Annotated in this window: 42 protein-coding genes and 1 pseudogene (1 of these 43 cut by a window edge); 15 read left to right on the top strand and 28 right to left on the bottom strand. The window is 66.7% G+C overall.

Features of this window, described 5'->3' with window-relative positions; translation table 11 throughout:
• Nucleotides 1–681 precede the first annotated feature (681 nt).
• From R5W23_RS10050 to R5W23_RS10030, 5 genes are all read right to left on the bottom strand, one after another.
• Nucleotides 682–2532 carry a B12-binding domain-containing radical SAM protein gene (locus tag R5W23_RS10050; protein ID WP_320686209.1) on the bottom strand — a complete coding sequence of 617 codons (1851 nt, stop codon included), beginning with the start codon at nt 2530–2532 and terminating at the stop codon, nt 682–684.
• 28 nt (nt 2533–2560) lie between these two features.
• A complete protein-coding gene (locus R5W23_RS10045; protein WP_320686208.1) occupies nt 2561–2977 on the bottom strand; it encodes a hypothetical protein in 417 nt (138 codons plus the stop codon).
• Complete coding sequence (locus R5W23_RS10040; RefSeq protein WP_320686207.1) at nt 2956–3387, bottom strand: HEPN domain-containing protein; 432 nt, start codon at nt 3385–3387, stop codon at nt 2956–2958. The genes R5W23_RS10045 and R5W23_RS10040 overlap by 22 nt, the downstream gene beginning before the upstream one ends.
• A 62-nt stretch (nt 3388–3449) precedes the next feature.
• Complete coding sequence (locus tag R5W23_RS10035; RefSeq protein WP_320686206.1) at nt 3450–4538, bottom strand: Gfo/Idh/MocA family protein; 1089 nt, start codon at nt 4536–4538, stop codon at nt 3450–3452.
• Between the two features lie 112 nt (nt 4539–4650).
• Nucleotides 4651–5382: a DUF2314 domain-containing protein gene (locus R5W23_RS10030; RefSeq protein ID WP_320686205.1), complete on the bottom strand. Its 732-nt coding sequence runs from the start codon at nt 5380–5382 to the stop codon at nt 4651–4653.
• 197 nt (nt 5383–5579) lie between these two features.
• Between R5W23_RS10030 and R5W23_RS10025 the strand changes: the two genes are divergently transcribed.
• From R5W23_RS10025 to R5W23_RS10015, 3 genes are all read left to right on the top strand, one after another.
• Nucleotides 5580–6635, top strand: a complete 1056-nt coding sequence (locus R5W23_RS10025; protein ID WP_320686204.1) for a TlpA disulfide reductase family protein — start codon at nt 5580–5582, stop codon at nt 6633–6635.
• A 127-nt stretch (nt 6636–6762) separates the two neighbouring features.
• Nucleotides 6763–7254 (top strand): helix-turn-helix domain-containing protein, encoded by a 492-nt coding sequence (locus tag R5W23_RS10020; protein ID WP_320686203.1) that lies wholly within the window; start codon nt 6763–6765, stop codon nt 7252–7254.
• 25 nt (nt 7255–7279) lie between these two features.
• Nucleotides 7280–7843: a transposase gene (locus tag R5W23_RS10015; RefSeq protein WP_320686202.1), complete on the top strand. Its 564-nt coding sequence runs from the start codon at nt 7280–7282 to the stop codon at nt 7841–7843.
• 246 nt (nt 7844–8089) lie between these two features.
• Here the strand turns inward: R5W23_RS10015 and serS are convergent, their stop codons facing one another.
• From serS to R5W23_RS10000, 3 genes are all read right to left on the bottom strand, one after another.
• A complete protein-coding gene (gene serS, locus R5W23_RS10010) occupies nt 8090–9382 on the bottom strand; it encodes a serine--tRNA ligase (protein ID WP_261185687.1) in 1293 nt (430 codons plus the stop codon).
• Between the two features lie 68 nt (nt 9383–9450).
• Nucleotides 9451–9945, bottom strand: a complete 495-nt coding sequence (locus R5W23_RS10005) for a DinB family protein (RefSeq protein WP_261185688.1) — start codon at nt 9943–9945, stop codon at nt 9451–9453.
• A gap of 543 nt (nt 9946–10488) precedes the next feature.
• A complete protein-coding gene (locus tag R5W23_RS10000; RefSeq protein WP_320686201.1) occupies nt 10489–11646 on the bottom strand; it encodes an AAA family ATPase in 1158 nt (385 codons plus the stop codon).
• Nucleotides 11647–11726: 80 nt separating this feature from the next.
• On the opposite strand from R5W23_RS10000, the gene R5W23_RS09995 reads away from it, so the two are divergent.
• On the top strand, nt 11727–12371 hold the full coding sequence (locus R5W23_RS09995; RefSeq protein ID WP_320686200.1) for an ABC transporter ATP-binding protein: 645 nt from the start codon (nt 11727–11729) through the stop codon (nt 12369–12371).
• 117 nt (nt 12372–12488) lie between these two features.
• Here the strand turns inward: R5W23_RS09995 and R5W23_RS09990 are convergent, their stop codons facing one another.
• Nucleotides 12489–12890, bottom strand: coding sequence for a ribosome-binding factor A (locus R5W23_RS09990; protein ID WP_261189688.1), 402 nt, complete (start codon nt 12888–12890; stop codon nt 12489–12491).
• A gap of 223 nt (nt 12891–13113) precedes the next feature.
• On the opposite strand from R5W23_RS09990, the gene R5W23_RS09985 reads away from it, so the two are divergent.
• Nucleotides 13114–14250: a pyridoxal-phosphate-dependent aminotransferase family protein gene (locus R5W23_RS09985; RefSeq protein WP_320686199.1), complete on the top strand. Its 1137-nt coding sequence runs from the start codon at nt 13114–13116 to the stop codon at nt 14248–14250.
• Between the two features lie 65 nt (nt 14251–14315).
• On the opposite strand, the gene R5W23_RS09980 is transcribed toward R5W23_RS09985, so the two are convergent.
• Entirely contained in the window at nt 14316–14936 is a 621-nt protein-coding gene (locus R5W23_RS09980; RefSeq protein WP_320686198.1) for a DUF6896 domain-containing protein, read from the bottom strand.
• Between the two features lie 194 nt (nt 14937–15130).
• On the opposite strand from R5W23_RS09980, the gene R5W23_RS09975 reads away from it, so the two are divergent.
• A complete protein-coding gene (locus R5W23_RS09975) occupies nt 15131–15790 on the top strand; it encodes a DUF4291 domain-containing protein (protein WP_320686197.1) in 660 nt (219 codons plus the stop codon).
• Here the strand turns inward: R5W23_RS09975 and R5W23_RS09970 are convergent.
• Together R5W23_RS09970 and R5W23_RS09965 are read right to left on the bottom strand one after the other, a co-directional pair.
• A complete protein-coding gene (locus R5W23_RS09970; RefSeq protein ID WP_261189692.1) occupies nt 15772–16455 on the bottom strand; it encodes a PepSY-associated TM helix domain-containing protein in 684 nt (227 codons plus the stop codon). The genes R5W23_RS09975 and R5W23_RS09970 overlap by 19 nt on opposite strands.
• 157 nt (nt 16456–16612) lie before the next feature.
• A complete protein-coding gene (locus tag R5W23_RS09965; protein ID WP_320686196.1) occupies nt 16613–18172 on the bottom strand; it encodes a DUF2271 domain-containing protein in 1560 nt (519 codons plus the stop codon).
• Nucleotides 18173–18567: 395 nt separating this feature from the next.
• Between R5W23_RS09965 and R5W23_RS09960 the strand changes: the two genes are divergently transcribed.
• Nucleotides 18568–19605, top strand: a complete 1038-nt coding sequence (locus R5W23_RS09960; RefSeq protein ID WP_320686195.1) for a gluzincin family metallopeptidase — start codon at nt 18568–18570, stop codon at nt 19603–19605.
• A 78-nt stretch (nt 19606–19683) separates the two neighbouring features.
• Here the strand turns inward: R5W23_RS09960 and R5W23_RS09955 are convergent, their stop codons facing one another.
• Together R5W23_RS09955 and R5W23_RS09950 are read right to left on the bottom strand one after the other, a co-directional pair.
• Nucleotides 19684–20130: a hypothetical protein gene (locus R5W23_RS09955; protein WP_320686194.1), complete on the bottom strand. Its 447-nt coding sequence runs from the start codon at nt 20128–20130 to the stop codon at nt 19684–19686.
• Entirely contained in the window at nt 20118–20360 is a 243-nt protein-coding gene (locus tag R5W23_RS09950) for a hypothetical protein (RefSeq protein ID WP_010052158.1), read from the bottom strand. Before R5W23_RS09950 ends, R5W23_RS09955 begins: the two co-directional genes overlap by 13 nt.
• A gap of 337 nt (nt 20361–20697) precedes the next feature.
• Here R5W23_RS09950 and R5W23_RS09945 point away from each other — a divergent pair, with 337 nt between their 5' ends.
• On the top strand, nt 20698–22851 hold the full coding sequence (locus tag R5W23_RS09945; RefSeq protein WP_320686193.1) for a hypothetical protein: 2154 nt from the start codon (nt 20698–20700) through the stop codon (nt 22849–22851).
• Nucleotides 22852–23038: 187 nt separating this feature from the next.
• On the opposite strand, the pseudogene R5W23_RS09940 reads toward R5W23_RS09945, so the two are convergent.
• Nucleotides 23039–25392, bottom strand: a pseudogene (locus R5W23_RS09940) (methyl-accepting chemotaxis protein).
• A 405-nt stretch (nt 25393–25797) separates the two neighbouring features.
• Entirely contained in the window at nt 25798–35661 is a 9864-nt protein-coding gene (locus tag R5W23_RS09935) for an Ig-like domain repeat protein (RefSeq protein ID WP_320686192.1), read from the bottom strand.
• Nucleotides 35662–36250: 589 nt separating this feature from the next.
• On the opposite strand from R5W23_RS09935, the gene R5W23_RS09930 reads away from it, so the two are divergent.
• Both R5W23_RS09930 and R5W23_RS09925 read left to right on the top strand, forming a co-directional pair.
• Nucleotides 36251–37540, top strand: coding sequence for a DUF1501 domain-containing protein (locus tag R5W23_RS09930; protein ID WP_320686191.1), 1290 nt, complete (start codon nt 36251–36253; stop codon nt 37538–37540).
• A 90-nt stretch (nt 37541–37630) separates the two neighbouring features.
• Nucleotides 37631–38062 (top strand): DUF488 domain-containing protein, encoded by a 432-nt coding sequence (locus R5W23_RS09925; RefSeq protein ID WP_320686190.1) that lies wholly within the window; start codon nt 37631–37633, stop codon nt 38060–38062.
• Nucleotides 38063–38264: 202 nt separating this feature from the next.
• Here R5W23_RS09925 and R5W23_RS09920 read toward each other — a convergent pair whose 3' ends face one another.
• The 3 genes from R5W23_RS09920 to R5W23_RS09910 form a co-directional block, all read right to left on the bottom strand.
• The gene (locus R5W23_RS09920; protein ID WP_320686189.1) at nt 38265–39041 is read right to left on the bottom strand and encodes a MerR family transcriptional regulator; all 777 of its coding nucleotides are present in this window, start codon (nt 39039–39041) and stop codon (nt 38265–38267) included.
• 88 nt (nt 39042–39129) lie between these two features.
• Nucleotides 39130–40710, bottom strand: a complete 1581-nt coding sequence (locus tag R5W23_RS09915) for a MutS-related protein (protein WP_320686188.1) — start codon at nt 40708–40710, stop codon at nt 39130–39132.
• A gap of 472 nt (nt 40711–41182) precedes the next feature.
• Nucleotides 41183–42193: an NAD-dependent epimerase/dehydratase family protein gene (locus R5W23_RS09910; protein ID WP_320686187.1), complete on the bottom strand. Its 1011-nt coding sequence runs from the start codon at nt 42191–42193 to the stop codon at nt 41183–41185.
• Between the two features lie 55 nt (nt 42194–42248).
• Between R5W23_RS09910 and R5W23_RS09905 the strand changes: the two genes are divergently transcribed.
• A complete protein-coding gene (locus R5W23_RS09905) occupies nt 42249–43556 on the top strand; it encodes a DUF3299 domain-containing protein (RefSeq protein WP_320686186.1) in 1308 nt (435 codons plus the stop codon).
• A 162-nt stretch (nt 43557–43718) separates the two neighbouring features.
• Here R5W23_RS09905 and R5W23_RS09900 read toward each other — a convergent pair whose 3' ends face one another.
• The 6 genes from R5W23_RS09900 to R5W23_RS09875 form a co-directional block, all read right to left on the bottom strand.
• Nucleotides 43719–44066: a DUF6915 family protein gene (locus tag R5W23_RS09900; RefSeq protein WP_320686185.1), complete on the bottom strand. Its 348-nt coding sequence runs from the start codon at nt 44064–44066 to the stop codon at nt 43719–43721.
• Between the two features lie 2 nt (nt 44067–44068).
• On the bottom strand, nt 44069–44497 hold the full coding sequence (locus R5W23_RS09895) for a hypothetical protein (protein ID WP_320686184.1): 429 nt from the start codon (nt 44495–44497) through the stop codon (nt 44069–44071).
• A complete protein-coding gene (locus R5W23_RS09890) occupies nt 44494–45261 on the bottom strand; it encodes a hypothetical protein (RefSeq protein WP_320686183.1) in 768 nt (255 codons plus the stop codon). The genes R5W23_RS09895 and R5W23_RS09890 overlap by 4 nt, the downstream gene beginning before the upstream one ends.
• A gap of 312 nt (nt 45262–45573) precedes the next feature.
• Nucleotides 45574–46977 (bottom strand): 30S ribosomal protein S12 methylthiotransferase RimO, encoded by a 1404-nt coding sequence (gene rimO, locus R5W23_RS09885; protein ID WP_010050024.1) that lies wholly within the window; start codon nt 46975–46977, stop codon nt 45574–45576.
• Nucleotides 46978–47054: 77 nt separating this feature from the next.
• Nucleotides 47055–47315: a hypothetical protein gene (locus R5W23_RS09880; RefSeq protein WP_320686182.1), complete on the bottom strand. Its 261-nt coding sequence runs from the start codon at nt 47313–47315 to the stop codon at nt 47055–47057.
• The gene (locus R5W23_RS09875; protein ID WP_320686181.1) at nt 47312–47560 is read right to left on the bottom strand and encodes a hypothetical protein; all 249 of its coding nucleotides are present in this window, start codon (nt 47558–47560) and stop codon (nt 47312–47314) included. The genes R5W23_RS09880 and R5W23_RS09875 overlap by 4 nt, the downstream gene beginning before the upstream one ends.
• A 350-nt stretch (nt 47561–47910) precedes the next feature.
• On the opposite strand from R5W23_RS09875, the gene R5W23_RS09870 reads away from it, so the two are divergent.
• Entirely contained in the window at nt 47911–48996 is a 1086-nt protein-coding gene (locus R5W23_RS09870) for a sugar kinase (RefSeq protein WP_320686180.1), read from the top strand.
• A 62-nt stretch (nt 48997–49058) separates the two neighbouring features.
• Here R5W23_RS09870 and R5W23_RS09865 read toward each other — a convergent pair whose 3' ends face one another.
• Nucleotides 49059–49946, bottom strand: a complete 888-nt coding sequence (locus R5W23_RS09865; RefSeq protein WP_261189586.1) for an FKBP-type peptidyl-prolyl cis-trans isomerase — start codon at nt 49944–49946, stop codon at nt 49059–49061.
• Between the two features lie 97 nt (nt 49947–50043).
• Here R5W23_RS09865 and R5W23_RS09860 point away from each other — a divergent pair, with 97 nt between their 5' ends.
• Complete coding sequence (locus tag R5W23_RS09860; RefSeq protein WP_320686179.1) at nt 50044–50901, top strand: tetratricopeptide repeat protein; 858 nt, start codon at nt 50044–50046, stop codon at nt 50899–50901.
• Between the two features lie 147 nt (nt 50902–51048).
• Here the strand turns inward: R5W23_RS09860 and R5W23_RS09855 are convergent, their stop codons facing one another.
• Complete coding sequence (locus tag R5W23_RS09855; protein ID WP_320686178.1) at nt 51049–52686, bottom strand: MATE family efflux transporter; 1638 nt, start codon at nt 52684–52686, stop codon at nt 51049–51051.
• 37 nt (nt 52687–52723) lie between these two features.
• The gene (locus tag R5W23_RS09850; protein WP_320686177.1) at nt 52724–53452 is read right to left on the bottom strand and encodes a 3-keto-disaccharide hydrolase; all 729 of its coding nucleotides are present in this window, start codon (nt 53450–53452) and stop codon (nt 52724–52726) included.
• Nucleotides 53453–53629: 177 nt separating this feature from the next.
• Here R5W23_RS09850 and R5W23_RS09845 point away from each other — a divergent pair, with 177 nt between their 5' ends.
• Together R5W23_RS09845 and R5W23_RS09840 are read left to right on the top strand one after the other, a co-directional pair.
• The gene (locus tag R5W23_RS09845; RefSeq protein WP_320686176.1) at nt 53630–56506 is read left to right on the top strand and encodes a PVC-type heme-binding CxxCH protein; all 2877 of its coding nucleotides are present in this window, start codon (nt 53630–53632) and stop codon (nt 56504–56506) included.
• A gap of 319 nt (nt 56507–56825) precedes the next feature.
• Nucleotides 56826–57671, top strand: partial view of a DUF1559 family PulG-like putative transporter gene (locus R5W23_RS09840; protein WP_320686175.1) — the 5' portion only. The gene runs 81 nt beyond the window's last position; the window shows 846 of its 927 coding nt (coding positions 1–846); its start codon is at nt 56826–56828; its stop codon lies off the right edge, out of view.

The raw sequence follows: 57671 nt of genomic DNA, 5'->3' as shown, positions 1-57671 counted from the left end.
CGGCCGGCGGGCCAACGGGTTTTGCGCCACTTATTTTCGGCGGCCACCAACGAGCCATGCGCAAGCGAGCCACAATCGACGCGTTCGAATTTCGCCACGAGCACCTCTTCCAATCTCTGGCAAAATTTGGACAGCCGCCGGTAACTTTTGCGTCTGCCGATTACAACGAGTTGTAGTTCCTACCCGCCTCAAAAGTCGGTTTTGTAAAGCACGCCGCGACCCAAAATCGCGCCCCGCCCCAGACTGCTACGTCAAGCGCCCGAGCCGGTCCGTGGCACGAAACAAACCGCGCTGCGCACACCGAAAAGCCCTCAAGTCTCGACCGGGAAAATCCGCACGCCGTTGTGGCACGGCCGCTGCTTAATCACACGCATCGCCTCCACCCGCCAAAGCCAAGAGGGCTGAAGCATGCAAACCATCGCACTGGACCGCGACGAACTGAACCGGATGGCCGACGACGGGTGCCCGCACGGAGACGACACCGACTTGTGGCTCGACGGAAGCAGCTCCGACTGAGCCGCCGCGTGGCAGGGGCCACGCGATGAAGGCCCTCTCGATCTTGCTTCTCTCCCAGAGCCCCACGGCGCCAATGTCGCGGGGCTCCTTCATTTTCAACCGCTCCCGTTCGCCCGGGTGCGAGTGCGGACGCCCGCCCGCACTCGCACCCGGGCGAACGCGGCGCTACCCGCCCACGGGCTGCGCGATCGGAGTGGCGGCCCACACGTACTCGTGCGGTTCGAGGTCGTCGGGTTCGGCCGCGTCCGCCGCACCGCGCCACACCACCGACGCAAACGAGCCCGCTTCGGCCACCGCGTCCGGATCGGTTCCTTCACGCGCCTCGAGCGGGAGCAGCAGCACGAGCCGCTTCGCGCCGTTGGGGCGCCCGGGGAGCAGCGCGTAGAACTTGTCGAGGTACGTCGGGTGCTCCAGGCACGCCGCCAAGAGCGCGTTCAGGAACACCGGCCCGAGCACACGCCGCACCCGTTCGGAATCGGGCGCGGACGGCTCGAGCACCACCTGTAGCGTCGTGTACGGGTTCACGTCGAGCGACTGGCGGATCAGGCGCGCGATTTCGGCGCTGTGCCGGGGCAGGTCGGCGGCGCGGAACCAGAGCGTGAGCGCCTGCGCCCGCTCGGCCGGGGCCGGGGCGTCGTCGCGGGGGCCGTCGAGGTCGACCCGCCACACGCGGGTCCGGTCGTGCGGGCCGAAGTCGAGCACCGGCGGCGGGGCGGCGTCGAACTCCACGTCGAACACGTCCTGCGCCTCGTGCATGAGCCCGAGCAGCGCGGCGCGGTCGAGCGTGGGCGTGCGGAGCACGTAGTACGGCGGGCGCGGCTGGAAGTGCAGCCCGAGTTCACGGGCCTCGTGGCGGAACGCCGTGCCGGGCAGCACCGCGAGGTTGAACACCTGCGCGCGCGAGTACAGCCCGCCGTCGCGCAGGTAGCGGAACCCGCGGCGCACCGACTCCTCCGTGTCGCCGGGCAGCCCGACGATCAGGTCCACCGTGACGTTGATTCCCGCGTCGATCAGCGCGCGGACGCCCTTCTCGAACGCCTTCAGGTTGTTCCGGCGGGCCATCAGGTCCATCGCGTCGCGCTCGACCGACTGGAGCCCGACTTCCACCTCCGTGAACCCGGCTTCGGCCAACAGGGACGCGATTTCGGGGGTGATCCCCTCGGCCCGCAGCTCGCCGAAGTACTTGAACTTGCGCCCGGGGTTGCCCCGCGCGAGCAGCCGGACGAACTCGGCGAAGTCCTTCCGCTGGTTCAGGGTAGGGTCGAGCAGGAACACCTCCTCGGCGCCGCGGGTGCGGGCGTGCGCGAGGCTGGCGCTCACGAGGTCGGTGGAGAGGTAGTACTGCTTGTCGTAGCTCTTGGGGTAGTAGCAGAACTTGCAGTTGAACACGCACCCGCGGGTCGTCTCCAGCAGCAGCATCCGCTCGTCGGCGGCGTCGAGGACGCCCGCGAGGTACGGCGACCCGAGCCGGTCGAGGTCGGGCAGCGGGGTGCGGAACTTCGGCGCCAGTTCGGGCCGGAACCGCTCGCCGGTGGCGGGCGGAACGTACAGCCCGTCGATGCGGACCGGGGGCACGTCCTCCCCGCCGAGCAGCCCGAGGAGCAGCGCGGCGAACGTCTGCTCGCCCTCGCCCACCGCCGCGAAGTCGTAGTCGGCCGAGCCGAGCACCCAGGCGTTGTCGGTGGTGATCTCCGGCCCGCCGACCAGCACCTTCACGCCGGGCCGGAGCCGCTTCAGCTCGCGCGCGACCCAGAGGGTGCGCTCGACGTTCCAGAGGTAGCAGGTGAAGCCGACGAGCCACGGCCCGCGGGCGGCGAGCGCCTCGGCCAGCGCGCGGTCGCCGAGCGTGTTGGCGAGCGGCGCCGGGAACACCTCAATGTCGTAATCGGCGCCGAGCCCGCGGGTTTCGACGTACAGCTTGAGGTACGCCCCGGCGAGCGGCACGTTCCCCCGGATGGGGGCCGGTCCGAGGGGCGGGATCGGCAGTTGGACCAGAAGGACGCGGCGCGTGCTCATGCCCTGATTGTAGCACCCCCGCTGGCCGCTACGCCCCGGGTACGGTCGGGGCGAGAGCCGGGTATACGAGAACGCCCTCGACATCGATCCCGCCGAGGCGCGAGCCATCGAACCGGGTCATGAACGGGGACGGCTTCGGCTGCCACGGCTTCGGCTCGATCAGCTTGGCCGCCGCAACCGCCATCGTGTCGGACGGGGACACGAGCCGCACCTCGAACGGATCGAGACCTACGTTGTCGAATCGGCGCTCGTGCAACGTGAGATCGCGGTACGCCTCGTGCCCACCCTTTTCGTCAACGACCGGTGACGCCAAGTAGAGGAACCACTGCTCGTCGCTCGGCCGCGCCCAAAACGCCACCGCGATCGGGAACCCGACCGCGGACAGTTGCGCGAGGAACCGTTTGCCGGCTTCAACGCGCTCGGTCACCAGTGCGTCTTGATCCACGGGAAGACTCCATCAGAAGGGTCAACAACCGCCGCGTAGAGCCGCCGCGCCTCAGGTTCTGTGACCCGGTGATACCGTTTGTGCTCGGACCAGTCCTTGGCCGTCTTCCAGTTGACATCGAAGTTGACGTTCGCCGCGGCGAAAGCGGTACGCGCCGCACTTAGTTGAGCGAGGTCGACTAACGGCTCAATGGCGTGAGTGTAGCAGTTGTGCGAGAAGTCCTTTTTGGGGAACGCGTCGGTCGCCATCAGCACTTTGATGATGCACGCCTTGAGCGCCAGCTCCACCGCGTACCCGGTCAGGTAGTACGCCCCGTCCCAGTGCCCGAGATCGAGGAGCGCTTTCGCCTCGACGAGGCGGATGTCGGCCAGTTGCTGGAAGTCCGCTCGGGTCTGGATGGGCGTACTCACGTTCCGACCTCGGTTCGGCGCTGTGATAATAGCCCACGGCGCCGCAATGCGGAAGGGGCCAATTACACCGACGGGCACGCGAGCGTCGCGCCGCCCTGCCGCGCCGACGCCAGGCACGTGTCCATCACCACCTGCGTCTTCAGCGCGATCTCGCCCCACGTCGGGTCGGGCGTACCGCCCAGTACCAGCCCGCTGAACGTGCGGACCATGTTGGTCTCTTGCGCGTCCGGCGCGCCGTCGCTGTACTCGGTCACCGCGAACCGCTTCGGGTGGCTCTCCCAGTGGTACCGGGTCCCCTGCACGTTGAACACCGGGCGGTCCGCGACGAACGCCGCCTCGCACCCGTAGTACGGGAGCACGAAGTCCTGCACCGCGATGCTGCCCTTCGTCCCGCTCACGTGCGCCCACTGCTGCAGCTCGGTGTTGAACGAACAGTAGAACGCCGCCGACACGCCGCCGTCCCAGAACAGCTCGCCCGAGAACTCCAGCGGCACCCCCTGGTGCTCCGTGAGCAACCGCCCGCTCACCTTCGCGGGCATCTGGTACTTCATCACGAACAGCGAGAAGCGGAGGTTGTACCAGCCCAGGTCGCCCAGCGCCCCGAGCGGCTCCAGCGCCGTGCTGACGCGGATGTTGTTCTTCAGGAAGTCGTCGCCGGCCGCGAAGGTGAACTGCGTCGCGATGCGCCGCAACTGGCCCACCGTCTCGCCGTCGTCGATCGTGCGGCGGAGCAGCGGGAGCCGCTTCCCGTGCATGAACATCACGCCGTCCATGAACTGCACGTTGTTCGCCTTGCAGGCGTCGAGCATCGCGCGCAGCTCGCCGGCGTCGGGGCCGCAGGGCTTCTCGCACAGCACGTGCTTCCCCGCGCGGGCCGCCTTCACCACCCACTCGCGGCGCACGCCGGTGGGGAGCGGGATGTACACCGCGTCCACGTCGGGGCTCTTCAGCAACTCGTCGTAGGTGACCGCGGCCGGGGCGGTCGGGAACGGGCACTCAATCTGGTTGGCGTCGATCCACTCCTTCGCGCGGGCCGGCTCGCGGCTGGCGACGGCGGTCAGGGTCGCGTTCTCCGCGAGCCGAATCGCCTTCCAGTTCTTGCGCGCAATGTTGGCGGCGCCCAGAATCCCCCACCGGCACTGAGAAGCCATGTCCTGCTCCGAGTTGCAACCACGAACCCAAGTGGAAGGGGTACGCGGCGCGGACGGCGTCGGCCACCCGGAGGCGCGCACCCGAGCGCGAGGGGCGCGCGGGTCGGTGCGGTCACGCGCGTTCGAGGAGCGCGGCTGCCTCGCCCCACCCGAGCGCCCGGGCGAGTTGGAGCGGCGTCAGCCCGAGGTCGGTGACCGCGCCCGCGTCGGCGCCGGCCTCCAACAGCACCGCGACCGTCGCCGCCCCGCCCGCCGCGGCCTCCTGGTGCAACAAGGTCCACCCGTTGCCGTCGGTTTCGGAGAGCGCGGCCGGCTCCTGCGCCAGGTGGTCCCGGAGCGACGCGGCGAGGTTCTCGGTGAAGGTCGCGTGTTCGCTCTCGGTCGCGGTTCGAATCTGGAGCGGGTCGCCGAAGTCGAGGCCCCAGGCCGCGTCGTGCTCGCAGCGCTCGCGGGCGTCCATCCGCGACCGCATGAGGTTGATCGTATAGCCGCCGAATGCGGCGCCGTCGATGGCGTACATCCAGTCGCTGGTCCGCTCTAGTGGAACGCTCACCGCGTCGCCGGCCGCGACTGTTCGCAGCCGGTTCGGGCTGTTCACGAGCGTGCCGCTCACGGTCCGGCCGTCGAAATCCATGTCCGACAGCCACATGTGTTCGACGTCCGAACCGCCCTCGTCGGAAAAGGGCGCTTTGACGCACGCGAGGTCGAGGGCGGGAACGATCCGCCGCCGATCGCGCGCCACCTCACGCCAGAAGTAGCGGAACGCGGCGCGTGCGGACGCGGATGCGCGCTGCATCGCGGGGTCACTGTTGTCGAACATGAGCACCGGGGACGACTCGCTCACGCCAAGCTCCTTTGTCCGAGGGCACCGGGTCAGGGGTGCAACTTAGTCGATCACACGGCACGGCACAATCACCGTTCCCGGCGCGGAAAAGCGCCCCGAAAACACGACTTCCCTGGTTAGGTTTCGGGCTGTCCCCCGTCCCCGTTGGGCGTAAACTCTAGTTCAGCCCCTCGCGTTTCACCCCGGAAGGATATTGCATGCGTTCGCTACTCGCGCTGGCCGTGATCGCCGGGCTCGTCGCCCCGGCCGCCGCCGAAGAGAAACTGAAGGTGGGCGATAAGGCTCCGGCGCTCAAGGCCACCAAGTGGCTCCAGGGCGCCGAGGTGAAGGAGTTCGCCACCGGTAAGGCGTACGTGGTCGAGTTCTGGGCCACTTGGTGCGGGCCGTGCATCGTCATGATGCCGCACATGGCCGAACTCCAGGCCCACTACAAGGACAAGGTTACGTTTATCGGCCACACCTCCAAGGACGACAACAACACGCAGGAGAAGGTGGCCGAGTTCGTCAAGAAGCGCGGCCCGAAACTTGGGTACACGTTCGCCTACGCGGACGAGCGAGCCGTCTACGACGCGTGGATGACGGCCGCCGGGCAGCAGGGCATCCCGTGCTGCTTTGTGGTCGACACCGCCGGCAAGATCGCGTACATCGGGCACCCGATGTTCCTCGGCGCGGTGCTGCCGAAGGTGGTCGCGGGCAAGTGGACCGCCGCCGACGTGGACGGGCTCAAGGCGGTCGAGAAGGAAGTGGACGCGGTGTTCGAGGCGACCGGGAAGATGGACCCGGAGGCGTTCCTGAAGGCCCTGGCCGATTTCGAGGCGAAGCACCCGGACCTGGGGCACATCCCGTACTTCGACGCCCCGAAGCTGGTTTCGCTCCTCAAGGCCAAGAAGACCGATGAGGCGAAGAAGATGGCCGAGGCGCTGCTCGCCAAGGGCATCAAGACCGAAGACCCGAGCGTGCTGCGGAACGTGTCGGGACCGCTCACCAGCCCGTTCGCGCGCGACAACAAGGAACTGGTGGCCCTCGGCGTGAAGGCCGCAGAGGAGGCGGTAAAAATCGCCGGCGATAAGGACGCGGTCGCCCTGTACTTCCTGGCCGAGGCGTACTTCGCCAGCGGCGATAAGGCGAAGGCGAAGGAGACCGGCGCGAAGGCCGTCGAGGCGGCGGACGGCGGCATCAAGAAGCAGCTCGAGAACCTGACCAAGAAGTACAGCGAAGAGAAGAAGAACGAAAAGAAAGACGAGAAGAAGTGACCGAACCCGTGGCCCGTGGCAATCGCTGCCACGGGCCGCCCCAGCCCTCGCGAACGCACCTCACGCGCTCAACTCATACCGAATCCGATTGATCCGTAACCCTATCTAATGGGTGGGAGGGCAGATCATGTCGCAATTAGCGGTGTCTTCGCACCTGACGGTGGAACAGATCGATGAGCGGTACCGGAGCTGTTCGGAAGGTGCGGAGAAGAGCCGCTGGCACGTGCTGTGGCTGATCACTCGGCCCGAGCGCCCGATGTCGGCCACGGCGGCGGCCAAGCTGGTCGGGTTCACCCCGGCCTGGGGGCGTGCCATCCTGAAGCGGTACAACGCCCACGGCCCGGACGGGCTGAGCGACCGGCGGCGGGACAATGGGGCCCGATTCCAGTTGAACCCCCAGCAACAGGCCGAGTTGTTCACCGCGCTCCAGAAGTCCGCTCCGGACGGTGGGTTGTGGAGCGGCCCCAAGGTGGCCGCCTGGGTCCGCGAGCGGTTCGGGGGCGGGGTGGTGAACCAGACCCGGTGGCAGTGGCTCGAGGAGCTCGGGTTCCGGCTCGTGGTGCCGCGCCCGCGGCACCCCAAGGCGGCCACACGGGAGCAACAGCAGGAGTGGCTTTGACGGGCTCACACGGCGGGTGGCGGAGTTGCGCCGGGAGCATCCCGACAAGGACGTGGAGTTGTGGTGCGAGGATGAGGCTCGGCTCGGGCTCAAGCCGATCGCCCGGCGGGTGTGGGCGTTGGAGGGTAACAGGCCGACGAGCAACGGGCGGCACAAGTTCGAGTCGGTGTTCGTGTACGGATTCGGGCACCCATCCAGCGGGCGCAGCCGGTTCCTGATCCTCCCCAGAGCGAACGCCGCGTGCATGGGCCAGGCACTGGCCGATTTCGCCGGGTGGGCGGACCCGGATCGGCGCAAGGTGCTGGTACTCATTGTGGATGGGTCGGGCGGGCACACGGCCAAGAAGCTGGTAGTGCCGCCGGGCGTGGTGCTGCACCGGTTGCCCCCGTGCATCCCGGAGTTGCAACCGGCCGAGCACCTGTGGCCACTGGTCCGCGAGGCACTCGCCAACCGGGTGTTCAACACACTCGATGAGCTCACCGCCACGCTCACTACCCGGTGCCACTGGCTCACCCAGCACACGACCGTCGTGGCCGGGGCCGTCGGGTTCCACTGGGCCACCGAACACGACGGTTACCGATCAATCTGATTCGGTATCACGCCCGCATGTTCTGGTCGCCCGCTGATACCGAACCCGGTTGATCCGTATTCACGCCGTATTCTGTGGCCGGCCTCTATGAGGCCGATGGTACGTGGGTGGTGTCGCGCCGGCCTCATAGAGGCCGGCCATAGAAGAAGGTGACTCTTCAACCGTATTCGACGTGACAGGTGGGCCGTTGAGGCCCCTGGTCCCGGCGGGGAGTGAAAGGGGTTCCCGCGAACACCCCAGTTGGTGTCACGCCTTCCGCGGCTCGATCTTGTCCTTGCCGACCCACGGGCGCAGCACCTCCGGGATCACCACCGACCCGTCGGCCTGCTGGTAGTTCTCCAGGATCGCCACCAGCGCCCGCGTACACGCGACCGCGGTCCCGTTCAGCGTGTGAGCGAACTTGGTCCCCTTGAACCCCTTCCCCTTGTACCGAATGCCGAGCCGGCGGGCCTGGAAGTCGGTGCAGTTCGAGGTACTGGTGATCTCGCCGTACGCGCCGCCGGTGCCGCGGCCGGGCATCCACGCCTCGAGGTCGTACTTGCGGTACGCCGGGCCGCCGAGGTCGCCGGTCGCGGTGTCGATCACGTGGAAGCACAGCCCCAGCCCCTGGAAGATCTTCTCTTCGAGGGCGCGGATCTCCTCGTGGATCGCGTCGCTGTTCTCGGGCGTGCAGAACGCGAACATCTCCACCTTGGTGAACTGGTGGACCCGGTACAGTCCCCGCGTGTCGCGCCCGGCGGCGCCGGCTTCGGTGCGGAAGCAGTGCGACAGCCCCACGTACCGCTTCGGCAGCTCGGACTCGTCGAAGATGCGGTCGCGGTGCATCCCGCCCAGGGTGATTTCGGCGGTCGCGATCAGGCACAGGTCGGTGTCCGCGACCGTGTACACTTGGCGCGTGTCGGGGTTCGGGTCGCGGGGCATGAACCCGATGCCTTCCAGCACCTCGACGCGGGCCAGGTCCGGGGTGATGATCGGCGTGTAGCCGGCCTTCACCGCGGTCTGCATCGCGTACTGCACGAGGGCGATTTCGAGCAGCGCGGCCTCGTTCTTGAGGAAGTAGAACTTCTGGCCCGCGACCTTGGTACCAGCCTCGAAGTCGGCGAGGTCAAGCGCCTCGCACAAATCGACGTGGTCCTTCGGTTTGAAGTCGAACGCGCGCGGCTCGCCGAACTGCGCCACCACCTTGTTCGCGTCCTCCCCACCGACGGGGGCCGCCGGGTGAGTCATGTTCGGGATCTGCATCAGCGCCGCGTCCCGCTCGCCCTCCACGCGCTTGCGCTCGGCCGCGATCGCGGCGACTTCAGCGTCGATCGTGCTCGACTCCTTGCGCAGCTCCTCGCGCCGCTCCGGCGTCGCTCCCTTGAACTGCGAGCTGATCGCGTTCTTCTTGGCCGCCGTTTCGCCTTCCTTTTGGGCCAGCTCTTTGCGCCGGCCGTCGAGCGCGATCACCCGCTCGACGGCCTCGTCGGACACGCCGCGGTTCTTGCAGTTCAACTTCACGGCTTCGGCGTTCTGGCGAATAAACTCGGCGTCGAGCATGACCTTGTTCCGTTTGGCTGCGGTGTGAGCGGGTTCATCAGACAGGATAGGAACCGCGCCGGGCGGGTTCACCAGATCGGGGCGTGGCCCAGCATCCGGCGGAGCAGTGAGATCTGTCCGCAGTGGATCATCTCGTGCAGCGGCGCGTAGCGCAGGGCGCCGAGGCGGGTGCCGAACAGCGGGTGCGCGGCCAGCGGCGCGAGGTCGAGGTCCGCGTCAGAGTACGCGGGCAGTTCTTCCATCACGCGGGCGTGAACGGCGTCGAAGACCGCGAGGATGTGCTCCGCGGTGTACCCGGTGACGGCCGCCGGCAGCGCCTCACGACCGAACATCGCGACGAACGCGTCGGGAATGAGCGATTCGTCTGCCGCCGTCCGCGGGCGCAAGCGCGCGAGGCACAGCCGATATTCCGACGACGCGAGGTGTCCGACCTGCCACGCGACGTGCGACACGCTTTTGGGCGTGACCGTGAACCAATCGCCCGGCGGCACGCTCACCGCCCGCTCGCGGGTGTAGCGGCGGGCGAAGTCGATCTGCTCCAGCGCGTCCGTGAGGCGCGACATCGGTACCCGCCCGCAGCCAGTCGGTTCAAGTTGGTGTGGCATACCCGTGCGGTGGCCCGGAGTGTAGTCCGCTCACTCCGAGCAGAGGTACTATACCCAACCCGGCGGCGATTGATCCATTTTCGCCGGTGGTCTTGATCGGTAGACCAAGTGAACCTGCCCGCCGGAGTTACCAGATGGCCAAGCCATTGACAAGGAACGGGCGCCGACCGCCGAGTGGGTGAACGCCGGCATGCGCAATCGCGGATTGTACCCGTTACGGGTCCGCGAGTTGGTCGCAGTGCGGGCCGTGGTGGCGCTCCACGCGCGCGTTCACAACTTGTTCCAGACCATCCGACTGTGCGCCCACAAGCGCCCGCAGCGACCATAGACGGACACCCTGGGCGAAGCTGCTCAAAATACAAACGAACATAATCTCGATCCGCGAAGCGGCGAGGGCGCAAGGGAAGGGACGCCGGGGGCAAAAAATCACACCCTCGGAGCGAGCGGGCCACACGCAAGGCCAGAACCGCGCCGAGCGAATGGCAAACTACTGTAATTCGGTCATTCCACGTCGCCGGGGACCAAATGCCCGACTTCGTGAGCCTCGGCGGGCGTGGGCACATCCAGTTTGTCGAACAGTCGCTCCCAGACGCGCTCGGGAACGCGCTTCACGCGCCCCGTGTTCCGCTGTCGGATCAGCGGAACTGGCGGTTCCAGGTACGCCACCTTCACCCGCGCTTTGTAAGCGATACTGAGATCAATGACTTTGCCGCGCAAGACGCGCGACACGTTGGTCGCGTTCCACACGAACGATTCACCGCGCCGCAGCAGGCCCTTCGCGCGATCGTAGGCCGCGGCGACCACTTCGCTCTGGTTGTCGCCCGGGTCCACTTCCAGTTCGCGCCGGATGTCGTCGAGCGAAATGACCTCCCGGTCGCCGGCGTGTTCGGCCACCCAGGTGTCTTTTCCGCTGCCCGGCAACCCGCTCAGCACCATCACTTCGCACTTCGTGTCGTCGAACAGATGAAGGGTCGGGTGCTCGCCCGGCGTGCGAAAGTAGTGGACGCGAGAGTGATCGTTGGCGAACGCACGGGGTCCGTCCCAGCACTCGCACTCGGCACAGAAATCGGGGAACAGCGCGACCCGCGTGCGAGTATCGTCTTCCGTCTTCACGACGCGCCCACGGTGGTCGGCTTCGGCGAGGATCGTGAGCAGATCCATCCGCGTGGTCAGACTGGTCAGGATCACCGCCCGCTGCGGGTCCGGCTTTTCGAGGTAGTTGGCCGGTAGCCCGTGCCACCGGACGAGCGCCAGCACCTGTTCGCGGATCTCGAACGGCGTTCCGAGCGGGGCAAACGTTTCGTCGTCGGTGAGGATGCGGCGCGCCTTGTACACGCCCTTCACCGCGTGGCCGGGCGAGCGCACGCGCCCGTCGTCCTCGACCTTCGTGCATTCGGGCTTCGAGATGTCGTGCAGGAGCGCGCCGGCGAAAACGATGTGCCGGTCCTGCTCCGCAAGCACACGGAACGCGGGCAGCGCCGCGAGTTCCGCGAGCACCATCCCGAGGTGCGTGAGGACGTCACCTTCTGCGTGGAAAACGGGGTCCTGCGGGCACTCGGCGAGCGGTTCCAGCCACGGGTATCGTTCGCAGAGGGCGGACAAATCCACGCGCCACTCAGGCGGCTCCGGGCAACCCGGGATGTGCCAGATACCGCTCATGACATCCACCTCGCGAGAAATAACGCGCTCTGAACGGAGGGCGCAACCCCACGAAGGTTCACCGCGCCTAAAATCCGGTTGTGATCCAGATTCAGAACTTATCGATCCGTCAGGGCACGTTCGCGCTGTTCGGTGTGTCGCTGGAAGTGCCGCCGGGCCGGTACGCGGTGTTAATGGGCCGTAGCGGGTGCGGGAAAACCACGATCCTCGAAACGATCGCCGGTCTGCGTGCCCCGCACGCGGGCACGATCGCGCTCGCCGGGCGCGACGTAACGCGGTTGCGCCCGGCGGCGCGGCACGTCGGGTACGTCCCGCAGGACGGCGTGCTCTTCTCGACCATGACCGTGCGCCAAAACATCGGCTTCGCGCTGGACGTGCGCGGCGCGCCCTTGGTTGACACCGTAAGGCGGGTGGCGGAACTGGCCGATTGGCTCGAAGTGACGCACCTGCTGGACCGCTACCCACGGTTCTTGAGCGGGGGCGAGAAGAACCGCGTCGCGCTCGGCCGGGCCCTCGCGAACCGGCCGCCGGTGCTGCTGCTCGACGAGCCGCTCGCGTCGCTCGACGACGACACCCGCGACCACCTCATCGCCGTACTCGCGCGGCTCCGTGAGCGGCGTGAAGTGACCGTATTGCACGTCACGCACAACCGCTCGGAAGCGGACCGGCTCGCAGACGTGGTGTTCCGTCTCGATAGCGGAAAAGTACTGGAAATGAGCTGCTAAACTGAACGATCGCGAAGACACATAGAAGGCACAAAAAGAGAACCGCGGTCAGCTCCGCGCCTGCCCCTTGTTTGCACTTCTGTGCGTCTTCGCTGCCGTTCTCTGTGCTCCGGCGCGTCAGCCCGGCACGACCTCGAACACCAGTTCGGGCGCGTACCGGCGGCTGATCGCCGCCGCCACTTCGCTCCGCAGGAACCCGGACGCTCGTGCCAGGGCTTCCACGGCGTGCTGAGCGATCACGTCCGGCGGAACTGCGACCAGCACTCGTAACCGCCCCGAGTGCGGAGCCGGTTCGACCCCCACCACGCTCGTCGCCTGGATCACGGGATCACGGGCCGCCGCGAACGCGCCGTCCAGCGCCTGGCGCACTTGCGCACAGAGCTGCTTCCCCTTGCGACTGGCCTGCTTCGGCGCGTTCCACGGCTTCGCATGGAAGTCCTTAGGATCGGTGCCGTCTTCGGGGCCGATGTCATCTGCGAGGTGGCGGAACTCGTCCGCCTTCTGTCGCCGCCTGCTCATAAGAGCCTTCTCGGAAGGAAATTGAGAGATCGAAACGCCATGCCGACGAGGAGACGAATGCACGCATGGGTTGACCCTCCTTCCGAGGAATTCCCGGCACTCTGCGCCCGGGGTGCTTTAAAAGACGTATGGGAAGCGAAGAGGTTCGCGGCGCGCCGGGGTGTCGCGCTGCGAATACAACAACCCGCGACCCTCCCCAGTGCGGACATGAAGGAAGTAAGCGATGAAACCGCGTCTGTTCACGCCCGGCCCGACCCCGGTTCCCGAGGAAACGCTGCTGGAACTCGCGAAGCCGGTAACGTACCACCGGTCCTCGGAGGCAAAGGCGATCCTCGGAGAGGTGACCGAAGACCTCAAGTACGTGTTCCAGACCGCGCAGCCGGTCTTCACGCTGACTTGCTCGGGCACGGGCGGGATGGAGGCGGCGGTCAGTAACACGCTCGCGGCGGGCGAGAAGGCGATTCTTTGCACCGCCGGGCGCTGGGGCGAGCGGTGGCGCGGCGTCCTGAAGGCGTTCGCGGCCAACATCGTCGCCGTGGAAGTGCCTTACGGCCAAGCCGTCACCCCGGAGATGCTGGAGAACGCGCTCAAGGCGAACCCGGACGCGAAGGTGGTGTTCTCCACCCTGAGCGAAACCAGCACCGGCGTCGGGCACGACCTCGAAGGCTACGGAAAAGTGGTCGCCAAGGCCGACTCGCTGCTCGCGGTGGACGGGATCAGCGGCGTCGGCGCGATGGAGTGCCGGATGGACGCCTGGGGCCTCGACATCGTCGTCACCGGCTCGCAGAAGGCGCTCATGATGCCCCCCGGCCTGGCCTTCATCTCGCTGAGCGAGAAGGCGTGGAAGAAGGTGGACGCCACGCCCGTCCGGAGCTTCTACCTGGATATCCGGCGCTACAAGAAGTCGCTGGCGGAGAGCGACACGCCGTTCACCCCGGGTAACACGCTGATTAAAGCGCAGCGCGCGAGCCTGAAGCGCATCCGCGCGGAGGGCATCGAGAACCTGTGGGCGCGCCACAACCGAATCGCTGCGGCGTGCCGCGCCGGAGTTCAGGCGATGGGGCTGAAACTCTTCGCCGAGCGCCCCAACAGCGCCCTGACCGTCATCAAGGTGCCGGAGGGCGTTGACGGCAGCGGCACCCTGAAGACGCTCGAGAAGAAGTACGGCTACAAGTGGGCCGACGGCCAGGACGCGATGAAGGGCCAGATCTGGCGGCTGTCGCACATGGGCTACACGGACGCCTTCGACGTGCTCGGTGCGCTGAGCGCGCTGGAACTGGTGCTGTCAGAAGCCGGGTTCAAGCTGGAGGTCGGCGCCGGCGTGGCCGCGTTCCAGAAAACCTACGCCGCCGGGAAGTGACGACGCTCGATACGAACGCCCCGGCCGGGACATCCCCGGCCGGATGTTAAAAGCACTTCACCTGCTCACCCCTTGCTGAGTTCCAGTAAGGCTCGCGCTCGGTCGGTTAATAGTTGCCGGTGGGCCACCGAACAATCAATCGCGGTTTGGTTCAGCGTACCCTCGGGGTATGACACGCAGCGGCGCCCGTCCGTCCCGGTTCTCGTGTACAGCGCCTCGAACGCCACCAGCGCGGGATCCGCCGGCTCGAAACAGCCGGCGCGCTCCAGTCGATCCCACGCCTCGCTGACCTTGGCGTGGTCCCCGGACAGGTAATCGTACGGCGGCCCGGTTCTCGCGAGCTGTGCGCGCAGCGCCGGGAACTCTCGCCAGGGCGCCTTCGTGGTCATGACGAACTGCAAAACGCCCCACGCCGTCACGCAATCGCACCGCCCACCCGGGCCGAAATCGTACCGCAGGAACCGACCGTCGTCGGTGTTTCGGAGATCGCACTCGAACCCGTGAAACCGAAATTTCCACGGGCTGTTGGGGATGTCTTCAATGTCGCGGTCCGCCCCGGCCATCCAGGTGTAGAACACCCGCTCGTCGGGCACGCTGAGGGCCGACGCGATGAGCGGGAGCATCTCGCGCTGCCGCCGCCGGGCCTCGAAGCAGGCCGTCAGTAAGTCAAAGTCGTTGGCGTGCATGAGTGTTCCTCGGGGCCGAACTCCGAACGTTGCAACGAGAACGGTGTGGGTGAGCCCAATTCACAACCGGCCGTCACTGCGAGTCGAGTGAACCTCGTGACACGCCGGCTCGTCAATCAGGGAGGAGCCGGTCCGGTGAGCCACGCACCGGGCCTTGTTGGGATGGTCTTCGCGACACCTTTAAATTAGACGTTATGCCCCTCGCCTTTGAACCCTACCCCGATCAGGTCAAAGTCTGGCCCAAGGACGGTCGGCACGTTCTCGCGCAGTTCGATGCCGACAGCATCGTCGTGTACCAAGCGTACAGCCCCGCCATCGGTCGGTACGCGATTGAACACGGGCGCTTCGGCGGTGCCTTCAGCTTCGAGCGCATGAGCTGGATCAAGCCGAACTTCCTGTGGATGATGTACCGCTCCGGTTGGGGCACGAAAGAAAACCAGGAAATCGCCCTCGCGCTCAGGTTGCGGCGCACCTTCTTTGAGTCGCTCCTCGCGGAAGCGGCCCCTTCGACCTGGGACCGCGACCTGTTCGCCACGTCCGAAGAATGGTCGCGGGCGGTGGGCCGCTCGGCGGTGCGGCTCCAGTGGGACCCGGACCACCATCCGTCCGGCGCGAAGCTCGACCGCCGGGCGCTCCAACTCGGCCTGCGCGGGCGCGTACTCGAAGCGTTCGGAACGACAAAACTGCTCGAAGTGATCGACCTGTCCGAGTTCGTTGCCCAGCAGCGCGAGCGACTCGCGGCGCGGGGCACGTCCGCGCTAACAACACCGCGCGAGCGGTTGTACACGCTGACGGATCCGGCGATCGCCGCGCGGTTACGACTCGCGGACCCGCCTCACGGCACGAACCAGTAGTACACCCCGACCGTCAGCACGGTGCCCAGCACAAAGAGAACCGCGCCCTTCTTACCGCGGCTCTTCAGCGACCACCACATAATGAGCCCGGTCGCGGAGATGACGAGCAGCATCACGCAGGTGCCGTCGATCACGAAACTCCACACCACCCCGGTGCGCTTCACCTCGTTGCTCATGTTGCCGCGGTTGCCGCGGTGCAGGTCGGTCAGCAGGACAGCCCACCCCTGGTACACCGACACCACCTCGGTCCGGGCGGTCTGCGCGTCGATCGTCGCGACCGCCTCCCCGCCGGCCCGCTTGAACTCCACCTTGATTTGAGGCCTGTTGTCGTCGTCCTTCGTGAACAGGAACGAACTCATCTCGCCGCTGATGCCGAACTCCTTGCGCAGCGCTTCCACTACCGCGAGTTTCTCGTCCCCGGTCGCCTCGTCGCGGTCCTCGGAAGGAGCCGGCATCTTCCCGCCGGGCATCTTGTCGAGCGGGAGCGTGCGGGTCTCGCGCCGGGTCTGCGCCTCAAGCCGCGCGTCGCTCGGCAGGAACCACTCCGTGTGGTTCAGCATGAAGCCCGTGACCGCGAAAAAGAGGATCAGCGTTAAGCCGAACAGCGTGAGGTACACGTGGAGCGTGCGCGCGGTCTTGAGCAGCCAGCGTTGGAATCGCGACATGTGTGATGCGTCGGTGAGGCAGGAAGACAACAAGAACAATGGCCGCAAAGAAGCACACAAGAGAGCAGAAGACAGCAGAGCGGGGCTTAACTCACTCTTTCGTTATCTGCCTCTTTTTGCGCTTCTTGTGCTTCTTTGCGGCCATTTCATTGCGTGTTTATTTCTTTCCGACCTTCTTGAACTCCACCACCGTCTCCGCGGCCTCGGTGTTCTTGTCAAGTTTCACCACCGCCGGCTTATCCTTGCACTCGATCTCACCGCGCTGGGTGACATCGTCTCCGAACTCGCGGTGGACCTCCACACGCACCACGTACTTACCTTGCGACACCGGGTTACCCTTGTCGTCCTTGCCGTCCCACGCCAAGTCGTACTTCCCGGGGCCGCGGGTCGCACGCGCGACCGCCTTCACCAGATCACCATCGCCTTTCCCGATCTTCCACCAGTCGCGCAGGGTCTTCAGGTACTTCGGCGCGTTCCCCCACACCGCGAGCGTCTTCACGGCCTTGCCCTGATCATCCTCGATCCAGACCGCGGTGTACGGCTTGCGGTAGCGCTTCGCCTCGACCTTGGGCAGCTCCACCGCAACCGTCACCTGGAAACCCACGGGCCACGGATCGGCCTTCTTCTCGTCCTTCTTGTCTTGCGGGAGCGCGAAGCGGGCCGGAGCCAGCTCGAACAGCTTCAGCCCCGGGCTGCGAATCTGCTTACCATCCGACGTGATGATGAGGCACGCCGCGCCGGGCACACCGGCCACCAGTTTCAGCCCCTCTTCCGGCTTCAGCACGCAAAGGGTTGTGGCCAGCGCGTTAGCAGTAACGTTGTCGTTCGCAACCACGGTCGCGCTGCTCACCCCCTCCGCGGGGCGTCCGGTGCGCGGGTCGAAAATGTGCGAGTAGCGCTTCCCGTCGATCGCGTAGAACCGCTGGTAGTCGCCGCTGGTAGCGACGGCCTGATTCGTCACCCGGAGGCCCGCGACCGGCGCGGCGTTGTCGAACGCCGTGAACGGGTTCTGCACCCCCACCGCCCAGCCCGTGCCGCCCGGGGGCGAGCCGAACGCGAGGATGTCGCCGCCGAGGTTGATCAGCAGCGCCGTGACCGCTGGGTGCGCCTTTCGCACCGCGTCCGCGGCCTTCGCGATGATGTACCCTTTGCCCACCGCGTTCAGGTTGAGCGGCTGGTCGGTGAGCCGCGTGGCGGTGCGCGCATCGGTGTCGAGCTTGAAGCCCGGCCTCTTGAGGTCGGCGGCGATGCGATCGAGCACGACCGCTTCGGGAACGCGCCCCGCCCGCTCGCCCTCCTTCCACACGCGCACGAGGTCACCCACCTGCCCGTGAAACGCGCCGCCGGATTTCAACTGCCACTGCTCGTAAGCCCTCAGCACCTCGATCAGTTCGTGCGACACCGGCACGGGTTCGCGGGTGCGGTTCACCTTGCTGATTTCGGTTGTGGCGTCGTAGGTGCTCAGGATCGTGCGGAGCCGCTCGATCTCGTTGAGTACCGTAAGTTCCGCCGCTTCTGCCGTCGGCTCGTCCGGCGCGACCACGCACAAGTCGAGCGACGTGCCGATGACGTGGTCGCGGTGGAACTCGAACTCGCTCACGTTCGGTGCGTCGGCGGCGCGGGCGCGGGTGTCGGCACCGTGACCGCCCGGCGCAACACAAACCGCCACGGCGGCCAGTAGTAGAAACACGCGGGCGCGCGGCGCGACGACGCTCATGGCGAATGTCCTCGGGTAAAAGTGGAGGATAGTCTCTTTTAAACGACGCCACGCCCGAGGTGAAGACTCTCAGCGAAGTTTCATTGCCGTACCTGTTAAGCCGGCCGTATCGCTCGGCCCGCCGCGCGTGTAAATTTTGCAACCCGCTATTGGGTCGGTCCGCTTGTACTTATTACACCGGGCACGCGGCTCTCGTACCAAATCCCACCAAGTGCCGAATCCCGAAGCACCGTCACGGCCGGACTTTGCGCCCTGACATTTCGCGACTCACCCGCCACCGAACATTCCCGGCACACCGGTTGCGGTTAGACTTCTGACGACCCTTGCTTCGCTCGCTTTGCGGCCGGACTCAAGACGAGAACGGCCGGTCGTCATTATCAACGGAGGTCAAGGGAATGACTCTTCGTCGGCAGCTCAGCGCGCTCGTTGCGGTGCTCTTCGTACCCGCATTCGCGTCCGCCGCGACCTACGACACCGTGAATTTCCGCACCGAAGCCCCGACCCCGCGGCTGGCGAAGGAGTTCGGTGATAAAGCCGAGGAATACCGCCGGGAAAAGGCGCTCGAGTGGACCGGGCGCGAGATGCCCCAGTGGCCCAGCCGCTGCCCGCTCCTGGTGCAAATCACGCAAGGCTCCGCGGGCGGTGCGACCACGTTCACCTTCGGTCAAGAGGGCGGCCGTTCGGTCGTCACGAGCATCCGCATGGAGATCCGCGGCGACGCGGCTCAGCTCCTCAACAGCGTCCTGCCGCACGAAGTCACCCACACGGTCCTCGCGAACTACTTCGGGCGCCCGGTGCCCCGCTGGGCCGACGAGGGCGGTAGCGTGCTCTCCGAAAACGACGACGAGCGGTTCAACCACAACGTCCGCTGCCGGGAGCTGCTGAACGCGGGCCGCGGCATCCGCTGCCGGGTGCTGTTCCGCATGACCGAGTACCCGAAGGACATGATCGTCCTGTACGCCCAGGGCTACTCGGTCTCGCACTACCTCGTCGCCAAGGGCGGCGACGGCCGCGAGGGGCGGCTGAAGCTCCTCCAGTTCCTCGGCACAGGGATGCAGGGCAACAGCGCGGAAAGCTGGAACGCCGCGGCTCATAAGGTGTACGGGTTCGAGTCGGTGGACGAACTCGAAGAGGCGTGGCTGACATCCCTGAAGACCCCGCCCACGCGAGTCGTTGCTCGCGACACGACCCCGCCCGCGGGTCAACCGACCAGCGCCCGGAGCCCGCGGACCGAACTCCGCACGTCGGCGGCGCCGGCGGTGCCGGTGCTGGAAGCGCCGGTGCGGGTCCGCGGCGCAACGCCGGACCGCGAGCCGGGCCGCCCGTCGTACCTGCCCGAACACGGCAACACGCCGGTGACGAAACCGGCCACGCCGAACCTGCCGGTTCCGGAATTGCTCCCGCCGGAACTCCCGCGTCCGGTTTCGCCGTAAGCCAACGCCCGAAGTGGCCTCAAACGCGAGCCGGCCCGGAGGAACCTCCGGGCCGGCTCGCGTTTGCAGCGAGAGCGTTCAAAAGGCGCACACGAACTGGCGTTCCGGTCCCAAGAGTTGAAAGAAACAGCGGCTCAAAACGTCCACTCCAAGGAGCGCCTCGAGCCCCTCGTCCGCGTGCCAGCAGTCCGCCGCCATGACCCGCATGTCCGCGAGCGGGTGCGCCGAGCCGTTCGCGACCAGCGCGAGCGACACGTCGTAAATGTCACTCGCGTGCGGGGCGTGTGCAGGCGTCGAAGGCGTCACCACCTCCAGGGTCGAGACGGGCGCAAGGTCGAGCGCCCGAAACACCCGCGGAGCGAACCCGGAGATCGAGGCGCCGGTGTCGAGTAGCGCGCGAACGAACACCGGCGCGGGCACCGGAAACCCGTTCCGCTCGAGCAACATGCGGCGCCGGTCGCTGACCGCCACGCGCACATCCACAATCGCCCACCCGTCGGTCAGCGCCCCGCTCACATACGGCATCGTAGCGCCCGCGAGAAGTACCGCGGTTCTTCGCGGTCGGTGACTTCCTTGACCAGAAACGGCGTCAGCCCGAACTGATCATATCCGGCCGCAAGCGCTTCCTCAAAAGTCGGGTAGCACCCGGCCACGACAGCACCGTGAACCAGCGCGAACGCCCCACGGTTGCCGGGAACGGTGAGAAGCGCGGACAGTTCGCGCCGGAACGTTTCTAGTTCGTTTTCGAGTGCCACAGCCGCTCACTTTACCACTGATGAGAGTGCGGAACCTCTTTCGACATTCTCGCCGAACGCCGCAGAACACAAAAGAGCACGCCCCAGGCCTCCCCAACTTCACCCGCCCGCCGCACTCACCTACTCGGCCCAGACGGAACGACGCACACGAGCGCACCAAAGCGAACACGAGTCGTTGCCTGTAGCACCCAAGTCCGTCTCGCTACATGATGCCGCTTGGCCCGTACCTTCTGCCTCTCATGCGGTACAGGTGAGACGTTGCCGTGTGCCTGGCGGCGCAAGATTTGCGGATTTAGGCGCCTATTTGATGTGCCCCCATGCCCCCGTTGGTAACGCCATGCCCCACCCCCGCTTGAGACTTTTCCCCGCCACTCTGCTCGGCGGGTTGATGCTCTGTGTCGCGATCGCCTGCGCGCCGGCCCAGGAGCCGATTCCGCTCCGCACACCCGGAGAGCAACCGAACGCACAACCGGACCCAACCGCCCTTCCCGAAGGCACGGAAGTGCTTGCGAAGGGGCCAGTTCACGAGGCCTTTGCCGCGACCGCTGAAACGCCCGTCGCATCTCCGGTCGTGACAAAACAGCCGCCGGAACCGATCGAAGAGCTACCGCCAGATCAGAAACCCGAGGGCGACAACGTTCAGTGGATTCCGGGGTACTGGGGCTGGGACGAGGATACCGAGCAGTTCCTCTGGGTGAGCGGATTCTGGCGCGATCCCCCTCCGAGGCGCCTCTGGGTCCCGGGATCGTGGCGCCAGGTTCAGGGCGGGTGGCAGTGGGTCGCGGGATTCTGGCAAGAGCCGAACCGAGAACAGCCGACGCAGCCCGAAATCGAGTACCTGCCCGAGCCGCCGGTATCGCTGGAAGCGGGACCGAGCGTCGCGGCCCCCACGGCAACGAGCTTCTACGTGCCTGGATCGTGGGTGTGGCGCAACAAGTACGTGTGGCGTCCCGGGGTGTGGATCGAGTACCGTCCCAACTGGGTGTGGGTACCGGCGCACTTCTGTCGCACGCCCGTCGGGTTCGTGTTCGTGGACGGCTACTGGGATTACACCCTCGCCCAGCGCGGGGTGCTGTACGCGCCGGTGACGTTTTCGCGAACGATCCTCACGCGCCGCGGGTTCGTCTACACTCCCGTGTACGTCGTCAGTGAACCGGCGCTGGTCGGCGCGCTGTTCGTGCGCCGCGGTCGCACGCACTACTACTTCGGCGACTACTTCGAGCCGCGCTACGTGGCCCGCGGCTACAACCCGTGGGCCGGGCGGGTTGTTAACGCTACGTTCACGATCGGGTTCGGCGCCGGCCGCAACTGGGGTTACGATCCGCTCTGGGCGCACTACGCCACGGCCAACCGCAACAACCGAGCCTGGAACGCGCGCGTTAACGACCTGTACACCGGGCGCTACGCTGGGAAGGTGGCCCGCCCGCCGGTGACCCTCACTCAGCAGAACACCGTCATCAACCAGATCACGCAGACCAACGTCACCAACGTGACCAACAACGTCACGGTCGTGAACAACAACGTCACGATAAACAAACAAAACGTGACCGACGTGGCGATGGTGGCCCCGGCCCGGCTAGCAAAAGACCTGCAACCCGAGGTGCGAATCCGGCCGATCACCGCCGAGGTGCGGAAAACCGAAGCGCAGGCCGCGAAACTGACCCGCGACGTTGCGGTCCAGCGCACGAAGGTCGAAACCGCAGCCGCGACTTCACAGCCGCTCCCGAAGATCGCAGACCCCAAGGCCCCTCCAACCGTACAGCCGCGCACACTCAAGCTGGATGTTCCGAAAGAGGTGGTCGCGCGAACGCAAATGAGGGACGAAAAGAAAGCTCCGCCACCGCCCGCGTTCAAAGCCGAGCCGAAGGTCAATCCGAAGCTCGACCCGACCCCGAAAGTGAATCCGAAGGTCGAGCCGAAAACCGAACCCAATCCCAAAGCCGAACCGAAGACGAACCCTAAGACCGAGCCGAAAATGGAGCCGAAGGTCGAGCCCAAGACCGAACCGAAAATGGAGCCGAAGCCCAAAACGGACCCGAAGATCGAACCCAAACCCAAAACCGATCCGAAGGTTGAACCGAAACCCAAACTCGACCCAAGCCCAAAAGTCGAACCGAAACCGAAAGAGCCGCTTCCCGATCCGAAGTCCAAGGTCGAGCCGAAGAAGGGCGAGCCGGTTCCGAAGCCTAAAGAGCCGGTGCCACTCCCCACGCCCAAGACCGAGCCGCCCAAGGTCGAACCCAAAGCACCGCTTCCGCCAAAAGTTGACCCGAAGCCAAAAGACCCGACTCCACAGCCGAAGCCGAAGGGAGAGATGCCCAAAGTCGAACCGAAGGTTCCCGTGCCGCAGCCGCCGAAAGTAGATCCGAAGCCAAAAGATCCCGCCCCGGTTCCGGCGCCGCAACCAAAGGCTCCGGGCTCACCGCCCCCGAAGGCCGAGCCCAAGGGGCCACCGGCACCGCAGCCAAAGGGCGAGCCGAAGAAAGACTGATACGACGAGACCTCTGGTGCGCCGCAGGGAGGCGATGCACCCGAGGTCTCGTCGTATCAGTCCGTCACGCGGCAACCGGTGCCCGCTTTTGCGGCTCGTCACCCCGTCCGTTCGAGTCACCCGGCCCGGTGCCAGGGGCGTAGGCCGAATCCGATCCGGCGGCTATCGGCCGGACCGGGTTCAAGGGTTAGAACTCACTGAACCCGTCCCCGCCCAAGGAATCCAACTCGTGGCGGATGCCGTGACCATTGGAGCTGCGGCTGGCGTTACCGGCCGCGCGGGTGACCGCCGGGCGCGGTTTCGGGGCACTCACCGGCGACCGGCCCGGGGTGCGCTGGGTGAGCCACTACCCCGGCCGAGCTTGAACCTCCCGACCAGATCCCGGAGCTGTCCGGCTTGGTCAGTGAGGGACTGGGCGGTGGCACTCATCTCCTCGGTCTGGCTCGCGTTCCGCTGGGTCACGCTGTCCATCTGGCTGACAGCTTTGTTCACCTGGTCGATGCCGGCCGATTGCTCGCGACTGGCGGCGGCCATCTCGGTGACGATGTCGGTCACCCGCTTCACGCTGCCGACGATCTCGGCCAGGGTGCTGCCGGACTTGTTCACCAGCTCGGTGCCCGTGTCCACCTTCTTCACGCTGTCGTTGATCAGAGCTTTGATCTCCTTGGCTGCGGTGGCCGAGCGCTGGGCCAAGTTGCGGACTTCGGTGGCGACCACGGCGAACCCACGCCCCTGTTCTCCGGCGCGGGCCGCTTCGACGGCGGCGTTGAGGGCCAGCAGGTTGGTCTGGAACGCGATCTCGTCGATGGTGGTGATGATCTCCGCGATCTTCTTGCTCGACCCGTTGATCTCGCTCATCGCTCCGACCGCGCCGCTCACCACCTGACCGCCCCGCTCGGCCACCTCTTTGGACCCGCTGGCCAACTGCCGAGCCTGCTGGGCGTTGTCGGCGCTCTGCTTCACCGTGGCCGTGATCTCCTGGAGCGCGCTGGCTGTTTCTTCCAGGCTGCTGGCCTGCTCCTGGGCACCGGACGAGATTTCCTCGCTCGCGCTGGACAACTGGCTGCTCGCGTCGGCCAACTGCTCGGACACGTCGCGCACCCCCTCCAGCGCTGTCCGCACGCTCACCACCGCGGCGTTCAGGGACCGCGCCATCTGCCCCACGGCGTCGATCCCCAGGTCCGGCACCGCGACCGTGAAGTCACCTGCCGCCAGCGCGTCCACGACCTTGACAATCTCGTCCACCTTGTTCTTCAGCTCGACCGCCTCCGCCCGCACGCGATCCTCCATCGCCCTCTGGGCGGTGACATCGGTTGCGAACTTGACGACCTTGTAAGGCTTGCCGGTGGTGGAGTCGAGGATCGGGTTGTACGAGGCCCGGAGCCACACCCTTTTGCCCCCCTTGCCAATCCGCTCGAAGTCGTTGCAGACGAACTCGCCACGCCCCAGCTTGGCCCAGAATTCACGGTACTCACTGCTGCCCGCGTGGTTCGGATCGACGAACATCCGGTGGTGCCGCCCTTGCACCTCGTCCAGCCGGTAGCCCATCGTATTCAGGAAGTTCTCGTTGGCCGTCAGGACCGTGCCGTCGAGTTTGAACTCGATTACCGCCTGCACCCGACCGACCGCGACGAGCTGCCCTACGTAGTCATTGTTCCGCTCCCGCTGCTCGCCAACCGCGACCCAGTCCACGCGGTCCTGCCCGAGAGCGGTGCGGATGCCCCCGACGGTGGTGTTCAGGGCCGCGGCCAGGCGTCCCACCTCGTCGCTCGAGTCTACCTCCACCCTCTTGTCCAACTCCCCGTGCGCAACAGACTCGAGCGCTTTGACCGTGCGGCCGAGCGGTCCGGTGATCATGCGCGCCAGCCCTAACCCGATGAGCATACTCAGCGCCACGGCGCCCGCGGTGCCCCCGACCAGTGTGCTCTGGGCCGTTTGGGCGCTCTCGTTGCCCGTGCTGTTGACGTCGCTGGCCACCTCGGTCACCGTCTTGACCAGTTCGTCGATGCTCGCCGTGGCCGCGTCGAATTTCACCCCAGCCTGCTGCACCCTGCGGTCCACCTCGCGGCGGCACTCGGCCCGCTCGGCGTCGGTGCCCGCTCGGACCAGTGCCCGCGCCGCGCGGACCGTCTCGTCGGCGGCGGCAAAGTAGTCGCGAGTGGCGACCCGCACCTTCTCCAGGTCCTTACGCTCGTCCCGCCCGCTACGGGACACCCGCAACACGGTAGCGGCGTACGTGTCGAGGCCGCCCGTAACCGCCTCACGGATCGCGGGCTGGGGCGCGAGCGCCTGTTCCAGTCGAGCCTCGTCCCTGGCGCCGGTGGCGGCGACCACGTTGTTTCGGTACCGGGCCAGGTTAACCGCCGCTTTGGCGAGGTCGGTACCTGCGACCGTGTAGTCTGCGTACAGCACTCGCATCCCCTCGCGAGAGCTGGCCAAGCCGCGGTAGGCGATCCCGCCGCTCGCTGCGACGATCGCGCAAACGATACCGAACCCCAAGAGCAGCTTGGTTGTCAAAGGGCGGTTGCGAAACCAGTTCATCGGAATTCAACCTCGATCGGCCGATTGGGAGAGATGTGTTCTCGGCGAATTCGTCGAAGTGTGCGTGCGCACGTTCGCAGAAATCTCGTCGGGGAATTTCCCGACTCATATATCGAGCCCCCGCTCGAGTATTTGCCTGTGTGCCGCCGGAATCCCGGTTCCTCCCGACACGGGCCGGCACTTTTTGAGGTGAGCTGCGGCAATTCAACCCAAAGAACTGATGAGATGAGTGTCGAACACGGAGCCGCCACAGGAACAAGTAAACGCAAACGGCCCCAGGAGTGATCCCCGTGCCGTCTCGTTCGCGGCACACTCACCCGCGCACTTTAAAGCAGAGCGGCCCCGGTCCTTTCTTGTGAAAGGACCGGGGCCGCACCCGAACGCACATCGAGCCCGCGTTCGGAATTACTTCGGAGCGCTGCCGCCCACGAACACGCCACTCGTGGACGGGGCTTGCCCCGGCGGGATGGCGAGGAAGCTGTCGAGCAGCAGCGACGGGTCGAGCCCGCTGAACGCCTTCACGTGCGGGGCGCCACCGGCCGAACCGGTGAGGATATCGGCGAGCCGGTCCCCGTTGCGGTCCGCGACCGCGACCCGCACCCCGAACGGAGCCGGCGAGCCGTCCCCGTTGGTGTACGCGAAGAAGCTCGCCACCTCGGTCCCGTCGAGCCGCAGCGCCTTCACGTGCGGGGCGTTGGTGGCCCCGGTCACGATCTCCGCCCGCCCGTCCCCGTTCAGGTCGCCGGCGGCCACGTAGATCCCACCCAGGTACCCCGCGCCGTACGCGAAGTAGCTGCCGATCTGCTGCCCGCTCGCCGAGAACGCCTTCACGTGACCGGCGAACGTGGCCGACCCGGTGATCACGTCGGCCCGGCCGTCGCCGTCCACGTCACCCGCGGCCACCGTCACCCCGACCGGGTTGCCCCCGCCGTAGGCGAAGAAGCTCAGGATGGTGCTCGGATCGGCCGTGCCGTCCCCGGCGATGCCGCCGTTCAGCAGCGACCGCCCGGAGAACGCCTTCACGTGGTCGTTACCGACGGCGGTACCGATCACCACGTCGCCGAACCCGTCGCCGTTCACGTCGCCGACCGCGACGTTGACGCCGCCGTTGTACCCGGGGAACGTGAAGAAGCTCGACAGCAGCCCGAACGACACGCCGTCGTACACCTTCACGTGGCCGCCCGGCGCGCCCGCCCCGGCGGACACCACGATGTCGGCGACCCCGTCGTTGTTCACGTCCCCGGTCGCCACCTTCACGCCGCCGGTGTACTGGTCGAACGGCTGGAACGTGCCGACCAGTGCCCCGGTGCGCGGGTCGAACACCTGCACCGTCGCCACCGGCCCCGCGTCCGACCCGACCACCACCCGGTTCTGCCGGTCCACCACTTGCGTCACGGTCGCCGTGCTCGCGCGGTAGAAGCTGTCGCCCGAGTACGTCACGGTCACCGTCGCCGTACCCGCGGGCAGGGCCGTGGTGCTGAACACCGCCCGGCCCGTGCCGTCTAGGGCCACAACCGCCAGCACCGCTCCGGTTGCGGCGTTGGCGAACGTAAACGTCCCGGTCGGTGCCTGCCCGCCGGTCTGGGCCACCGCGGCCAGGAACGACGCGGTACCCCCGAAGGTGATCGGCCCTTGCTGCGCGGTGACCGTCAGGGTCGACGGCACCGTGACCAACTGGGTCACCTGCATCGCGGTGTTGCCGAGAGCGAAGGCCGGGTAGGCCGACCCGCCCGTGGGCGTGAACGTGGCGGTGACCAGGTTCGGGCCGCTCGGCAGCAGCGTGGTCGTGAACGTGGCCGCCGCCGCGTTCGTCGAACCCACCTGGGTCACCGGCACCGGGGCGCCGGTCGCGACGCCGTTCACGTAGAACTGGATGTTGCCCACCGGCACCGGGTCCCCGCTGGCGTTCGGGGTGATGGTGGCGGTGAACGTCACCGACTCGCCGGGGAGCGACGGGTTGGGGCTCGACGTGAGGCTCGCGGTCGAGGCCAGGGCGACGAGCTGCACCGACACGCTCGTCGCACCGTAGGTGATCGCGTACACCCGGTCGTTCAGGACGAACGTGGACCCGCTCGTCGGGAGGTTGGCGAACGTGCCGGTCACCGTTCCGCCGCCCGACACGCTGATCAGCGTGAAGGAGGTGTTCAGGGCCGGGGCGTACCCGAGGTTGAACTGAAGGGTCGCGCCGTTCAGGTTCACCGAGCCGCCGCTGTTGACGAGGTACTGGTCGTACCCGTTCGTCGGGGCACCGGCGTTGGGGCCGTCCACGTTCACCGCGAACACCGCACCGGGGCTGAGCGTCAGGTTCCCGGTCCCGGTCAGCGTGCCGACCGTGTTCGGGTTGGCCGACGTGCCGCCCGGAGAGACGCGACCGCCCGCGGCCACCGTCACCGCCTTCGCGATCCCGGACCCGGCGAGGGTGGCACCGGGCTGCACCGTGACGTTCGCGTTCCCGTAGCTAGAGGCCAGGAACACCGTGCCGCCCGTCACCACCGTGGTGCCGGTGTAGCCGGCGCCGGAGCCGGCCAGGGTGAGCGTCCCGGTCCCGATCTTGTTCAGCACCCCCGCACCGGTCAGGGTGCCTGTGAAGTCCGTGCTGGTGTTCAGCGCCCCGGTGGTGAACGCGGACCCGGCGGGCAACTGCACCGTCCCGGTGCCCGTCAGGGAGCCGACCGTGTCGGTCTTCCCGTTGACGTTCAGCGCGCCGGCGGTGATCGTCAACGCCGTGGTGTCCGGCAGCGCGTTGCTGGTCCCGAGCACCACCGTATTACCGGCCCCGGTGATGAGGGTCGAGCCGCCGTAGTTGTTCGACCCGTTGAGCACCAGCGTGCCGCTGGCCGAGGACACGAGGCCAGTGGTCGCCCCGCCGGTGATGGACCCGTTCACGTTGAGGGTCGGCACCACCCGGTTGACCGTGGTGACGCCCGGGGCCGCCGCCGGCAGGTCGCCGGCCGTCGCCACCACCGTCTGGCTGAACGTCGTTTGCAGCGGCTCGTAGTTCACGTCGCCGCTGTACACCGCCACCACCCGGTAGCTGCCGGTCCCGGCCGGGGCGGTCAGCGTCCCCACCGCGGTCGGGGTCCGGAAGGTGGTGGTGGCGTCGATCACCACCACCACCGTGCTGAGGGAAATCGGGCCGGTCGTGGCGACCACAATGCCGTTGGCGTCAACCAGGTTGAAGGTCACGCTCCCGGTGGCGTCGGTCAGCGGGTTCGGTGTGGCCGTGCTGTTGGTCCGCAGCTCGGCCGTGTACGTCACGGTGCTGCCCGCGACGACCGGGTAGTCGACCGTCGAGCCGACCACGTTCGCGTTGGCGCTGCTCCGCACCTGGAACCGCACCGGGTTGATGACCACCACGTCCTGGGTCATCGTCCCGATGGCCGGGGCGTAGGCGGCGTCGCCGCTGTAGTGCGCGGTGATCTCGTACCGCCCGGCCGTAAAGTTGGTCGCGGCGTTCGTGGTGTACACCGCGACCCCGTTGCGGACCAGTACCCCGCTCTCGAGCAGGAGCCCGTTGGCGTACAGGTCGACACGGCCGGTCGGGGGCGTCGCCGGGTCCCCGGCGACCGTCACCCGGACGGTCACCGCGTCGCCCTCGACGATCATGCTGCTGCTGAGGTTGATGTCCAGTGTCGGCGGGGTGCCGACCACCTGGAGCTTGTCCATGAACCACCGGGTGGTGCGGTAGTTCGTGCCGTTGGGGGTGAAGACCGCGCTGATCGTGTGGGCGCCGATTGACAGCGTGTCCAGCGTGATCGACGCGGTCCCGTCCGCGGCCAGCACCTGCGTGGTGCCGATCTTGTTCACGCCGTCGTAGAACTCGACCGTGCCGGTCGCCTGCTCCCCGACGCCGGTGGCCATGGTGCTGCGGAACGTGAACGTCACGCTCGTCCCGGCCGGGGCCGACGGCGGCAGGTTGGACGTCACCACCGCGTCGAACGGGGCGAGCACCGTGATGGTCGAGGTCAGGTTGACGGCCCCGCTCCCGATCGCGGTGCTGGTGGCCGTGAAGGTGCCCGCGACCGTGTAAACGCCCGCTTCCGTGAATGTGAACGAGCCGAGGCCGACCCCGGGACGCCCCTGGTTACCGAGGAAGAACTGAATCGGCCCGTACACCCGACCGGTAGTCGTGTTCGTGAAGGTGAGCCTGACGAACCCGGCCCCGAGGGTGGGCACGTTCATGGCAGCGAGGGTGCTCACGTCCGCCGTGAACTCCACCGTCTCGCCGATGATGGCCGTGGTGTTACTCGTGGCCAGTTTGATCGGCGTGTTGGTCGCAATCAGTTGCTGCTGTACCGTCTGCGTGCTTTCGGCATAGTACTGGTCCCCGGAGTAGATGCCCGTGATGGTCACCGAGCCGACCGAGTACTGATCACGCGTGTACCGAACCCCCATAATGGAGGCCTCGCCCGGCGTGCCGGCGAGGAGTTGCAGGCCGCCCCCGCCGAGCACCCCAATCATGCCGATCGGGACCGTACCCAGGAAGCGGGTGGAGCCGTCGGCCCTGCGTTCCAAGAAATCGACCGACCCGGTGGGGTTCGGGTGGAACGGGTCGCCGGCGAACCCCGAGGCCTCGTAGTTGACGGTGTCGTTGGAGTTGACCCGGAACGTGTACGACGCGGGGTCAGAAATCACCGGGTCGTCGCCAGCAATGGTGCTGAGCTGCACCGCCGTCCGGCTCGTTAGCATCTGGTACACGACCGGCGTGTTCGCCGCGAGGTTGGCCGTGCTGCCGTTGCTGGACGCGCTGTAGGTCGCCCGCGCGTCCGTGAAGTACTGGTCGGAACTTCGGAACTCGGCGGTCACCTCGTGCGAGCCCACGGAAAGGCCGACCGGGGTCACGGTCGCGATGCTGGTGGCCGCGACGGTCGCACTGCTGTTCGCCGAGCCGTTACTCGTGCCCATGAAGAACGGACCCGGGTCGGTCGCCCGCGCGAAGGTGAACGTGTCGAGGTCGACCACGCTCGCCACCGTGTAGGTGCCGTTGTACCCGGCCGGCAGAGCGCCAGAGATGGTGAACGTGTCGCCAACGGCGAGGTTGTGTGCTCCGTTGGTGTTGGCCGTGATGACACCGTTCGCCCACGTCGCGCTCTGGATCTGCGTGACACGCACGCCGGTCGCGCGCGGCACAACGAACGTGCCCTGGGCGGTCGGAATGCTGACCTGGAAAGTATTCCCACTGCCGATGAAAGTTACCTGATACGTGCCGTTATAACCCGTCGGGTTAACACCCGAGATCGTCACCGTTTGACCGACGGTCAGAATGTGTGCCGTAGATGTCGTAAAGGTCGCGGTGCCGCCCGCCCACGTTGCGTTAGTGATCGTCGATGTTGTCACACCATTCGTGACGCTGGGGTTGGAGTACACCCCCGGATCGCCGGCCAGAGCGTAGGTAAAGGTGTTACCGTTGGGCACACTGGTGATGGTGTACGTGCCGTTGTACCCGGCCGGGCTGAGGTTCGCGATCTGTACCTGGCTACCAACAGTCAACCCGTGCGCCTGTTGCGTCGTAATGGTCACCTGACCAGCGAGCCAAGACGCGCCGATCACCTGCTGGTTCACGATCGTCTGGATGCCGGGCGGCACGAAGCTGCTGACGAAGAAGCCCGGGTTCAGTTGCAGGGCGTACTGGAACTGGGTGTTGCTGAGTACCGTGACCACAAACGTGCCGTTGTACCCGGCCGGGGCACTCGGGATCGCGCTGCCCGCCGGTGACGCCGTGTTGTTGGCGGCGATCGTGACCACGTCGCCGTTGCGGAAGTTGTGCGTCCCGGCGGTAGTCACGGTCACCACGCCGTTCGCCCAAGCCATCAGGGCGATGGTCGCGTTCTGGGCCGGCGCCGCCGTGTTGGTGACGTACACGCCCGGGTCGTTGAGCAACACGTACCGGAACTGGGTGTCGCTGATCCGCTCGACCTGGTGCGTGCCGTTGTACCCGTCCCGCGTCATGCCCGTGAGTGTCACGAAGTCGCCGTCCTCCAGGTTGTGCGACCCGGTCGTTGTGACGGTCACGAAGCCGGCCGCCCACGACGCGTTGGCGATGCCCGCACCGGTGCGGATCACCGACCCGCCGTTGACGCGCGAGCCCGGATCGGTGGGCCGCGGGAGGCTGTAGGTGAACTGGGTGGCGCTGGTCCGGATAATTACGAACGTGCCGTTATACTCGGACGGGTTCAGCCCCGAGATCGTCACCGTGTCGCCGGTGTTCAGGTTGTGTGCTACGCTCGTAGTGATGACCGCGGTGCCGCCGTTGTTGCTGGTCCACGTGGCGTTCGAGAGGCTGATCCCGACCCGCCGCGAGACCCCGCCGACGAACGCGCCCGGGCTGTTCACGAGGGCGTACGAGAACTGCGTGGCGCTGAGCCGGGTGACCGCGTACGTGCCGTTGAACCCGGACGGCGTGAGCCCCGTGATGGTCACCATGCTGCCGGTGGTCAGGCCGTGCAACCCGGAGGTCGTGATAACCGCCCGCCCGCCCGACCACGACGCGTTAATGACGGCCGAACCGTTCGCGGTGGGAGCGATGTACGTGCCCGGGTTGAAGCCCAGGGCGTACGTGAACATGGTGTCGGTGAGCCGGGTGACCGTAAACGTGCCGTTGAACCCGGCCGGCGTGAGGCCGGTGATAGTCACCGTGTTACCGGTTTCGAGGTGGTGCGACCCGGTGGTGGTAACGGTCACCACCCCGCCCGCCCACGTCGCGCTGGCGATCGCCGAGGCGTCGGTGCCGAGCGTGAGCGAGGCCTTGCCGTTGGCGTCCACGGCCACCTCGGTGCCCACGGCCACCCCGTCCACGTAGAACTGGACGGAGCCGGACGGGGTCGGCAGACCGTTCGCCCCGCTGGCCGTGAAGTTGATCGTCGGGCTCCGGTCACCGGGCACCGAGTTGAAGTCGGTCGACAGTTGCACCAGCGGGTCGTAGCCGACCTGCTGGGTCACCGGGCGGGTGTACGGCGAGCCCGGGTCGGCCGGCGCCGAGAGGGTCACCGTGTTCGACGAGAAGAACAGGTCGCCCGAGTAGGTCGCGGTGATGGTGTGTAGGCGCTCGGCGGCCGTCGCCGGGATGGCGAACGACGTGGTGAGGTACGCGAACCCGTCCGTGGTGAGCGTCTGGGCGGTCCCGATCTGAACACCGTTGTCGTAGAACGTCACGGTCCCGGTCGGGCTGATCGACCCGACCGGAGAGGTGGCGCGGTAGGTGAACGTGACGTTCTGGTTCGGCTCGGCGGTCAGGTTGCTCGACAGCAGCGTGGAGTACACCGGCGTGTTGCGCACCGCCTGCTGCTGCGCCATCGTGATGGTGGTCGGGGCGTACGAGTTGTTCCCCGAGTAGACCGCCCGGATCGTGTGCAGCCCGCCGGACAGCGTGGTGGTCGTGACCGCGGCCGTGGTTTGGGTGCCGACCCCGTTGGACTGGAGGACCTGCACCGAGCCGATGCGGGTGTCGCCGTCGTAGAAGGTGACCGACCCGCCCACAGCCGGCTCGGTCCCGAACGGGAACGCGGTCACGACGAACGTCACCGCGTTCCCGAACTGGGACGAGTTGGCGGTAGACTGAATCGTCAGTTGCGGCGTCGGGAGGAACAGGAAGGTGCGAGTGGCCGTGAGGAACACGTTGCCGTCGATGTTGGACGCGGCGGCGGTGCCGTAGGTGTTCACGTCGCCATTGAGCGACAGCACGCCGTTGCCGGTCTGAACGCGCCCGCCCGCGACGATCAGCGAGATGGCCCCGCCGATGGTTTCGCTGAACCCGTTCAGGTCGAACAGGCCGGTCGAGTTGACCGTCACCGACTTGTTGTCGGCCAACTGGTTCGCGGCGAGGAGCCGGAGTTGGTCCGTGCCCGAGCCGGCGCCGTCACCGACCACCACGGCCCCGTTGGTCGCGTTGCCGCCGGTGTTGCCCAGCGCCAGCACGCCGCTGTCGATGTAAATGGTGCCGGTAAGGGTGTTCGCGGTCGTGCCGGTGAACGACACGGTGCCCGCGCCCACCTTGTGAATGGCGGCCGCGCCGCCCAGGCTCCCGCGGAGTTCCAGCGTCGCCCCGGCCAGCGCCTCGACGTTCAGCGGGGCGCCCTGGTTGTCGATGAAGTTGATCGGCCCGGCCCACACGTTCGCCCCGACCCCGGCGCGAATCGTGCTCGTGCTGAACCCGTTGGAGCCGGAGATCGACAGCGCCTCGCCGGTGACGGTCAGCCCGTTGGCGCCGCCGTCCAGGCTCAGAATCGCGCCGGTGTTAACCGTGGTGCCCGCCCCGGTCGCGCCCAGCGCGCGGGCCGACTGGATGCTGGTGACCCCGTCCCGGAGCACCGTCTGCCCGGTGTAGGTGTTAGTGCCCGACAGCACCAGGGTGCCGCCGCCCAGCTTGTTCAGCTCAGCGGCGGGCGTCTGGGCCACGTCGGAAATGACGCCGGACACGGTCAGAACGGACCGCGGGTCCACGTTCAGGCTGGTGGTCGAGTTGAGGACGATCCCGCCCGCAACGGTGATGCTCGAGGCGCCGAGCGCCCCGCTGCCGGCCGGGGCCACCACGTGGACCGCACCCGTGGTGCTGTCGCCGACCCCGTTGAGCGTCAGCCGCTGGCTCAGCGTGTAGTTGCCTTCGAGTTGAAGGGTGCCGACGGCCGGTTGGGCGCCAGTCGTCGAGTTCACGGTGATGGCGCCGGCCCCGAGGGCGGCGGCGTCGGCCACTTCCAGGGTGCCGTTATCGATCCGGGTCGTGCCCAGATAAGTACTGTTCGCACGAGCGATCCGCACCCGGCCGCGATCGACTTTGGAAAGGGTCGTGCCGGACGGCCCGATCAGGCTGCCGGCCAGGGTCAGCGTTCCGCCGCCGACGGACCCGATGCTGGCCCCAGCGGCGGTCAGGGTAACGGAGCCGAGCCAGGTGGACACGCCGACATCGATCAGGCTGAGGGCGCCAGCGGGGCGCCCGAACCCGTCGTTGTAGCCGTTGTAGCCGTCGCCGGTGAGCACAACGTTCTCGTTGACCGTCAGCCCGCTATCGACGTTCAGCGAGGCCTCGCTCGACACCACCGTGCGGAACCCGGCCGAGAGCGCCGCGTCCGTGAAGATCGAAACGCCGCCCTCGGTGATCAGCGTGTCGCCGGCGTAGGTGCTGTCAACGAGCAAAGACAACTGGCCGATACCAACTTTGGTCAGGTTCCCGGTACCACCAATACCTTTGGTGGTGATAGACAGGCCGCCGAGCGGCAGGAAGGCGTCTACGCCGATCGAGGCGTTGCCGAGAATAGAGATGCCACCGGCCCACGTACCGAAGCCAGTGGGGTTGGTAAACGGCGGTACGAGAGGTACAGAAGTGCTGAATTGCTGGAACACGTCGATCTTGGCGCGGAGCGCGCCGAGACCGCCGGCCCCGGCACCGATCATTTCAAGCGAGTCGCTCACAACGGCGCCGTTGGAGATGCCGATGGTGGCCCCGTTACTGACCACGGTTTGCGCCACCGAGGAGCCGAGCGCGCCGTCGCTGGCCGCGACCAGGATGCCGGCCTGGACGGACGTCACGCCGCTGTAAGTGTTGCCGCCCGCAAGGGTGATGGTACCGGTCCCGCTCTTGATGAGACCGCTGGGCCGGACCGTGGCTGTTGAGGGGCTGAACCCGTCGGTCAGCGTGGCGGTGATGTACAGCTCGCCGGTGTTCGAGTTGACAAACTGGTTCGCCGGACCGAACCCCGGGTTCGTGGTCACGTTGTCGTTGAGGACGACCTTCAGGTTCGAAATCTGGTTGGCGCTGGGGAGCGGCCCGAGCAGCGACAGCCCGGAAACCGGGCCGACGGTGCCGGCGAAGTTGGCGAGCAACCGCCCGTCGAGCGTCAGCGTGTGCGAAGAGAGCGAGTCGATGCGGTAGTTGTCGCCCTCGATCCGCAGGTCGTTGATCCGGTAGTCACCGTCCATGATCGAGTTCGGAGCGAACGCGAACACGCCCACGCCGTTCGTGATCGTGATCGTCGCGTTGGGCTTCGCGCGACCGTCCGCGATCGCCGGGAACAGCACGTCGTCCGGCACACCGTCGCCGTCGTCGCCCGGGCGGTAGAAGCCGTACCCTTGCACCGGTGCCCAGTTCTCGCGGTTGCTCCAGGTGTAGTCCGCGGGCAACGTCGGGTGGTTCGCCGAGTAAGCGCCGGTCCAGATGGCCGTGGTCAAGAGGGCGCGATCTTCAAGCGTTTCGACCGCGAGAGACCGGAACGGGGCGACCGTGCCGTGGCCCGTGAACTTATTGCGGAACAGTTGGCGGAGCCAAGAAGGCAACATCGATGAATACCTGCGTGGTGGGAGGGACTACTAGTTCCGTGTCGGTCAATCAAAGACGCAAAAGCAAACCGCTCCGAACAACACACTCCGCGGACCCGCGAGCTCTGGTCCGGGCTGAACCGCCGCGGGGCAGCTCTCATCAATGCCGGGGCAGAAAACAACGTCCTTGATCCAGCATGTCTGAAAACTGCAAACGAGCAACGGGAATGCATCCTACGCGGACGAATTAACTCCGAATGAACCGCCGCGAAAAACAGATCTCGGCGTTGCGCACCGCGTGCGCAATCCGTCGAGTCTGTGGCAGGTGGGGCATATGCGGCACGCGACCACCGGTTCGCGCCGATTCTGAGCAAATAAACGCAAGTCGTGCCAGCCCGAGTCCGTCAAAATTCGCGGCTACCCAACTGACGGTTTCGCGGGCCAAAAAGATTCGGCACTTTCCAATTGCGACCCAGTGGCGCTCAAGCTAATCTCAGTAAGTATTTGCGACTGCGCGGCGCCACCCGTCCACACCGCCCAGTTGTACTTTTGCCTACCAGCCAGATGTCCGCTTCCCCACCGACCTTTCTCCAAAAGTGGAGCACATCCGATGCTGACCTTCTGGGGCTCTGCCCAACGGTACTGCGACAACGTGAGCCGTCGGAATTTCTTACAACTCGGGGCGTTCGGAGCCGGCCTGACGCTGGCGGACGTGCTCCGGGCGCGGGCCGGCCAGAGTCCGGTCGGGCGGGCCGGCACGTCGCAGAAAGCGGCCATCATGATTTACCTGCCCGGTGGCCCGTCGCACCTGGACATGTACGACCTTAAACCCGACGCACCGGCCGAGTTCCGCGGCGAGTTCAAACCGATCAAAACGAACGTCAGCGGCGTCTCGATCTGCGAGCACATGCCGCTTCAGGCCCGGATGTGGGACAAGCTGGCGGTCGTCCGCTCGCTCGTATCGGTCGATGAACATTCCGACTCGCTGGTGAGCACCGGGTTCAGCGAGCAGGTGAACCGCGTCGCGGCGCACCCGGCGTTCGGCTCGGTGGTGGCCAAGCTCCGTGCGGACGGCGGCAACGACGTGCCCCCCTTCGTGAGCCTTCGCGGCGGCGGCAGCCCCGGCACCGAACCGGGCTACCTCGGGCCGGCCCACCGCCCGTTCACCCCGAGCGGCGCCGGGGTGGAAAACCTGCGCCTCGCCGGCGGAGTCACCGGCGACCGGCTGGGCGACCGCAAGGACCTCCTCGGCAAGTTCGACACCGCGCGCCGCGAGATCGACGCCAGCGGCGCGATGAAGGGAATGGACGCCTATGCCGGCCGCGCGTTCGACATGATCGCGTCCGGGGTGGTCCGCAAAGCCCTCGACCTGCGCAACGAGCCCCAGAAGTCCCGCGACCGGTACAAAGGTGTCGAACAGTTCCTCACCGCCCGGCGGCTGGTCGAGGCCGGCGTGGGCTGCGTGACCCTCAGCTACGGCGGTTGGGACACGCACACCGGCAACTTCAAGGAGCTGAAGCGCCAGCTCCCGCTGCTCGACCGCGGCGTCGCGAACCTGATCCAGGACCTGCACGACCGCGGGATGCAGGACGACGTGGTAACGGTGGTGTGGGGCGAGTTCGGCCGCACCCCGAAGATCAACAGTTCCGACGCCGGCCGCGACCACTGGTCGCCCGCCATGAGCGCCCTGGTGGCCGGCGGCGGGCTGAAGATGGGCCAGGCGGTCGGGAGCACGTCCGCGAAGGGCGAGTACCCGAAGGAGCGCCCGTACAAGGTGCCGCACCTGCTCGCGACGCTGTATCGGGCGATGGGCATCGACCCGGCGTACACGTTCCCGAACGGCGCCGGCCGCCCTATGTACATCCTCGACGACCGCAACACGGTCGAAGAGCTGCTCTGATCGAGCCGAGAGCAACATCGTGAGAGCGGGGAGCCCGACGGCTCCCCGTTGGCATTTGGTCGGATCAGTCGCCAGGAAAGCAGGATCGCAATGAGCACGGGGCCAGCGGCGTTCACGGTCGGCTACGGCGGACGGAAGCCCGACGACTTCACCAAACTCCTGACCGACGCGGGAGTAAAGGTGCTGGTCGATGTCCGGCTCCGCCCGGACAAAGCGAGCGTCGGCAGCTACGCCAAAGCCAAAGACGCGGACAAGGGCATCGCGGGGCTTCTGGCAAAGTCCGGCGTCGCATACGTTTCTCTGCCCGAACTCGGAAACCTGTTCCTCGATTACGACGACTGGCCGACGCGGTACGAACAATTCCTCACCCTCGCGGCCCCGGTACTCTTCGACCGCTTGGAACGGATCGACGGCCCGGTCTGCCTGATGTGCGCCGAGAAACGGCTCTGCGAGTGCCACCGCCGCCACCTCGCGGCCCACCTCGAACAGGCGAAGGGCTGGACTTTCACGCACATCGAGTAAGTTGGGCGCGAGTCCGAGGTAGGTGCGGCTGTGGTAGCGGAGCGCCAGCGAACAGGTAGCGAACGGACCGCAACTTGGCAGCGGATGTACCATCGGTGCCCCACCCGTTGCAACCGGTGCCGCGCTGTACCCCCCGTTACAGCGCCACACTTCAGCAGGAGCCACTCGCCGACCTGAACCCACGTCCCGCGCGCACCCCAACCTACGACTCGCCGGGGTGCCGGACGCCGTGCGCGGCGCGCACCTTTTCGAGGTACTCGTTGAGCGGACGCATGGCTTTTACATCCATCCCCCGGACGTTGTCCTCGTTCTGGTACATCGCGCGGAGCGAGGCGAACAGTCCCGGGTCGCCGCCGGTGAAGCCCGTCACGAGCGCGAGCCACCGCTCGCCCAGCGGGCGCGCCTTCTCGTCACCGGGCTCTACGCCCGCCGCCATCGCCGCCCGAACGTCCGCGAACAGGTCGGCCCACATTTGCGGCCCCGTCGCAATGGCCGCTTGCAGCTCGGGGCCGGCGGAGTTGCGGCGGTCCTCGATCTGTTTCAGTTGCTCGGGGGTGTAATACTTCTCGATCATGCTCATCACCTCAATCGTTTCGAGGAACGTGTCGGCGGACGGCGCGTCCGCCGCGTCGAGCATTTCCGACAGGGACTGCAACCGGTCGCCGAGGCGGTCCAGTTCCGCGGCCCGCCGGCGCACGTTCGCGAGGTGCAGCCGCACGACCTCGCGGGGGTCGTAGGCGTCGCGGGTCATGTACTCGCGCACCTGTTCGAGGCTGAACCCGAGTTGCTTCAGGCACAGGATCTGGTGGAGCCTCGTAACGTCGGTGGCGGTGTACAGCCGGTGCCCAGAGCCGTGCGCGGACCCACTACGGTCCGATGGCACGAGCAGCCCGATTGCGTCGTAGTGGTGTAACGTGCGCACGGTGAGCCCCGTCCGCGCGGCCAACTCGCCGACCTTCCACCGCTGCCGTTCCGACATGGTGCCGCCCTCCCGGTTGCTCAACGCGGGCATGGTACGGCCTGACGTAACGTGAGGTTCAAGCGCAATTCCGGCAAATCCCGCCGGTTCACACCTTCAGCCCGACGGCCCGCATGAGCGCGAGCCCGTTGCCATGCGGCACCACGCCGGGGTGCATGGTGTAATCGAAGTGCAGTTCGCCGCCCGCCAGCCCGTCGCAGAAGTGGTGGTTCACCGCGCCCGGAATGCTGTTCGTCACCGCGGTCAGGCTCAGGTCGTGTGTTGTAACGAACCCGACCGCGCCCAGCGCCAGCAACGCGCGCGTCACCCCTTCCGCACCCGCAACGCGGTCCGCCGAGTTGGTGCCGGCGAACAGTTCGTCTAGCAAGAAGAGCAGGGGCGGGCCGCCGTCGCGACCCGCGATGTCGAGCAGCAGGCGCACCTTCGTGACTTCCGCAAAGAACCGCGACCGCCCGGCCTGGAGCGAGTCCTGAACGCGCATGGTCGCCCCGACCGCGACAGGGGTCAGGGCGAAGCTCTTCGCCCGCACCACCCCGCCCGCCAGCGCCAGCACCGCGTTCACGCCCACCGCGCGAAGAAGGGTGCTCTTACCGGACATGTTCGAGCCGCTCACGATCAGCACGCGGTTCGCGCCGGCGCCAAGCGCCACGTCGTTGCGGACGCACTTCGCGGCCGGAATCAGCGGGTGCCCCACGCCGACCGCCGCGAGCCGCACGGGGCCGGCCTCAACCGTCGGGACTACGTCCGCGGGGTTCTCGTAGGCGTGCCCGGCGAGCGACGACAGCGCTTCAAATTCGCCGACGGCCCGTAGCCACTGCCCGACCGCCGGACCGGACCGCGTTCGCCACGCTTCGAGCTTGAACGCGAACCGCACGGGCCACATCCGCAGCACGGCCACCGGAATGAAGAACGCGTTGCGCCGGGCGTTGTAACCGTCGAGGAGGAGCCGGAGCTGCCGGATCTGTTCCGACGGCAACAGCCCGCCGGCGCGCATAGAGCCCTGAAGTTCCTTCAGGCGCAGGGCGCTGAACGGCTCGCGCTCGAGCCGGATCAAGACGGCTTCAAAGAGGGACAGGTTCTCGGCCGCGCGGTCGAGCGGCTTCAGCACCCGCCCGGCCCACGACATGAGCGGCGCCGCGAGCGCGAGCGACAGCAGCCCGAACGCCAGAACGGGCAGCGCGGTCGTCTCCGCGAAGAGCCACCCGGCCCAGGCGAACACGTTCAGCCAGCCTAGCACCTCGACGGCCCACCACTTCCACGCCGGCGGCGCGTCCGCCGGTGCGCCGCCCCATTGCATCAGCGGGCGGTAATCGGCGGCGGGCGCTTCCGCCCCGGCCACCGCGACCGCCTCGCGCAAATCGAGGCGGGGCGCCAGATCCGCAACGGCCTCCTGGCGGGCCTTCACCTCCCCGGGACCGGCGGGCGCGAGCAGCCACGCAGCGAGGGTGTCCTCACCGGTCCGCGTGCGGCACACGGTGAGCAGTTCGAACAGCGACCCGGGGCCGAACAGGTCGAGGTCGTCCGCGTAGGGGTGCGCGTCGTCGGCAAAGCGTGCCCCGTCGCCGTTACCGGACGGCCGCCCGGCGAGCCGTTCGAGCCCGCCCGAGTAGAACCTGGCTGCGCGCTCGGCCCACGCCTTGCGCCCGCGGGCCGCCTCGAACTTCGCCACAAGAAACACGAACCCGAGCAGCGGGACCAGCGTGAACCACGCCGAAAAAAGCCCCGCGCCGAAGCTCAGACCAGCGACGAGCAGGACGACAGCGAAGGCCCCGAGCCGGGCGTAGCTGAGCGCGTCGAGGCGCGCCGTGAGTTCGGCGACGGAGGCCGTTCGTGCCGCCAGGCGGTCGGTGTAAACGGCCGAGGGTGTGTGCGGTGACAGGGGAGTGCGGCCTCAAGTAGATCCGGAGAGCGGGGGCGTGAGCCTCCCGAGTACACGAAACAAAGACAAAACGCAACAGCGTCGGTACAGCGAATCAGTTCGGCGACAATAGATCATTCACGGTTCGACTAATTGTGTCCGCTTCTTGTGGCACAGACATTCCTGTCAATGCCACCTCCAGGCCCCGCACAGACAGGAATGTCTGTGCCACAAAGACGTAAACCCAAAACGGACACCCGCAACCGGACCGTGCCTCAGGAACTCACGCCCCGCGCCCGCCTTTGTGCCAAGCCAGGGCGCGCCCCATCCCCTCGTCGAACAGAACGCGCGGGGTGTAGCCCAACTTTGTGCGCGCCTTCGCGATGGAGAAATCCAGGTTCAGCCCGGCGAATTTGAGCTGCGCCTGCGTAATCCGCGGCGGGTGCGGCTTGTTCTGTTTGCGGAACGTGCTCTCGCGCCAGTTTGCCATTGCCCGCGCCAGCCACACCGGCACGGGGGGGAAGCCGCGCGGGCGCTTCAGACCCAACCCGTCGGCCACCGTCTCGAAGAACCGGCGCTTGCTCACGAACTCGCCGTCGGTGATGTTGAACACCTCGCCCACGACGCCTTCCGCCGGCGCCCCGAGCGCGAGCAGCACCGCGTCCGCGATGTTGCCCACGTAGGTCGTGTTGAGCGCGTACCGGCCGCGGGCGATGTAGATCACGCTCCGCTCGCGGAGCCGCTCTTCCAGGCGCGGCAAAACCGTCCGGTCGCGCGGGCCGTACACGAACCCGGGGCGCAGAATTACGACCGGCACCTTCTGCTTGCGGTGGTACTGGAGCGCGATCCGCTCCGCCTCCACCTTCGACTGCGTGTAGCCGTCGATGTGGTCGTTCGGGAGCGGCTCGGTCTCATCAGTGCCGTGGTGGTGCCGGGCCTCGTACACGCCCAGCGAGCTGATGTGGATGAAGCGGTGCAGCGGTTGCCCGAGGGTCGCATCGAACAGGTTGCGCAGCCCCTCGACGTTCACCGCGCGGTAACCGTCCACGTGGCCCCAGTCGCCGACCTTCGCGGCACTGTTCACCACGGCGTCGCACCCCTCGGCGGCCCGCTTGAGGGCGTCGGCGTCGGTCACATCGCCCGGAACGACGGTGACCCCGAGGGCGGTCAGGAACGCGGTGTCGCTACCCGACCGGGCGAGCGCGCGGACCGTGTGCCCGGCGCGAACAAGCGCCTCGGCGACGTGCGAGCCGACGAACCCGGTCGCCCCGGTGAGTAGAATCGTGTGTGGCATCGCGCTGTTGTCGGGAACAGCGTCCAAACGGCAAGACTCCTCACAAGGGCCGACCGTGGCGACACCCCTCCGCGTGCTCGCAAGCGTTCTGGTGGCGCTCGCTCTGCCGGCACTCGCGCACGCCGGCCTGCACTACTCGGGCGAGCAGTTCGCGGAGCTGCCGAGTCGCCCGTCCGGGTTCCTAACGGACCACCGCGCGCTCCGCGCCGCAGGCTATGAGCGCCCGGACGGCCTCCCGTCGCCCCTGCGCGACGACTACCGCGCCGCCGCCGATCGCCTGGAAAAGCTGAACAAGACCCGCGCGCTGACCGCCGACGAAATCGCCGACCTCGGCGCCGTCCACCTCCGGCTCGATAAGCCCGACCAGGCGCTCAACGTTCTCGCTCCCGCGGTCCGCAAGTTCCCCGACCATTTCCGCATCGCCGCGAACCTCGGCACCGCGTTCCAACTGACCGGCGACTTGGAACGCGCCGCCGCGCAACTCGAAGAGGCCGTGAGGCTTGCTCCTGCGAAGCTCAAGCCGTTCGAGCACGCGCATCTCAAACTCGTTACGCTCCGGCGGAAGGAGGGAAAAGCCGCCGCCAGCCCCAGCGCCGTCGATGACCTGTTCGGGGTCAAGTACGTTGGCCCGTCGGGAGCACCGGAGCCGGGCGTGCTGGCCGAAGCCGAGCGCAAGAAGCTCCCCGCCGATGCCCTGGTCACCGTCCAGCAACTGGCGCTGTGGCTCCCGGCCGACGGCCGGTTGCTCTGGCAGATCGGCGAGTTGTGTAACGCACTTGGAGACGTGCGCGCCGCAGCCGCGGCCCTGGACGGATGCGTAACCGAGTTCGCGCTCGCGGCCCCGGACCTCCGCAAGCGCCGGCTTCTGTACCGCGCCGCGGCCGACGAACTGGCGAAAAAGCCCGGCCACGACCCGCACCGCAGCCCCATCAAGGTGAAGTCGACGCGCCCGCTCATCAAGGCGTTCGATGAGGCCCTGCTCCCCGCGATCGACGATGCGGGGGTGAACGTACTCCCGTGGCCCGTTCTGGGAGCAACAACAATTACCGCGAAGGGGAAACCGTCGTTCGCGAAACACCTGGCGAATCTTGACGGCAAAACGGTTACGCTCACCGGCTTCATGCAGCCCGTCAAAGACGAGCTTGCCGTGACGGGCTTTCTGCTCCTCGAATACCCGGTGGGCTGCTGGTTCTGCGAAGTGCCCGACCCGACCGCGATGCTCAACGTGGAACTCAAGGCCGGTAAAACCGCGGAGCTGCGCAAGGGGCTCATCAAGGTGACGGGAACCCTGGCACTGAACCGCAGCGACCCGGAGAGCTACCTGTTCTCACTGAAGGACGCGCGCGTCGGCGAAGTGGACTGATACACGATCCGGTTACCGGTGCCTACTTTGGTTTTGTCTTCGTGGCACAGACATTCCTGTCTGTGCGGCGTTCTCGCGCTGCACAGACAGGAATGTCTGTGCCACAAGAAACAGGCACCACTACCCGGACCGTGAATGAGACGCCCAGCGCGCTGCGTGAACTCAGTCGACGATTTTCACCGGCAGTTTGCGCTGCCCGGCCATCCACGGTTGGGCCGGCATTTCCTTGAGCCAGTCACTTAGGCTGGGAATGAAGCCGAGATCTTCGAGAACGTGCTGTTCGGCGATGTCGCGCACGAACACCTGCCGGCCGTCCGAATTGGTCACGAACCGACCGAAAATCTCTTCAACGATGTAGATCCCGAACGCGGAGTGGAACACGCACCGGTGCGTCACCTCGGCGTGGGCGCTCTTGGTGCTGTCCATGCGCTCGTGGATGTCGATGTAGTCCTCGGGCGTTCCGCCCCAACGTTTGGCGGACGACTGCGCGTGAACCCAGGCCTTCGACACGGTCAATCCTCCAACGTGGTTTCGCGCACCTCGTACCATTCGAACTCGTCGAACGCAGCCCACACCGCGTCCCGCTGCCCCTCGGTCAACTCGCCCACCACCCGCGCCCACCATTGGTCCCACTTCACGTACCCCACCTTCGGCGCCTTGGGTTCAGGAACGCCGAACGTCTTGAGGAGCTTGAAAAGCTCGTCCTCGTCGGACATCAGGAAGCCCGGGTCGGTGTCGCCGGCAAACGGGTTGGTGTGCGCACGCAGCTCGCGGTTGAGCCGCTCCGCGTGCTCTTCAGCCGCTTTCTTCGACGCGAATACAAGGTCCGGTTCGGTGTAACTCGTGTTCACCGCCGACACCTCGCGCACCACGATGTACGCCTTGAGCGGTTTCGCCTTTCGGGGTCGCTTGGCCTTCTTCGCGGCCGGCTTGCGGCTCATTCCAGCCCCTCCAGCGGGACCTCAATGACCTCGTAGAACGGGGTGTCCTTCACCAGCCGAAAAACGCCTTCGCCCTTATTCAGCTTCTGGCTGCCGAGCAGCCCGCGCTGCCGCCGGACGCGGTCCCGCATGTCGAACATGGCGTACTCGTCCTCGGTCTCGTAATCCCCCGCGAACTCGTCGGACTCGTCAACGATGTCAGCCCACAGATCGCGAGCGATGTCGTTACTGTCCGCGCACTCCTTCTCGGCGCGCTCGCGGGTGCGGAACACCTGCATCACCTCGCTCTGGTCCGGGTGTGCGTCGTAGGTTTCGTCGTTGTACTGCCAGTTGATGTGGACCACCGCGTAGCCGACCGGGCGTACCGGTTCCTCGACGACCGCGTAAAACCGCACCTTGTCGAGCGCTTCCCATACCGCGTGCCGCTTCTCCGCGGACAGCTTTGCGTGCCCCTTCTTCCACCACCCGGCCCAGTCGGTGGCGCCGCCCTTCTTCGGGTTCGGCGGATCGACGCCGTGATCCATGAGCCAGTCGCGGAGCCGCGGCTCGTCGAGGTGCGTCCAGAAGTACACGCCGGCACCGCAGGCGAACGGGTTCACCACCTCGCGGCACGCGTTCTCGCGCGTAACACGCTCGGCGTCCGCGGCATCGAACGTATCGAACGACGCCACGTTCCGCGCCCCCGGCTGCCGCTCCAGTGTGCCATCGTAGGACTCGGCCCAGTTGAGCCGTTTGAGTACGAACCGCGTTGTGGGCTTCGCCATGACTGCCTCCGGAGAAACCGAGAGCAGCATAACGTGTGCGGGAAATGTGGTCGAGGTGCGCAAGAAAAATGCGCCGGCGGGCCGGGCACCTCGCACCCAATTGGGTGCGAGGTGCCCGGCCCGCCGGTGGAACTGAACGGTGCGCTGAGCCTTAGCGCACGCCGCCCTTGTACTTCTTGCTGCTGCGGAGCTTATGCTTACGGGCCTTGCGGCGCTTCTTCGAGGCGTTCCGCTGGCTCTTCGGCGCGTGTTGAATGCCCATTTCGACGTCCCTCGGTTAGCGTTCGTGCGAAAGCGGCATTTTAGGAACAATCACCACGGCTGGCCAATCGCCCGGGCCACGAGGTCGTACCCGTCGGACGCCGTGATCTTCGCCCGGACGAAATCACCCGGGCGCAGGTTCTTGCCCTTCACCCGCACCGCGCAATCGATCTCGGGTGCGTCGGCGTAAGTGCGGCCCCGGAAGTGGTTGGCGAACTCGGGGTCCGGTCCGTCGATGACAACGGGATGCTCCCGGCCGACTTGCGCCTCGGCCCACCCGAACGCAACGCCCTGCTGCACTTCCATAATCGCGTTAACGCGGGCCTGTTTCACGTCCTCGGGCAGGTGTCCGTCGAGCTTCTCGGCAGGCGTGCCCGGTTCGAGCGAGTACGGGAACACCCCCACCCGCTCGAACTTGAACTGCGCAACGAAGTCGCGCAGTTCCTCGAACTCGGCGTCGGTTTCGCCGGGGAACCCGGTGATGAACGTGGTGCGGATCGCGAGGTCCGGCCACTTCTCGCGGAGCCGGTACAGCAGCTTCTCGGTCGCGGCGCGATCGACCCGGCGGATCATCCGCTTCAGCACGCGGTCGCTGATGTGCTGGAGCGGCATGTCCAGATACGGGATGATCTTCTTCGAGCCCGCGAACGTCTCGATCAGTTCGTCCGAGATGTGTTCGGGGTAGGCGTACAGGGTGCGAATCCACTCGATGTTCTCGACCTTATCGAGTTCGCGCAGCAGTTCGGCGAGCCGGGTGCGGCCGTACAGATCCATCCCGTAATAGGTCGTGTCCTGCGCGACGATGATGAGTTCGCGGACGCCGTCGGCTGCCAACTCGCGGGCCTCGCGAATGACTTCCTCGATCGGCTTCGTGACGTGCTTCCCGCGCATCTTGGGAATCGCGCAGTAGGTGCAGAGCCGGTCGCAGCCCTCGCTGACCTTCAGGTACGCGAAGTGCCGCGGGGTGATTCGGAGGCGGGCCGTGTCCTCGAGCGCCCGCACCGGTGCCGGCCGGAACAGCGACCGCTGCTCGTCGCGCTGCGACACCGCGCGGTCCACGACTGCGGCGATCTCCTCACGGCCGAACACGCCGACGATCTGATCGACTTCGGGCACCTGCTCGAGCAACACGTCTTTCTGCCGCTCGGCCATGCAGCCGGCGACGACGACGGACCCGACCTTGCCGGCCTTCTTCAGTTCGAGCATCTCGCGGATGACGGCCAGCGACTCCTGCCGCGCCGGCTCGATGAACCCGCAGGTGTTCACGATGACCACGTCGGCGCCGGCGGCGTCGGGCTGGAGCGAGTACCCGTCCTGAGCAAGTTTGCCCAGCATCCGCTCGCTGTCCACGGTGTTTTTGGGGCAGCCCAGCGAGATGAAGGCGTAGTTCCCTTTGGTCGCGGCGCCCGCGGCGGGCGACTTATCAGCGCTGAGCGGGAGACTCTTGACGGACATTCGATTGCGGCCCGGCGGTGTGTGGCGAAGGTCGAACCGGTATTGTAGGGCGCTTATTGTAGGGTAACAAGCAGGGCTCAGCGCCGGCGGCTCGGCCCCGCGTACAGCACATCAACCCGAAGGTTGTTATCGTCAACGCGATAGTAGACGCCGAGGACATCCTCGTACCACAGCAGGTAACCTTGATCGCGAGACTCGCCCATGTCGCGCGGGGTGCGGCGAAGGACCCAATCGATGCGAGCTGCGGCCGCACGTACTACCGCCGGATCATCGGCGGCCGCTTCAATGCGGGACACCTCAAGCGTGGCAGTCAACCGCCACGTGACAGTGAACGTCATTGCCAGCCCAGCCGTTGTTTCATTTCTTCGAAGGTGAATCCCGGCTCGGTAAGCCGGCGGGCGGTCTCCTCGGGAGTGATCCCCCGGACCCAGTCGGGCTCGATCGCGCCCGCGGGGTCGGTCGCCGCGAGGAGTACGCCCGCCGGGTCGCGGAACTCGATGCGCTGGGTGCGGGCGGCTTCGACGAACAGCTTTTCGGCGTCGGCCCAGTTCACGGCCCGACCGCCGATGTGCAGCGTAACCATCACACGCCTCCGATGAGATCAGTTTGTATTGTAGCACGTCTGCCCGGCGCTCAACAACGCGCGAAAGCGGCACAACAGAGGGGGCGCTTTCGCGCGGTTCGTCGTCAGGAAGGGCGCCCGGGCAAAAGGCACCGGCTCAAAGAAGTTGAGCCGGCGGAGTGGACCACGGGCACCGAGCGCGAACCAAGTCATGCCCGTCGTCGGCGGGACAGCGCCGCCTGCCGTTCCCTTGGCGCAAGAAAACAGCACCGGTTTACCGCCGCCGCGGCTTCACCGCGCACCGCTCCTCGCACCGCCCGCCCTCCGTACAACAGCGGGTGACTCGTCCCGCTGTACGGAGCTTCCTTCCGATGCCTCTCGCCATCCGCACCGACGCCTGCGCCCTCGACTTCCTTTCCCTCGGCGCGCTGGTCCACCGGCTCGACCCGGGCGTCGTCCCGTTCCGCAAGGCCCGCAGCTTCGACATCCACGTGTCCGGCGGCGAGTACAACGTCGCCGCGAACCTGTCCGACTGCTTCGGGCTGAAGACCGGCGTCGCCACCGCGATGGTGAACAACCCGGTGGGCGACCTCGTCCAGGCGCGCGTCCGCGAGATGGGCGTGGCCGCGTTCTACAAGCACTTCGAGCACGACGGCGTGCGCGGGCCGAACATCGCCACGGTGTACAGCGACCGCGGCCAGGGCGTGCGCGCCCCGGTCGTGTTCTACAACCGGGCCAACGAGGCCGCTTCGCTCCTGAAGGTCGGCGACTTCGACTGGAAGGCGATCATGACCGGCGGGTGCCGGTGGTTCCACTCCGGCGGCATCTTCGCGTCGCTCTCCGAAGCCAACCCGGACCTCATCATCGACGGGATGAAGGCCGCGAAGGCGCAAGGCGCGATCGTGTCGTTCGACCTTAACTACCGCGGCAAGTTGTGGAAGACGGTCGGCGGCGACAAGCGGGCCGTTGAGGTGCTGCGCAAGATCGTGGCCAACGTGGACTGCCTCATCGGCAACGAAGAGGACATGCAAAAGGGGCTCGGCGTGAAAGGCCCCGAGGTGACGAAGAAGGAAGAGTCGAAGCTGAACCCCGACGTGTTCTTCGGGATGATCGAGAACACCGTGAAGGAGTTCCCGAACATCAAACTGGTCGCCACCACGCTGCGCGAGACGCACTCGGCGAACCGGCACGACTGGGCCGCGGTGCTGTGGATGGACGGGCAGCGGTACATCAGCCCGACCGCCCAGCTCGACGTGATCGACCGCATCGGGGGGGGGGACGGGTTCGCCGCCGGAACCATTTACGGCCTGCTCGCCGGGCGCCAACCGCAGGAGGCGCTGAACCTGGGCTGGGCGCACGGCGCGCTGCTCACCACCTACCACGGCGACACCACGATGGCGACGCTCGCCGAGGTCGAGGCGTTCGCCGCCGGCACAGGGGCGCGGGTGCAGCGGTAGGTCAGATCGGCCGCCCCCGGACCCGTGTTTAGGGGACCGGAGGCGGCCCGACCGCTCAGTCGCTACTTGACCAACTCCACCTCGAAGATCAGCGTAGCGCCGCCAGGAATGTCTGGCGGGCTGCCGCGCTCGCCGTACCCGAGTTCGGCGGGCACAACCAGTTTGCGGATGCCGCCCGGTTTCATGCCCGGGATGCCCTTCTGCCAGCCCTGCACGAGGCTAGTGAGCGGCCACGTGTTCGGACCCTTGCCCTTGTTACTATCGAACTGCTTTCCGTTCTTAAGCCACCCGGTGTAGTAGATGGTGACCGTGGCGCCAGGGGCGACGGGGTCTCCAGTCCCCTCTTTCAAATCGCGAATCTTAAGCCCGTCGCCCACGTCCTTCAGGTTGGGATCGTCAACGCCGCCGTTCGAGCCGTCGGACATTGCTCGTGGCTTGAGCGGAGTCGCTTCGATCAGCTCGACCTCGAAGATAAGGGTGCTGTTGGCCGGGATCTTCGGCGGGCTGCCGCGCTCGCCGTACCCCTTCTCCGGCGCAATGACCAGCTTGCGGATGCCGCCCGGCTTCATGCCCGGGATGCCCTCCTGCCAGCCCTTGATGAGCCCTTCCAACTGAAACTGCGCCGGCTGCCCGCGGTCCTTGCTGCTGTCGAACTTGGTCCCGTCCACCAGCCACCCGGTGTAGTGGATCTTCACCTCGGCCCCCGCCGGGCACTCCTCGCCGACCCCCGTCTTGATGTCCCGGTACCGCACGCCCGGGGCCAGCTCCTTCAAGCCGGGGTCGTCGGGCGACCCATCGGACCCGTCGGACATCTTCTTCACCGTCGCGGTGTCGGACACATAAATCACCAGCGACACCAGGACGATGATCGCCCCGACCGCCAGCGCCGGCACCAGGATCTGCTTCATCTTCTGCTTGTCCAGCCCGTCGGGCTGAGCCGCACCCGCCATCGCCGCACCTCCGCGTGCCAGGAATGGGAATCGCAAGCTGTTATACGCCCGCGCCCCGGGGTAGCATCAACCCTCTCACCCCCCACGAGGATTAATCATGCGCCTGTGTACTGCCGCCGCGTTCGCCCTGTGCGCGTGCGCGCTCGGGGCCGGCGGCCAGGAAAAGAAAGACAAAGAAGAGCTGACGAAGCTGCTCGGCGAGATCCAATCTCTCATGCAGGACCGAAAATACGCGAAGGTGATCCCGCTCGCGAAGAAGGCCGCCGAACTCGACCCCACGAACCCCGGCCCGCCGTTCGCTGCGGCAAACGCGCACGCCGAGCTGCGGCAGCACGCCGAGGCCGTAAAGGCGTGGAGCCAGTTCATCAAGCTCGTGCCCGAAGAGGCGCAGGCCTACGACGCCCGCGGTGACGCGCAACTCAAGCAGGGGAACTTCAAGGAAGCCCTCGCGGACTTCGACGAGTACCTCAAGCACAACCCGAAGGCGGCCCCGGACCACTGGCGGCGCGGAATCGCGCTGTACTACGCCGGCCGGTTCAAGGACGGGGCGGCGCAGTTCGACGCGGCCGAAGGGAAGGCGCGCGAGGACGTCGAGAACTCGGTGTGGCACTACCTGTGCAACGCCCGCGCGAACACGCCCAAGAAGGCCCGCGCGGAGCTGATCCCGGTAACGAAGGACGCGCGGGTGCCCATGAAGCAGGTGCTGGAACTGTTCGCGGGCAAGATCAAGCCGAAAGACGTGCTCGCTGCCGTCGAGGACGCGCAACTGGACGGCGAGGCGCTCAAAGAAGCGCGGTTCTACGCGAACCTGTACGTCGCGCTGTACTACGAAACCGAAGGCGACGCGAAGAAGTGCCTCGAGCACATGGCGACGGCGGTCGAGAAGTACGAAATCGGCCACTACATGTGGGACGTGGGCGCCGTCCACCTGAAGCTGTTGAAAGACAAGAAATAAGCGTGTTCACCGCAGAGGGCACGAGAAGGGCGCGGAGAAAGGCATTGAGAATCCGAGAACTCTCAAGGTCTTTCTCTGCGCCCTCTCGTGCCCTCTGCGGTGAACACCTTTCTTATCTTCTCTGCGCCCTCTGCGGTGAACACCCTTCTATTCACTTAACCCCGGCTCGATGACGCGCATCGACTTCCATTTGCCGCCGCGGAACCGGAACCAGAAGCACACGCTCATCCCGATGATGTGCAGCGTCGCGAACACCCAGCACCAGTACAGGTTCCCGCCGTTGAACACAACGACCGCGGTCGGGATCACCATCAGGGGCCACGCCAGCGCGAAAGTGAGGGCGGTCACGTATTTGGTGTCCCCGGCCCCGCGGAGCGCGAACGCGAACGACACGTTGATCGCGTCCGCCACCGAGAACACCGCCACGCACAGCAGCAGGTTCGGAACCAGCGCCGCGATCGCCGCGAACTGCTCCGGCTCCTTATCACCCTCGAACACCGACAGCAGCACCGTCGGAATGGTGACGTAGGCGAGCGCGATCAGGGACATGTACCCGAACGTCCACTTCAGCCCGGTGTAGGTGCTCTTCTCCGCGAGGTCCGGGCGATCGCCGCCGAGCCGCTGCCCCACCATAATGCAGATCGCCTGCCCCATCCCCATCATCGGCAGAAACGCGATCATGTTCAGCCGGATGGCCAGCGTCGTCGCGCCCAGCGCCGCGTCCCCGAGCCGCCCGACCAGTTGCGTGAAGGCGTTGAACACCAGCACGTCGAGGAACACCTGCATCCCCGCCGGACCGCCGTAAACCATCAGCCGGCGGAACAGCTCGCGCTCCGGCTTCCAACCGCTGAAGGTGCCGAACTCGTCGCGGTACTTCTTGCGAAGCATCAGCGCCAGCGCGAACAGCGCCGCCGCCCACGACCCGGCTACCGTCGCCCAGCCGGCCCCCTCAATGCCCATCTCCGGCGTTCCGGGAATGCCCGGCAGGTGCAACTTGATGGGCTCGCCATCGGGGGTGAGGTGAACGACCTTTGTGACACCCTGTTCACCGAAGATGAGCACCAGGGCGAGCACAATGTTGACCGCCGTGCCGGCCGCTTCGATGCCGAGCACGGTCCACGTCTGTCCGCGCCCGGAGAAGAACCCGTTGATCGCGCCCATCACGAGCATCGGCAGGGCCGCGAACGCCAGACACCGTAAGTAAATGGTTTCGAGCCGCTGAATCTCCGGCGTGTGCCCGCCCACCGCGATCAGGTGCGGGGCCGCCGGGACCACCACAAGGAACAGCACACCCGCGACGACGGCGAAGTGAATCCCCTGCCACACGGCGGCGCCGACGCGGTGCGGGCGCTTCGCCCCGGTGTACTGGGCGACGAACGTCGAGGTGTAGCCCGCGGTCACTTGAAGCAGGCCGAAGAACAGCCAGTACCACATGACCGCCGGGAACGACGCGGCCATCTCGCGCGGGTCGTGCCAGGACAGGAGCACGGTGTCCACGAACACCTGCACCGTCATGAAGCTCTGGCTGACGATCAGCGGCAGCGCGAGCTTGAGCAGCTCGCGCGAACCGCCGGGCACGTCGGTCGAAGGCGGGTGCGGGGCGTGCGTTTCGGCCACGGCGGCTCCGACCGCTTCGGCCGCGCCCGCGGGTTCCGAGTACGGCCCGGCCGGGACGCCGGGGTCCGGGTCGGGAGCGGCGGTCGGGTCGATTTCAACTGCTGGGCGGGCGGCGGGCTTGGGGCCTACGGTTGGGGAGAGTGCGGGTTCAACCGGGTCGATGCCCATAGGTGTCCGTCGTCCTTGTGGAATGGGTCCGGGCGAACTACTTGGCCGGCAGCAGCCAGACGTTCCGGAACTGAACCGGGTGGCCGTGGTCTTGTAGCAAAATCGGGCCGGGCTTCGAAATGTCGCCGCCGAGGCCGCTGGTCGTGTTGTCCGAGGTCACGGCAACGTCGTCGTGAATCGTGATCCCGTTGTGACTCACCGTCATGCGGGCGGGTTCGGTCTTTTTGCCGTTTTCCACTTTCGGCGGCGTAAATTCAATGTCGTAGCTCTGCCACACGGTCGGCGCCTTGCAGGCGTTGACCGCCGGCGCCGCGACGCCGTAGATGGCGCCGCAATCGTTCTTGCCGCTCTTGAGGCCGTAACTGTCGAGGATCTGCACCTCGTAGCGCCCCTGGAGGTACACGCCGGAGTTGCCGCGCCCCTGCCCGCTGCCGCCCGGCTCGTAAGGCACGCGGAACTCGACGTGCAGCTTGAACTTCCCGCCGAACACGTCCCGCGTGATGATGTCGCCGTGCCCCTTAACGCCCTCCATCGCCCCGCCCTTGAGGGTCCACTTCACCGCGCTCGTCCCGTCGCGCTTCACCCACTTCGAGAAGTCCTTGCCGTCGAACAGCACCACGGCCCCTTCGGGCGGCGCGGTGCTCGCAACGTCCTTGAGGTCTTCGGGCTTGGCCGCCTTGAACGTGTCCCCGAGTTTGTAAGGGTCATCGGCCGCGAATGCTGCAAGTGGCACAAGCACAAAGGCGAACGTGAGGAGCGGGCGCATCGGACAAGCTCCAAAGGGAAAGGGAAGGCAAGGGACAATTGTAGGCTTGTGAGCGGTATAAGCCCGCCGGTGCGTGTAACGGAAACCCGAGACGGTCGGCGGAATGGCGTCGCCCCAGCAGGCTTACACCGCTACTTGCTTCGGTTATACTCTCCCGCAACCCGCCGGAGATGCTGCATGTTCCGCGCCCCGCTCGCCGCGCTGTCGCTCCTTGCACTCGGAACCGTTGCCCGAAGCGCCGACACCCCCCGCCCGCTGGTGCCGACCCATCAGGTGAAGCTCAACGGCCACACGTTCACGCTGCCCGAAGGGTTCACCATCGAACTCGCGGCCGGCGCGGGTCTAGCACCGCGACCCATCGCCGCCGCGTTCGACGCAAAGGGCCGCCTCTACGTCACCGACTCGTCCGGCTCGAACGAGAACGTGAAGGTGCAGTTGGAGAAGAAGCCGCACCGCGTCCTGCGGCTCGAATCGACCAAGGGCGACGGCGTCTTCGACAAACGGACCGTGTTCGTGAAGAACATCATGTTCCCCGAGGGGTGCATGTGGCTCGCCGGGTCGCTGTACGTCGCGGCCCCGCCGCACATCCTGAAGTTCACCGACACGAACGACGACGGCATCGCGGACACGGAAGAGATCTGGTTCGACGGCAAAACGCTGACCGGCTGCGCCAACGACCTCCACGGCCCGTACCCCGGGCCGGACGGCTACATCTACTGGACGAAGGGCGCCTTCGCGAAGCAGGAGTACGTTCTGCCGAACGGGAAGAAGCTCGGAACGCGGGCGGCACACATCTTCCGCGCCACGCCCGACGGCAAGAACATCGAACCCGTCATGACCGGCGGCATGGACAACCCGGTGGACCTCGTGTTCACCCCATCGGGCGACATCATTTTCAACACGACATTTTTCCAGCACCCCGCAAACGGAAAGCGCGACGGCCTCGTCCACGCCGTCTACGGCGCCGTGTACGGCAAGGACCACGATGTCGTTTACGACCACCCGTGGACCTCGCCGCAACTCATGCCGCCGATGACGCACCTCGGACCGGCGGCGCCGGCCGGGCTGCACCGCTATGAGAACGACCAGTTCGGCGCGGAGTACACGAACAACATCTTTTGCTGCCAGTTCAACATGCGGAAGGTGAGCCGGCACGTCCTCGTTCCGAAAGGCTCGACCTACGAAACGCGCGACTCCGACTTCCTCGCGTCCGACAGCATCGACTTCCACCCGACGGACGTGATCGAGGACGCCGACGGGTCGCTGCTGGTCGTGGACACCGGCGGCTGGTACAAGCTGTGTTGCCCCACGTCGCAGCTCGTGAAGCCGGACGTAACCGGTGCCATCTACCGTGTGAAAAAGGTCGGGGCGCACAAAGAAAGGGCAAAGCCGAAGCACCTCCCGCTGCCGCACCTGCGTGAGGTCGCGCGGACGCGCGACCCGAAGGGGTTCGAGGAAGCTCTTGCGGCCCTCCGATCGCCCGACCTGCACACGCGCCGCATCGGAGCCGAGGCGCTCGGCCGCATCGGCAACGTCAAAGCGACCGCGGCCCTTCTCGGCGCGCTCACGGACGAGAGAAACGATCGCGAACTCGACCACGCCCTCACCTACGCCCTCATCGAGATCGGTGACGCGCCCGGCACGCGAGCGGGCCTCGCTTCGCCCTCGCCGTGGGTGCGGCGCGCGGCCCTCGCCGCCCTGTCGTACATCCCCAGCGGCCTCGAACCAAAGGCAGTGCTCGCCGAACTGGACGCGCCGGACGCCGCGCTGCGCGACACGGCTTGGTGGGTCGCGGGACGGAACGCGCAGTGGGGAGATGAGCTTGCAGGGTACTTCAAAACCAAATTGAAGGCCGCAGACAAGTTAAAACCGGAGGATCGCGCCGACCTCGCGAACCGACTCGTCCGGTTCGCAAGCAGCCCGGGCGTCCAAAAGGTGCTCGGCGAGACCCCGGCCGCCAACCCGGCCGCCGCCCGGCTCGCGCTTGGGGTGATGGAACGGTCCGGCCTCAAAGCATTGCCGGCGGCCTGGAAGCTGAACCTTTCAAACGCGATCGCTTCGGAAGATGAGTCGGTCGCGCTGCTCGGCTGCGCCATCCTGCGGACCGTGCCGCCGAGCGAGCAGGACCACACGGACGTACTGACGATGGCGGAACTGGCCCGCGGCGCACACAACCGCCCGCGGACGGACTCCGAACGGCTGGCTCTCTTGAGTACGTCACGGCCGGGCACCGTGAAGGTCACACCCGCAGATCTCGCGCGCGCGCTCAAGGCACTCGATCGCAACGCCACCCCGGCCGACCGGTTCCTTGCGACCGAAGCCCTTACCCGGGCGAAACTCGATCCCGAACAGTTCACCGCACTAGCGGCAGCTCTCAAAACGGTCAGCCCGCTCGAGTTCTCCCGGATTCTGCAATTGTTTGCCAGGTCGGCAGATGAGAAAGTCGGAATCGCTCTGGTCGAATCGTTGCGTCAATCTTCGGTGCGATCGGGTGTGCGCACCGAAGTTGTGAAACCGATCCTCGATAAGTACCCTGCCGCGGTGAAAGTGGAAGCGGAAAAGCTCTACGCCGAACTCGCAGCGGCCCGTAAAGACGAAACCGCCAGACTCGATAAGCTCCTGAGCGAAATGAAACCCGGCGACATCCGCCGCGGGCAACTCGTGTTCAACGGCACGAAGGCGAACTGCATCGCGTGCCACAAGGTCGGCTACGTCGGCGGCACCGCGGGGCCGGACCTGACCCGTATCGGCGGCATCCGCACCGAGCGCGACCTGCTGGAATCCATTCTGTACCCGAGCGCCAGTTTCGTGCGGAGTTACGAGCCCGTCCGTGTGGTCACGAAGGACGATCGCACTTTGAACGGGGTGCTGAAGAAAGACGCCCCGGAAGAGATCGTAATCGTGGTGTCGGCCGACAAGGAAGAGCGCATCGCCCGATCGGAGATCGAGAGCCTCGCGCCCAGCACGGTATCACTCATGCCCGGCGGACTGGAACAGCAACTTACGACCCAGGAACTGGCCGATCTGATCGCGTTTTTGAGGGCCTGCAAATAAGCCACCCCGCCGACCTGGGGCCACGGCCCCGGTCGCGCCGGTACCGACGAAGGAATCGCGCCGCCCCTGAACTTCCGGCCCGATTGTAGCCACGTCCGGTGCCCCGCGGCACCGAACCCGCATGTGTAAGAAGCGCGAAGGGCGCGGGTATCCCCAGTGGTGAGAGACACTTGGGTGGGCCAATAATACCCACGTTCGCGCCGCGCCCTCGTCCGCACCTTTCTCGCAATCGCCCCGCCCGATTCCGCCCAACTGTGCCCGGGCGCTCACCGGCTGAGCGCCGCGACCACATTTCTGTCTTTCTCAGTACGGAGTCATTATGCCCTCTCCTGGCCACGTTAGTTCACGCCGACACGGGTTCACGCTGATCGAGCTGTTGGTGGTGATCGCAATTATCGCGATCCTGATTGGACTACTGCTGCCCGCAGTTCAGAAGGTGCGGGCCGCCGCCGCGCGGATGCAGTCGGCGAACAACCTGAAACAAATCAGTCTCGCGTGCCACAGCTACCACGACGCCAACTCCAAACTGCCCCCGCTGTCCGCCGCGCTCCCGCCTCCCACCGGTTCGAGCGGCGGACAGGTGTCCGTCTTCTTCTTCCTGCTTCCGTACATCGAGCAGGACAACGTGTACCGGCTGGGTGTGGCCAACGGCGGGGCCTGGGAAGGCGGGGCTGCTTCGGCCGGGTCGAAGAAGATCAAGACGTACCTGTCGCCGCGCGACCCGTCGAACCCGCCGGACACCTGGGTGGAGAGCAACGGCGGCACCTGGGCGCACAACAACTACGCCGCAAACCACGCCCTCTTCGGGGTGCCGGGCGGCGGCAACACGATCTCGAACCTCACCCTTCAGGGCATCGGCGACGGCACCTCGAACACGGTCGGGTTCGGCGAGCAGTACGCGGTGTGCGGGACCGGCGAAACGGACACCACGTCCGGCTCGCAGTACTACCACAAGCTGTGGGCGTACTACATCCCGTGGCGGTGGGAGCGCGGGCCGTACTTCGACACCCGCATCATGAGCAACGACACCATCACCCCGAACGAAGCATCTACCGCCGCGACCCCGCAGCTCACGCCGACGGTGCAGAACTGCAACCCGTACCTGCTCCAGGCGATGGACGCGGGCGGGTGCCAGGTCGGGCTGATGGACGGAAGCGTGCGGCAG

Origin of the sequence: Gemmata algarum (assembly GCF_034097035.1) — a bacterium.
GTDB classification, from domain to species: Bacteria; Planctomycetota; Planctomycetia; order Gemmatales; family Gemmataceae; genus Gemmata; species Gemmata algarum.
Note: the sequence above shows the minus strand (reverse complement) of the source record. Positions and strands in the feature narration are given on the sequence as shown.

Excerpts from the sequence above, each read along its gene's own strand:
- R5W23_RS09855 (WP_320686178.1), bottom strand. The coding sequence starts at position 52,686 with ATGGGCATCGACCCGGTTGAACCCGCACTCTCCCCAACCGTAGGCCCC.
- rimO (WP_010050024.1), bottom strand. The coding sequence starts at position 46,977 with ATGTCCGTCAAGAGTCTCCCGCTCAGCGCTGATAAGTCGCCCGCCGCG.
- R5W23_RS09960 (WP_320686195.1), top strand. The coding sequence starts at position 18,568 with ATGACTCTTCGTCGGCAGCTCAGCGCGCTCGTTGCGGTGCTCTTCGTA.
- R5W23_RS09920 (WP_320686189.1), bottom strand. The coding sequence starts at position 39,041 with ATGTCGGAACGGCAGCGGTGGAAGGTCGGCGAGTTGGCCGCGCGGACG.
- R5W23_RS09890 (WP_320686183.1), bottom strand. The coding sequence starts at position 45,261 with ATGGCGAAGCCCACAACGCGGTTCGTACTCAAACGGCTCAACTGGGCC.
- R5W23_RS09975 (WP_320686197.1), top strand. The coding sequence starts at position 15,131 with ATGCCCCTCGCCTTTGAACCCTACCCCGATCAGGTCAAAGTCTGGCCC.
- R5W23_RS09985 (WP_320686199.1), top strand. The coding sequence starts at position 13,114 with ATGAAACCGCGTCTGTTCACGCCCGGCCCGACCCCGGTTCCCGAGGAA.
- R5W23_RS10000 (WP_320686201.1), bottom strand. The coding sequence starts at position 11,646 with ATGAGCGGTATCTGGCACATCCCGGGTTGCCCGGAGCCGCCTGAGTGG.
- R5W23_RS09880 (WP_320686182.1), bottom strand. The coding sequence starts at position 47,315 with ATGACGTTCACTGTCACGTGGCGGTTGACTGCCACGCTTGAGGTGTCC.
- R5W23_RS09955 (WP_320686194.1), bottom strand. The coding sequence starts at position 20,130 with ATGCCGTATGTGAGCGGGGCGCTGACCGACGGGTGGGCGATTGTGGAT.
- R5W23_RS09850 (WP_320686177.1), bottom strand. The coding sequence starts at position 53,452 with ATGCGCCCGCTCCTCACGTTCGCCTTTGTGCTTGTGCCACTTGCAGCA.
- R5W23_RS09845 (WP_320686176.1), top strand. The coding sequence starts at position 53,630 with ATGTTCCGCGCCCCGCTCGCCGCGCTGTCGCTCCTTGCACTCGGAACC.
- R5W23_RS10035 (WP_320686206.1), bottom strand. The coding sequence starts at position 4,538 with ATGGCTTCTCAGTGCCGGTGGGGGATTCTGGGCGCCGCCAACATTGCG.
- R5W23_RS09970 (WP_261189692.1), bottom strand. The coding sequence starts at position 16,455 with ATGTCGCGATTCCAACGCTGGCTGCTCAAGACCGCGCGCACGCTCCAC.
- R5W23_RS09860 (WP_320686179.1), top strand. The coding sequence starts at position 50,044 with ATGCGCCTGTGTACTGCCGCCGCGTTCGCCCTGTGCGCGTGCGCGCTC.
- R5W23_RS09870 (WP_320686180.1), top strand. The coding sequence starts at position 47,911 with ATGCCTCTCGCCATCCGCACCGACGCCTGCGCCCTCGACTTCCTTTCC.
- R5W23_RS09980 (WP_320686198.1), bottom strand. The coding sequence starts at position 14,936 with ATGCACGCCAACGACTTTGACTTACTGACGGCCTGCTTCGAGGCCCGG.
- R5W23_RS09910 (WP_320686187.1), bottom strand. The coding sequence starts at position 42,193 with ATGCCACACACGATTCTACTCACCGGGGCGACCGGGTTCGTCGGCTCG.
- R5W23_RS09925 (WP_320686190.1), top strand. The coding sequence starts at position 37,631 with ATGAGCACGGGGCCAGCGGCGTTCACGGTCGGCTACGGCGGACGGAAG.
- R5W23_RS09945 (WP_320686193.1), top strand. The coding sequence starts at position 20,698 with ATGCCCCACCCCCGCTTGAGACTTTTCCCCGCCACTCTGCTCGGCGGG.
- R5W23_RS10025 (WP_320686204.1), top strand. The coding sequence starts at position 5,580 with ATGCGTTCGCTACTCGCGCTGGCCGTGATCGCCGGGCTCGTCGCCCCG.
- R5W23_RS09965 (WP_320686196.1), bottom strand. The coding sequence starts at position 18,172 with ATGAGCGTCGTCGCGCCGCGCGCCCGCGTGTTTCTACTACTGGCCGCC.
- R5W23_RS09990 (WP_261189688.1), bottom strand. The coding sequence starts at position 12,890 with ATGAGCAGGCGGCGACAGAAGGCGGACGAGTTCCGCCACCTCGCAGAT.
- R5W23_RS09875 (WP_320686181.1), bottom strand. The coding sequence starts at position 47,560 with ATGGTTACGCTGCACATCGGCGGTCGGGCCGTGAACTGGGCCGACGCC.
- R5W23_RS10005 (WP_261185688.1), bottom strand. The coding sequence starts at position 9,945 with ATGTCGCGCCTCACGGACGCGCTGGAGCAGATCGACTTCGCCCGCCGC.
- R5W23_RS09935 (WP_320686192.1), bottom strand. The coding sequence starts at position 35,661 with ATGTTGCCTTCTTGGCTCCGCCAACTGTTCCGCAATAAGTTCACGGGC.
- R5W23_RS10050 (WP_320686209.1), bottom strand. The coding sequence starts at position 2,532 with ATGAGCACGCGCCGCGTCCTTCTGGTCCAACTGCCGATCCCGCCCCTC.
- R5W23_RS09865 (WP_261189586.1), bottom strand. The coding sequence starts at position 49,946 with ATGGCGGGTGCGGCTCAGCCCGACGGGCTGGACAAGCAGAAGATGAAG.
- R5W23_RS09930 (WP_320686191.1), top strand. The coding sequence starts at position 36,251 with ATGCTGACCTTCTGGGGCTCTGCCCAACGGTACTGCGACAACGTGAGC.
- serS (WP_261185687.1), bottom strand. The coding sequence starts at position 9,382 with ATGCTCGACGCCGAGTTTATTCGCCAGAACGCCGAAGCCGTGAAGTTG.
- R5W23_RS09895 (WP_320686184.1), bottom strand. The coding sequence starts at position 44,497 with ATGAGCCGCAAGCCGGCCGCGAAGAAGGCCAAGCGACCCCGAAAGGCG.
- R5W23_RS10020 (WP_320686203.1), top strand. The coding sequence starts at position 6,763 with ATGTCGCAATTAGCGGTGTCTTCGCACCTGACGGTGGAACAGATCGAT.